Below are 57,671 nucleotides of genomic sequence, written 5' to 3' on the forward strand. Positions count from 1 at the left end.
GACGCGACCGGCACGTTTGCCCGGCGTTTGCTGGCTCATGGCTTGGCACTCCAGCCACCTTCAGGTGCAGCGAAGCGCCAGACGATCGGACGTACCTCGCCATCGGCGCGGGCACCGTTGTTGTTATCGACACCGATCCAGGCACCCTCGGCGTCCACGATCAACGCTTCGGTCAGTGCAAAGCCCTGGGGATAACGACGATTTTCCTGCAATGCCTCATCGGCAAAGGACCAGCAGCGTTCGACTTTGGCAGTCACCGCATCACGACGACAAATCTCGTACGCGTTGCGCTCGAGGGTAAACAACTTGCCGTCGAACCATGACAAATCGGCAAAATCCCGGGGCATCGCTCTGGCGCTGGGAAATTGTGCAGGTTGCATTTCCTTTCCCCCTTCACTCAACAGCACACAACCGCCGTCGCAGTCCCACACGGTTTGCTTGCGCTTGATCAGTAGCAACCCGCGACTCTCGCGCTCGGCAGCCAACCACAACTGGTCACCTTGCGGATTGATCGCCAGGCCTTCGAACAATGCATTGAAACGCAGCAACAGCCCACTGGCCCGGGCCTCGCGAACCATGATCGGCGAAATCTTCAGCCAGGAGGTCGGTCCGGTTGGCGGAATTTGCAGCACCGCCGCATGGGACTCACTAACCACGTAGCGATTTCCGGCGCTGTCGCAGGTGATCCCTTCGAAGTCCAAGTCACCGCCACGCACGAACGACGACACCCAGGCCCGCGAACGCAACCCCCAGGGCAAGCCGCTGTCGGGTACGGGCGGGACACCGATGCCCACCGCTTCCGCGTGCCAGGCACCCTCGCCAGTCTCCAGGCGGTAGATCTGATCGTCGTCGCGGTCGGAGACTGTCCACAGCTCGTTGCCGCACTGGGCCAGCCCGGACAGGTTGCCACCGCGCATGCCGTCCACGGCATGTTCGGACAACAGGCGCAACTGCGGTGTCGGCTTGGCAGACACCGTCATCGAGGTCAGCAGCAACGCACACGCCAGGGCAAAGCCCAGCCGCATCAGCCCAGCACCTCCGCCAGGTTGCCCTTGGACTCCAGCCAGTTCTTGCGGTCACCGGCGCGCTTTTTCGCCAGCAGCATGTCCATCATTTCCGAAGTCGCGGCGAAATCCTCACCGAGGGTCAGCTGCACCAGACGCCGGGTATTGGGGTCCATGGTGGTTTCGCGCAACTGCGGTGGGTTCATCTCACCCAGGCCTTTGAATCGAGTGACCTGCGGCTTGCCGCGTTTCTTCTCGGCCACCAGGCGATCGAGAATCCCGTCGCGCTCGGCTTCATCCAAGGCGTAGTAGATCTCTTTGCCCAGGTCGATACGGTACAGCGGCGGCATGGCGACGTAGACGTGACCAGCGTCCACCAATGGGCGGAAATGCTGGACGAACAATGCACAGAGCAGCGTTGCAATGTGCAGCCCGTCGGAGTCGGCGTCAGCGAGGATGCAGATCTTGCCGTAGCGCAGCTGGCTCATGTCCGCGGCGCCCGGATCGACGCCAATGGCCACGGCAATGTTGTGCACTTCCTGGCTGGCCAGCACTTCGCTGCCGTCGACTTCCCAGGTATTGAGGATCTTGCCGCGCAACGGCAGGATCGCCTGGAACTCTTTGTCCCGCGCCTGCTTGGCCGAACCGCCAGCGGAATCACCTTCCACCAGGAACAACTCGGAACGCATCGGGTCCTGCCCGGCGCAATCGGCGAGCTTGCCCGGCAATGCCGGCCCCTGGGTGATGCGCTTGCGCTCGACCTTTTTGCTGGCCTTCAGGCGACGACCGGCGTTGCTGATCGCCAGTTCTGCCAGCGCCAGACCGGTTTCCGGGTGGGCGTTGAGCCACAGGCTGAAGGCGTCCTTGACCACGCCAGAGACGAACGCCGCCGCTTCCCGGGACGACAGACGTTCCTTGGTCTGCCCGGAGAATTGCGGCTCCTGCATCTTCATCGACAGCACAAAAGCGATGCGCTCCCAGACGTCTTCCGGCGCCAGCTTCACACCGCGTGGCAACAGGCTGCGGAACTCGCAGAACTCGCGCATGGCGTCGAGCAAGCCTTGGCGCAGGCCGTTGACGTGAGTACCGCCCTGGGCGGTCGGGATCAGGTTGACGTAGCTTTCCTGCACCGCGTCGCCACCTTCCGGCAGCCACAGCAGCGCCCAGTCCACGGCTTCCTTGTTACCGGCCAGGCTGCCGCAGAACGGCTCGTCCGGCAGACGCTCGAATTCGCTGACGGCATCGACCAGGTAGGAACGCAGGCCATCTTCGTAATGCCATTCGACTTTCTCGCCGCTGGCCTTGTCTTCAAAACTGACCAGCAACCCCGGGCACAGGACGGCCTTGGCCTTGAGCACGTGCTTGAGGCGGCTGATGGAGAATTTCGGAGAATCGAAGTATTTCGGGTCCGGGGCGAAGAACACGCTGGTCCCGGTGTTGCGCTTGCCAACCGTACCGACGATTTCCAGCTCGGTTTTCTTGTAACCGTCGGCGAAGGTCATCTGGTATTCGTTGCCGTCACGTTTTACACGCACCCGGACTTCGGTCGACAAGGCGTTGACCACCGAAATACCCACCCCGTGCAGACCGCCGGAGAACTGGTAGTTCTTGTTGGAGAACTTGCCGCCCGCATGAAGCTTGGTGAGGATCAGTTCGACGCCCGAAACGCCTTCTTCGGGATGGATATCCACTGGCATGCCACGGCCGTCATCGCTGACTTCCAGCGAGTGATCGGCGTGGAGGATGACCTGCACCGATTTGGCATGCCCGGCCAAGGCTTCGTCGACACTGTTGTCGATGACTTCCTGGGCGAGGTGGTTCGGCCGACTGGTATCGGTGTACATGCCGGGGCGTTTACGCACCGGGTCGAGGCCCGAGAGGACTTCGATGGCGTCGGCGTTATAAGAGCTAGCGCTGGGAGTGGCCATGGGGTCTCGTCGTCAGTCTTTCATTGAAAATAGGGGCAAGGTTTCACAGCGCGGTGAAATCAATCGCCTGGTACAAATCTGCGCCAATGCCGGCAAAACTCAGCATTGCCGGAAGCCGCTCGGCGAAACCCTGGAAACCATGGTCGCCACCCGCCTGGATGCGTAAGGCACAAGCCCGGTAATACTGCTGGGCAAGGCGATAGTCCAGCGTTTCGTCACCGGTCTGCAACCATACCTGATAGCGCTGTGGGTCCTGGGGTGCCGGCACTTCCAGCTCGGCGAGGGCCGTCACGTGGTCGTGGGTCATTTCCCAAGTCTGTTCGGTATACAGGTTTTTCTGTGTACCCAGGAACCCGTCGAACATCCGATGCGGGCTGACGGCAGGGTTGATCAACAGGGCTTTCAAGCCATGGCGCTCGGCCAGGTGAGTCGCATAGTAGCCGCCGAGTGAGCTTCCGACCAGCAGCGGTCGTCCGAGCGCTTCAATCGCCTGCTCCAGCTGGCCAATGGCCTCGCGGGGATGGTGATGCAGGGCCGGCACACGCAGATGGTCGCTCAAGCCCAGGCGCTCCATCACGTCACTCAACTGAGTGGCCTTTTTCGACGCCGGCGCACTGTTGAAGCCATGGATATAAAGGATCGAGCCGGACATTTGAACTCCCTGAGCGTCGGGTGAAAAGAAGCGGAGTTTACAGGGAAAATCAGATGACCTGTGCAGGGACAGCCTTTGCCTCACGATATTTACGCGGGCGTACCGGGCCCAGCCCGGAAGTCCATCCACTTTGGAGCATAGACTTTAGGGCATCGATTTTATGTCGTCATGACACTCCCCACCTGACAAACATAGCCATTTTTTTCCGCTTGAGACGCTCGCTGCTCCTTTTCATTTTTCTCACGTATTACTTCGATAAGTTTTTCAGTAAGCATTGAAGGAGAAACTGGCAGCGATAGTTGATGATGAATGCCTAAACGCTCCGGGGTGCCCTGAAGGAAGACAGTATGGTGAAGAGGGTGATACTCATCATTCAGGCGTATCCTTTGCCCCTCGTCGCACATTTTTCTATCGTGTGGCATTGAACCTTGTGGAACATGAATATCGTCCCTGACAATAACTTTATTTATTTCCTGCCTGACAAAACCTGTAGAAACCACGTTCCCTACTGAAACCAGAGCAGACATTAAAACCCGGACACCATTATTTTCTGCATTCACTTCACACGCATTAGTAATGCACTGACGGTCAACACCTGCATCATTAGCCTTACACATACTTCGAGATGTTTGCTGCACACTCAAAGTATTCTCAGAAAGCACTGACGCCCTCTGAGAACCCGCACCCTCGACGGTATGCTCTGAAAGAACTTGATTACTTGATATGACTGAATCAAACCGAGATGACAGCATGCTATTAAACCTAAATCCGCATTCAAAAGTAACAGACCCTACTGTCAATATTAATTATGGTGCAACTCCATAATAATAAGTAAATTTCTCATAGGGGGCAGTCCTGCCCCAAGAGACTCAGAATGAAAGCGCGCCTGCGGATTCCCCAATAACAAACAACTCAGTAGCCGTTTGATCCGTAATCCACCTGAAAATTGAACCCGGTCACCCGCTCCACACCGGTTTCAAGCCGCCCATCCGGCAACAGCCGTAACCAGCGATACCCCGGAGCCTGCTCTCCGACCTTGAAATCCTCACTGCCCGGTTCGAACTGAATGCAGGTCGATGGCGAGGCAATCAGACGCACGTTGTTACGCAATTGATCGATTTCCTGATGCACATGCCCCCACAGCACGGCGCGCACCTGTGGAAAGCGATCCAGAACCTCAAAAAAAGCTTCAGGATTACGCAGCCCGATGGGCTCCATCCACGCACAGCCGATCGATACGGGGTGGTGGTGCAAGCACACCAGATGGTGCCGCTCCGGTGCTTCGCTCAATGAACGAGCCAGCAGTTGTAACTGTTCGTCCTGCAAATACCCCGGCACCGAGCCGGGTACTGCCGAGTCGAGCAGTGTGACCCGCCAGTTGCCGATATCCACCACCGAGTCCAGCAAAGCACTTTGCACCGCGGCCTCGGCCATGATTTGCGGCTCGTCGTGGTTGCCGGGAATCCAACGGGCCGGCGCGTCGAGCTGCCGGGTCAATTCACGAAACTGCTGGTATGACGCAAGAGTACCGTCCTGGGACAGATCGCCCGTGGCCAGGAGCAGATCGATCTGCGACTGCTGCACTCGCACCAATTCAATGACTTTTTGCAGACTGTCGCGGGTATTCATGCCCAACAGCGTGCCGTGCACCTCGCCAAACAGATGACTGTCGGAGAGTTGCACCAGGAATGCCGGATCGGCGCTGGTCAATGAGGATACGCTCGGCAAGGTGTTCTCCCAGGGCGTGAACACGGATTGGGTGAGAGACGTGATTATGCTGGGAGACGATCGAAAGGGGAAACCTGTGAACCTGACGCAGTTCACAACTAACGGACGACTTCGTACTCATGCCCCAGTGCCAGGCAATGGCTCAGCCACTCGCCCAGAAACATGTTCAGCTGGGCCTTTTCGTCGGGCTGGTGCATCGAGGCGTTCGGGTAAGGATAGATGCCGCGAAAGCGCCGTGCATGTTCGGCGCTGACCACTTCGGCCATGCACGCGTCGTGATAGACCTGCACTTCCAGTTGCGGCACCGGCAGCCACGGCAGGCTGTGTTCCTGCCGCACCTGCAGGGTCGTGGTGTAGGGACAAACCTGCAGCACTTCCAGCGCCAGCACGCCCAGCATCTGGTCGCCATGGGTCACGGCAATCCGCCGCGCCGCTGGCTCGCTGCGCATGTCCGGCAACAGTCGCATAAGGCGCGCGTAGTTCGCCTCACAGGACGCCTGCAGCCCCACGAGGTCCACCCGATAGCGATCGCGCAACTTGTTTACGACCATAACCCCCTCACTTCAACGCGGTTCAGTGCCAGCCATTGCAAGGCAATGATGCTGGGCGCGTTGGCAATACGTCCGTCGCGTACGGCTTGCAGGGCATCTTCAAACGCCCACACCGTGACGCGGATATCTTCAGCCTCTTCCTCCAGCCCATGCAGGCCGCCTACCCCACTACTATCGCAACGTCCGAGGTACAAATGCACGAATTCATTGCTGCCGCCCGGCGATGGAAAATATCGGGTCATCGGCCACAGTGCCCCAATCACAAGCCCAGCTTCCTCCTGCGCTTCGCGGTGAGCAACTTCTTCCGGTTGCTCATCCTTGTCGATCAGACCAGCGACCAGTTCGATCAGCCATGGATTGTCAGTCTTGCCCATGGCGCCGACGCGAAACTGCTCGATCAGTACCACTTCGTCGCGCTTCGGGTCATAGGGCAGCATGCACACCGCATCGTGGCGCACGAACAGTTCACGGCTGATCTCGCGACTCATGCCGCCGGCGAACAATTCGTGGCGCAAGTGCACGCGATCGAGCTTGTAGAAACCCTCGAAGCACTTTTCACGCCGAACGATATCCACGGCGGTCGGAATGGCTTTGGCAAAATCAGTCATGACTATCCTCTTACTTCAAACCGATACGAGGTTCATTCCCGGAACCTCGACTTCGCGCCATCCTAACGCGCCCGTGAGGTTTGATGCAGCCCCTTTACCTTCATCGAGATAGACGGTGAGTACGAAACCCACTCTAATTAGCTTAGTGGCGAACTGACTGCTCCGTTGATAGTCGAAGCGGGTAACTTTTTGCCTTTCCCTGTTTTATCAAGGACACCCATGTCACTTTTTAAAATTGCCTCCGTGGCCGCTCTCGCCCTGACCCTTGGCGCTTGCCAGAGCCTGTTCCAGCCCAATTATCGCGCGCCGCTGGAAACCACCCGCGACGCCACCGAGCAGCTCAAGCCAGGCTGTTCGGACCAGGACTGCCCGCTGGTGAACATCGACACCCTGCACTTTCCCGCCGAGCCTGCGCTTGACGGCATCATCGAAAAACGCCTGCTGCAAATGACCCGCCCCTCGCCCGACGCCCCGGTGGCGCCGACACTGGCGGCCTATCGCGAACAATTTTTGCGCACCGCCGGCCCGCGCAACAGCAGCTATTTGCAGGCCAAGGTACGTGAACAGCATGACGGACTGGTGATCATCGAATTGTCCAGTTACCTGGACACCGGCGGCGCCCATGGCACACCGGGACGAGGTTTCATCAACTACTCGCGCCAACAGCAGAAAGTGCTGACGCTTTCGGACATGCTGGTGCCAGGGCAGGAAGAGGCGTTCTGGAAAGCGGCGCAGGTGGCGCACAACAGCTGGTTGATCAGCACCAAGCTCGATCAGGAACCGGAGTTCGTCAAGAGCTGGCCGTTCCAGAAAACCCAGAACGTGGCGCTGACCTATGGCGGGGTGATCCTCAAGTACGAAACCAGCAGCATCGCGCCTTACGCGCTGGGCCATGTCGAATTGAAGATCCCCTACCCTCGCCTGAACGGCATCATCAAGCCCGAGCTGTTTCCTGGCCGTAACTGAAGGCCCGCCCCAGCACCAACTGCAGCAGCCCTGCGAGGATCAACGCCGGCAGGGTTGCGCCAATATCCGGATACAGATTAGCCAGCAGGTGATAGGTGCTGACCCCGCCCAACCAGGCGAGCAGCGCCGGCCAGCGCAATGCAGCTGAGGCAACCTGGCCACTGCGCTTGCGCAGGATGAAGTGATCCACCAGCACCACGCCGAACAGCGGCGCGAACACCGAGCCGATCAACAGCAGGAAGTTCTGGTACTGGGCCAGTGGTGCCAGCAAGGCGATCAGGGTGCAGATCACGCCAATGGCCAAGGCCAGGTGCTCGACTTTCAGGCGCAATAGAATCCCGCTGGAAACGGCTGCCGAGTGAATGTCGGCGAAGGCGTTTTCCGATTCGTCCAGCAAAATCAGCAACAGTGGAATACCCAGGCCCGCGCCCGCCAATGCCAACAGCAAGGCATTGACTTCACCGCTCGGCGCGAACGCCAGAGTGTAGGCCACGCCCAGGCTCATCAGCCAGAAGTTACCGATAAAGAAGCCGATTGCGGTACCACCGAAAACGTTTTTCGCCCGCTTGCCGAAACGCGAGTAGTCGGCGATCAGCGGCAGCCACGACAGCGGCATCGCGATGGCAATGTCAAAACCCACGGCAAACGGCATCGAACCGTCGCCTGCCTGGGCCCACAAGGCGGCCAGGTCGGCCTTGGCGAACAGGTTCCAGGTCAGCCAGGTGCACGCTGCCAGCAGCAGCCAGATGCCCCATTTGCGCAGGATCTGGCGCACGAAGGTCAAGGGGCCGCTGACGGCCAACAGGGTCGCAAGCGCGCCGAAAAACAGCGTCCACAGCACTGGATTGGACAGCGCACTGCCATCGCTGAAGGCCTTTGCGCCCAACAGGCTGGCGGCATCGCGCATGACGATGATCTCGAACGAGCCCCAACCGATCAGCTGCAGCAGGTTCAGTACGGCTGGCAGGCTCGCACCACGATTGCCCAGGCTGAGCTTGAGCGCGGCCATCGACGACAGGCCGGTATCGCTGCCGATCACGCCGACGGCGGCCAGCAACAGGACGCCGACCAGCGTGCCGAGGAAAATAGCCAGCAACGAGCCGGACAGACCCAGGCCTGGTGCGAGCAGCGCACCGGTCTGCAAGACCATCAGGCCGATGCCGAGAGAGAACCACAGGGAAAACAGATCGCGACCGCCGAACACACGCTTGTCGGCTGGCACCGCGATGCCAGGTGAATAAGTACTCGGTTGAATGCTCAAGGGTGTTATCTCAGAGGGACATTTGTTGTGATGTGTGATCGTTCCCACGCTCTGCGTGGGAATGCCTCAAGGGACGCTCTGCGTCCAGTGGCGCGGAGCGTCACGGGCTGCATTCCCACGCAGAGCGTGGGAACGATCAGCACGAGGTTGTCAGATCAAACTTTCTGGTAAAGCTGACTGCCTTCCTGCTTGAAGCGCTCGGCCTGTTCGGCCATGCCTTGGGCGACGTCCACGTCCACCGCTTCGATCCGTTGGTTGGCCGCATACTCGCGGACTTCCTGGGTGATCTTCATCGAGCAGAATTTCGGCCCGCACATGGAGCAGAAGTGCGCGACCTTGGCCGAATCCTTCGGCAACGTCTCATCGTGATACGAACGAGCGGTGTCCGGATCCAGGCCCAGGTTGAACTGGTCTTCCCAACGGAATTCGAAACGCGCCTTGCTCAAGGCATTGTCGCGGATCTGCGCTCCGGGATGTCCTTTGGCCAGATCGGCGGCGTGCGCGGCGATCTTGTAGGTGATGATCCCGGTCTTCACGTCATCCTTGTTCGGCAGGCCCAAGTGCTCTTTCGGCGTCACGTAGCACAGCATCGCGCAACCGAACCAGCCGATCATCGCCGCACCGATGCCGGAGGTGATGTGGTCGTAGCCCGGCGCAATGTCGGTGGTCAGCGGGCCGAGGGTGTAGAACGGCGCCTCGTCGCAGCACTCGAGCTGCTTGTCCATGTTCTCCTTGATCAACTGCATCGGCACGTGGCCCGGGCCTTCGATCATGCACTGCACGTCGTGCTTCCAGGCGATCTTGGTCAGCTCGCCGAGGGTTTCCAGTTCGCCGAACTGCGCTTCGTCGTTGGCATCGGCAATCGAGCCCGGACGCAGGCCATCGCCCAGCGAGAAGCTGACGTCGTAGGCCTTCATGATTTCGCAGATGTCTTCGAAATGGGTGTAGAGGAAGTTCTCCTTGTGGTGCGCCAGGCACCACTTGGCCATGATCGAACCGCCACGGGAAACGATGCCGGTCACGCGCTTGGCGGTCATCGGCACGTAGCGCAGCAACACTCCGGCGTGGATGGTGAAGTAGTCGACACCCTGCTCGGCTTGCTCGATCAGCGTGTCGCGGAACAGCTCCCAGGTCAGGTCTTCGGCCACACCACCGACTTTTTCCAGGGCCTGGTAGATCGGCACGGTGCCGATTGGTACCGGCGAGTTGCGGATGATCCATTCGCGAGTTTCGTGAATGTGCTTGCCGGTGGACAGGTCCATGACCGTGTCCGAACCCCAGCGAATGCCCCAGGTCAGTTTCGCCACTTCTTCTTCGATTGACGAACCCAGGGCACTGTTGCCTATGTTGCCGTTGATCTTCACCAGGAAGTTACGGCCGATGATCATCGGCTCCAGCTCGGTGTGGTTGATGTTGGCCGGAATGATCGCGCGACCGCGGGCAATCTCGTCACGGACAAACTCTGGCGTGATGATTTTCGGCACGCTGGCGCCGAAGCTGTGTCCGGCGTGTTGCTGGTCCAGCAGGCCGGCGGCGCGGGCCACTTCCAGCTTCATGTTTTCGCGGATGGCGACGTATTCCATCTCGGCGGTGATGATGCCTTTGCGCGCGTAATGCATCTGGCTGACGTTGGCGCCCGGCTTGGCGCGACGCGGGTTGTTGACGTGGGCGAAGCGCAGCTTGGTCAGTTCCGGATCGGCAAGGCGCTCCTGGCCGAAATTGGAACTCAGGCCACTCAGGCGCTCGGTGTCACCGCGGGATTCGATCCATGGCGAGCGCACATCGGCCAAGCCTTTGCGCACATCGATGATGACATTGGGATCGGTGTAAGGGCCCGAGGTGTCGTACACCACCACCGGCGCGTTGACCTCGCCTCCGAAGTCGGTCGGCGTCACGTCCAGGCTGATTTCGCGCATCGGCACGAGGATGTCCGGGCGAGTACCCTGGACATAGATTTTTTGCGAACGGGTAAACGGCTGAACCGATTGTTGATCGACCTTGGCCGAGTCACTCAGGTTGGTGGCGATTTTTGCTTTTGTAGTCATCACGGGCTCTCCAGACAGCATCCAGGCAGTGGAATTTTGTCGGAGCGAACCTGTAAACGAATGGACGCACGTGCGCTGGGAAAACCAGCTGTGCTGTGCTCAGTGCTCGAGGGGTGTTCGATTGTCGAACAACATCCCGGACGAAGCACAAGAGGACTCGCCGGGTGACGAGAAATCTTGTTCCCTACGCAGGCGCTAACCTGATCAGGTTCAACGGGATCCGAAATTATTCGATCTCAGCCTCATAGCAAGGCACCCCGACAAGAACCCGGCCAGTCTAGACATAACTGCCCAAGAACGCCAACACCGCTGCAAACACCGTGATGAATGGCGCAATTACAGGATTGTTGCGGGACGAGCGCGCAACTACACTCGCTACGGCCACGCTGCGCATTGACGCTGCAGGTGCCGCGCCGTAGCCTTGGCGCTCAAATTATCAGCATAATCTTTTAGGGATCGCCTCATGCTGCGCAAACTCTCACTGGCCCTTGCCGTGTCTTGTGCGTCCAATGGAATGGCCTGGGCAGCAGAAGCGCCCTTATCGACCAAGACCGATCTGGTCAGCGTCTATCAGGAAGCGGTCAACAACAACGCCGACCTCGCCGCCGCCATCGCCCAATATGGCGCCCAGAAGGAAGTCGTGCCCCAGGCCCGCGCAGGCTTGCTGCCCAACCTGTCGGGCGGCGCCAATGTCTCCAACGTACGCACGGCCATCGACCAGCCTTCGGCCACGACCAACCGCAATGCGCATTCGTACCAGGCAACCCTGGCGCAACCGCTTTTCCGCGCCGATCGCTGGTTCCAGTTCCAGGCCGCCAAGGACGTCAATGAACAGGCTGCGCTGCAACTCTCCGCGACCCAGCAGAACCTGATCCTGCAGACCGCCGACAGTTACTTCAACGTGTTGCGCAGCCAGGACAACCTTGCCTCGACCAAGGCCGAGGAAGCCGCGTTCAAGCGTCAACTCGATCAGTCCAACGAACGCTTCGATGTCGGGCTCTCGGACAAGACCGATGTGCTCAACTCACAAGCCAGCTACGACACCGCACGCGCCAATCGCATCGTTGCCCAGCGCCAGGTGGATGATGCCTTTGAAGCCCTGGTGACACTGACCAACCGCCAGTACAACTCGATCCAGGGCATCAGCCACAACTTGCCGATCCTCCCGCCAGCACCGAACGACGCCAAAGCCTGGGTCGAAACGGCGGCCAAGCAAAACCTCAACCTACTGGCCAGCAACTACGCCGTCAGCGCTGCCGAGCAAACACTCAAACAGCGCAAGGCTGGACATGCGCCGACCCTCGACGCCGTGGCGCAGTACGAAAAAGGCGACAACGATGCGTTGGGTTTCAGCAACCCGAACGGCTTTCCCCAGGCCTATGGCGGTAACGTCGAGCAAACCACCGTGGGCCTGCAATTGAACATCCCGATCTACAGCGGCGGCCTGATCAACTCCCAGGTGCGCCAGTCCTATGCGCAACTGGACCAGACCGAACAGCAACGCGAATCCCTGCGCCGGCAAATCGTCGAAAACACCCGCGACCTTCACCGTGCGGTGAATACTGACGTCGAGCAGGTGCAGGCGCGCAAGCAGTCGATCATCTCCAACCAGAGTGCTGTGGAAGCGACGGAAATAGGCTATCAGGTAGGTACGCGCAACATCGTCGACGTGCTGGATGCGCAGCGTTCGCTCTACACCTCGGTACGCGACTACAACAACACCCGCTACGACTACATCCTCGACAACCTGCGCTTGAAGCAGCAGGCCGGTACATTGAACCCGGGGGATCTGCAGGATCTGGCACGTTGGCTCAACCCCAACTACAACCCGGACAAGGACTTCCTGCCGCCGGACCTGGCGAAGGCTGCGGCGGAACAACTCAAGGCCCGCCCCTGAGAAACTGTAGGAGCAGGCTTGCTGGCGAGGGCGATTTCAAGAACGCCATCGCCAGCAAGCCGGCTCCTACAGGTTAGCGGTCAATTAAACGGCCTAATCCATCCAGCAACCGCTGCAACGCCCCCTGATTGGTGCGCATCACCTTCAACCCCGCCTCGGCCATCCGCTGCGCATCCCGCGGAAATTCGAACAGCCGCTGCACCGCCACCGCCAGCCCTTGTGCATCCTCAACCTCCTGCAATGCGCCGGCACTGCGTAACTGCGCGGCAATTTCAAGGAAGTTGAACAGGTGCGGGCCACTGAGCACCGGTTTGGCCAAAGCCGCCGGCTCAAGCAGGTTATGCCCGCCATTAGGCACCAGGCTGCCGCCAACGAATGCGCTGTCGGCCAGGGCGTAGAGAAACAACAGTTCGCCCATGGTGTCACCCAATAGCACCGACGTGGCGGCGGTGACCGCTTCTGCGCTGGAACGCCGCACCGTGGCAAAACCCTGCTGGCGGCACAGTTCGAATACCGCATTGAAACGCTCGGGATGGCGCGGCACCAGAATCAGCAAGGCGTCGGGATGGCTCGCCAGCAACTGGCGATGGGCCGCCAGTACCACCTCGTCTTCGCCATCATGGGTACTGGCGGCGATCCATACCGGGCGTTCCAGTGCCTGCCATTGCCCGCGCAACTCGGCGGCACGTTGCAACAGTTGCGGATCGATGGTCAGGTCGAACTTGATCGAGCCGGTGACCTCAACGGTTTCCGCCCGCGCACCCAACTCACGAAAACGCTGGGCCTCGGCCTCGGTCTGCACCGCGAACAGGCTCATCTCGCCCAACATCGGCCCGGTCAGCTTACCGAAGCGGCCATAGCCCCTGGCCGAACGTTCAGACAGGCGAGCATTGGCCAGGGCCACGGGAATTCCCCGCCTGGCGCATTGATGGATATGGTTGGGCCAGAGCTCGGTTTCCATGATCACTGCCAGCTTCGGCCGGACCCGATCAAGAAAACGCTTGGCGGCGCATGGCAAGTCGTACGGCAAATAGCAGTGCTGGATGCGCGGTTCGTTGGCGAACAACGCCTGGATGCGCTCCGAGCCGGTCGGCGTCATGCAGGTCACGGTGATCGGCAGTTGTGGGTAACGCTGCAGCAAGGCCCGAATCATCGGCGCGGCGGCAATGCTTTCGCCCACAGACACCGCATGTACCCAGATCCCACCGGGCTTCATCGTCGGCATCCCGTAGGAGAAACGCTCGCCGATGCGCTTGGCATAGGCTGGTGCCTTGCGCGAGCGCAGCCACAGACGAATCGCCACCAATGGCAGCCCCAGGTAAAACAGCGCGGTGTAGAGAGTTCTATTCATGGCGGCGGAGTTTATCGGTTTTTTCACCGATAGCCTGCAAATGCACGGCAAAACGCTCCGCCAACCATCGAGCGGCCGGCCCGAGTGGCTCATCGCGGCGCCACACCAACTCAACCACCAAGGCCGGCGGGGTCCATTCGCTGGCCAATTCGACGATCAAGCCCTGGTATGCCGAGTACTGCACCACGTGCCGCGGCAGCCAGGCCCAGCCGAGGCCGCGTACCAGCCATTCGGCCATCACGTAAAAACTGTCGGCCCGCCAGACCTGCGGGCTGGCCGGTTCGCTGCCGGGGTAAATGCTGGACTGCGTGGACATCAGCAGCTGGCGATGCTGCGCCAGTTCCTGGCAATTCACTTCGGCCTTCGCCGCCAACGGATGCCCGACGCCACACACCGTGACCATCTCAACGCTGCCCAGCACCCGCCGTTCCAGGGCTTCAGGAATTTGATCGTGATAAAACAACAACCCCAGGTCGGCCCGCCGCTCCACCAGTTTGCGCGCCACATCGCCTTGGGCGGCGCTGGTCAGTTGCACTTCAAGGCTGGGAAATTTTTCCGCCAGGGCTTCAAAGCTTTCGATAACCGGCTGGTACGGCATGGCCTCGTCCTGTGCCAGGCGCAAGCGAGCTTCCTGGCCGCGCATCATCGCCAGCGCCCGGCCATTGAGGCGCTCGCATTGGCGCAGCACTTCACGCGCTTCTTCCAGCAAAGCGTTGCCGGCCTCGGTGAGTTTCGGCTGGCGACCGCTGCTGCGATCGAACAGGTTCACGCCCAGGTCTTCCTCCAGCAGTGCAATCGCGCTGCTAACCGCCGACTGGGCTTTGCGCTGGTCCCGTGCCACGGCAGAAAACGAACGCTGCTCCGCCACACCGACGAAAAGCCGCAGTTGTTCAAGATTCCATTGCATAGGGCAAACCCATCTTCTGAACAGATAGGTAATGACTTTACCGCATCTGGAGAATCTCTAGAATGCCGAACTCAGCAAGCAACACTTCATACGAGGATTGAACCATGACCGCTTACTACTACCTGGCCATTGCCATCTGCGCCGAAGTGATTGCCACTGTTTCGATGAAAGCGGTCAAGGGCTTCAGTACGCCGTTGCCGCTGCTGCTGGTCATCGTCGGCTACGGTATCGCCTTCTGGATGCTGACCCTGGTGGTGCGCAGCGTGCCGGTGGGCGTCGCTTACGCGGTATGGGCCGGCATGGGCATCGTGATGGTCAGCGTCGCGGCGTTGTTCATCTACGGGCAGAAGCTGGATGTGCCGGCAATGCTGGGGATGGCGATGATTGTGCTGGGGGTTGTGGTGATTCAGCTGTTCTCCAAGACTGCAGGGCATTAACACCTTGTAGGAGCCGGCTTGCTGCGGGCGGCGTTCCGACGATAGCGGTGAATCAGGACACCGTGTTGCAAGGATCGCCAGCAAGCCGGCTCCTACAGGGTCTGCTGTATCCCGTATACTGCGCCCTCGTCTTGAACACTGAGGTCGCTGCATGCCATCCGTTATTTCCACCGACGTTCTCATTGTCGGCGCTGGTGTTGCCGGCCTCTGGCTGAATGCGCGCCTGCGTCGCCAGGGCTTCTCGACCGTACTGGTGGAAAGCGCCAGCCTCGGCGGCGGGCAAAGTGTGAAGTCCCAGGGCATCATCCATGGTGGCGCCAAGTACGCTCTGCATGGCGCCCTGACCGGTGCCTCGGAAGCCATCGCCGACATGCCGCGTCGCTGGCGTGAAGCCCTGGCCGGGAATGGCGAACTGGATCTTTCGGGTGTGCGCCTGCTGTCCGAGGCGCACTACCTCTGGTCCCCGGGTACGATCGCCGGCAACCTCACCAGCTTCTTCGCCAGCAAAGCCGTGCGCGGTCGCGTCGATCAGGTCAAGGGCGATCAACTGCCGCCGGCCCTCCAGGACAAACGCTTCAAGGGCAAGGTCTATCGCCTGGCGGAACTGGTGATCGACGTACCAAGCCTGATCCAGCGCCTGGCCGACCTCGCGGGCGATGGCCTGCTCGCCGGCCAGAAGATCGAGCCGCTGCTGGAGGGTGGCGTGCTGGTTGGCCTGAAGGTGGACGAGCGCGAAATCCGCGCCCAACGCATCGTCTTGAGCGCCGGAGGCGGAACGGCGGCGTTGCTCGAAGCGTTGGGGCTGACCCAGCCCGCCATGCAACGTCGCCCGCTGCACATGATCATCGCCAAAGGCCCAAGCCTCAAACCGCTTTACGCCCATTGCCTGGGCGGTGGAACCAAACCACGCATTACCGTGACCACGCACCCGGCGGCCGATGGCCAGTGGGTCTGGTACCTGGGCGGCGATATCGCCGAAACCGAAGGCGTGAATCGTGAGCCGGCCGAACAAATCGCCACCGCACAGAAAGAACTTGGCCAGTTATTGCCATGGATCGACCTCAGCACGGCGCGATGGGCAACGTTGCGTGTAGACCGTGCGGAACCACTGCAATCGGGGCTGACACGTCCCGACAACGCCTTCGTGGCCGAGGAAGGTCGCCTTCTGGTGGGCTGGCCAACCAAGCTGGCCCTGGCGCCGGACTTCGCCGACCGCGTCATCGCCAGCCTTGACCGCGATGGCATTCAACCGGGTCCTATCACCGCTTTGCCGCCACTGCCAAGACCGCCGATGGCCATCCCGGCCTGGGAGCAATTGCTGCCATGAGCCAACCGACTCTGCACGACTTGCATCGTCCCCTGGGCAGCACCGGCCTGCTGGTATCGCCCCTGGGCCTGGGCACGGTAAAACTCGGCCGCGACCAAGGCGTGAAGTACCCCAATGGCTTCCAGATCCCCGACGACAATGAAGCGCGGATGTTGCTCAAGCTCACGCGCGACCTGGGAATCAACCTGATCGACACCGCGCCGGCCTATGGCCGCAGCGAAGAGCGCCTTGGCCCGTTGTTGCGTGGTCAGCGTCAGGATTGGGTGATCGTCAGCAAGGTCGGCGAAGAGTTTACCGACGGCCTGTCCCGTCACGACTTCAGCGCCGCGCACACCCGTTTTTCTGTCGAACGCAGCCTGCAACGCCTTGAGACTGACTTCATCGACCTGGTGCTGGTGCACTCCGACGGCAACGACCTGGCGATCCTCGCTGAAAGCGAAGTTTATGCCACGCTCGCCGCGCTCAAGGCCGAAGGCAAGATCCGTGGCTTTGGCTTTTCCGGCAAGACAGTCGAAGGCGGCTTGAAGGCGCTGGAGCAAGGTGATTGCGCAATGGTCACCTACAATCTGAACGAGCAAAGCGAAAAAGCGGTCATTGACTATGCTGCTGCTCATGGCAAAGCCATTCTGGTCAAAAAAGCCCTCGCCAGCGGTCATGTGTGCCTGAGTCCAGGGGTGGACCCGGTGCGCGCCAGTTTCCAATTGTTGTTCGAACATCCCGGTGTGGCCAGCGCTATCGTTGGAACGATCAATCCGCTGCACCTCGCCCATAACGTGGCGACCGTTGCCCAGGTCCTACGTAGCAACTGATGCCGCCTCACGCGGCCTAAAGCAGGAGCCGACATGCCGCGTACGCTCATTAGAAAGAACCCGAGCAACTTCAAGACCCTGCCGTTATTCGTCGAAGCGACTCCCGAAGGCCTGAGTTATCAGAGCGTCGGGAGACCGTTGAATTTCGCCCAGATCCTGCAGCGTCGACGCCCGGTGAGCGTCGCCGATAAGGAACGGTTTTCCCTTGAATTGGCCAACCTTGGGGTCTCTGTACGCCTGACACTGCATTGGCAGAATCGCGATTACTGGGTGCTGGTGCGTCAACGGCGGCAGGATCGCGGCGACGTGGTGCTCAAGCTGATTTCCGGCTACGTGCCCGCCCATGAGCTGAATTTGCCGCTGCACACCGCCATTCAGGAAATCGCCGAAGAATGCCTGCTGGAAACCCCGGAAGGCTGGCTCGGCGGGCGCTTCAACGACACCTGGTTACCCGCCCCCTACTCGAGCGCACTGCACTACCGCGAAGCCCTGCCGTTTCGCCTGTCGCCGCTGTCCGGCTCGGCGCGTCCGGTGCGCTGCGCCAACCTGCCACTGATCGAACGGCCTCGGGCCTATGTGCACTTGCCGACCGCATCGCTGCAATTGATTTACGATTTACGCCTGGAGGTCCCCAAGGAAGCCAAATCCCTGAGCCTGTTTCACGTCGACGAACGACTGGAAGGCGATCAACTGGTGGCCCGCCTGGATCGCAAGCGCCCGGATCTGTACCTGATGCCGTTGAAGGATGGCCATCCCTTGGCCGAGCTCTACACCTTGAAAAAGGATCAACTGCACCCAGCAAGCACCCGTGGACTGTACCTGGCCGAAAGCTTTGCCAGGCAGGAAGGTTGGCTGGTGAAAGATGAGCGGATTCGCTGGAAAGACTGGGTACGGCAGCAGGGCTTGACGCCGCCAACGAAGGATTCGGGATTGGCGCGGTTGCGTGGCAAGGCCAAGCAACTGCTGAAGAAGATAGTACCGCGTAAGGCTGCGCGCCCCTGATCGTTCCCACGTGCAAGCCCGGGACGCAGAGCGCCCCAACAGCCGACGCAGAGCGTCCATAGTGGCATTCCCACGCAGAGCGTGGGAATGATCAGGAGAAGGGCTGTGTCATTCGGACTTGCGGATCTTCTCGACAATTGCAGTCGTGGAACTGTTTTCCACCAACCCCAGCACTTTCACCGTCCCGCCGTAAGCGGTCACGATGTCCGCACCGACCACTTGGTCAATCCCGTAGTCCCCACCCTTGACCAGCACATCCGGCTTCACCTCGCGCAGCAAGTTCTCCGGCGTGCCCTCAGCGAAGCTGATCACCCAATCGACGGCACCCAGGCCTGCCAGCACCGCCATGCGTCGGTCGACACTGTTGATCGGACGGCCAGGCCCTTTCAGGCGGCTGACCGACGCATCGTCGTTGACCGCAACGATCAGGCGATCGCCCTGCGCCCGTGCTTGCTCCAGGTACGTCACGTGCCCGGCATGCAGGATGTCGAAGCAACCGTTGGTGAAAACGATCTTCTCGTTATGCGCACGCGCATCATCGACTGCCAGTAATAGCTGCTCCAGGCCCAGCACACCGCGCTCGGAACCCTGATCGCGCTGGATGGCACGCCGCAATTCCGGCGCGCTGATGGCCGCCGTACCGAGCTTGCCGACCACGATGCCTGCCGCCAGGTTGGCCAGGCCCACTGCGTGTGGCAGTTCCTCGCCAGCAGCAATCGCCGCTGCCAAAGTGGAAATTACCGTATCGCCAGCACCGGTCACGTCGAACACTTCACGGGCACGTGCCGGCAGGTGCAATGCTGGATGATCCGGGCGCAGCAAGGTCATGCCGTGTTCGCCACGGGTCACCAGCAAGGCGCCCAGGTCCAGGTCGTGCATCAGCTTCGCGCCTTTGTTCACCAAATCATGCTCATCGACGCAACCTCCGACGATGGTTTCGAACTCGCTGAGGTTCGGCGTGATCAGGCTCGCACCGCGATAAATGGAAAAGTCCTTGCCCTTGGGATCCGCCAGCACCGGAATGCCTCGGGCACGGGCGGCCTGGATCAACGCCTGATGGTTTTTCAGCGCGCCCTTGCCGTAGTCGGACAGTACCAGCACCTTGATGCCTTCGAGCAGTTCATCGACCTGCACGGACAACGCCAAAGCGTCGGTGGCGAAGGGTTCTTCGAAGTCGATGCGCAGCAGTTGCTGGTGACGACTCATGACCCGCAGCTTGACGATGGTCGGCTGGTGGGCAATGCGCTGGAACAACGCGCGCACACCGGCACCCTTGAGACTATTGACCAGGCTGTCGGCGGCTTCATCGTCGCCGGTCACTCCGACCAGCGAAGCCGGCGCGCCGAGGGCGGCAATGTTCAACGCAACGTTGGCGGCACCGCCCGGGCGGTCCTCGATGTGATCGACCTTGACCACCGGTACTGGCGCCTCAGGGGAAATCCGTGAGGTACCACCATGCCAGTAACGGTCGAGCATGACATCGCCGACCACCAAGACAGGGGCTTGATCGAATCGCGGCATGGACAACTTCATGGAGCAACCCACATACAAAATGAACAGGGGCGCGATATTAACACAGGGTGAGTCAGGCTCACCCTGATGTCGGTATCAGGCGATGTCTTCGGCCGGCGTATCGAGCCCCATCGCATGCAGCCGCGAATAGTAGCCATTTTGCGCCAGCAATTGAGAGTGGGTCCCACGCTCGACGATTTCGCCGTGGTCCATCACCAGGATCAGGTCGGCCTTTTCGATAGTCGACAACCGGTGAGCGATGACCAGCGTGGTACGACCCTTCATGACTTGATCCAGCGCTGCCTGAATGTGGCGCTCGGACTCGGTATCAAGTGCCGAGGTTGCTTCATCGAGAATCAGCAACGGAGCATTTTTCAACAAGGCCCGGGCAATCGCCAGGCGCTGGCGCTGACCGCCGGACAGCAGTACGCCGTTTTCCCCGACCTGGGTATCCAGGCCTTGCGGCATCTGCGCGATGAAGTCCATTGCATAGGCGTCCGCGGCAGCCTTTTCAATGTCTTCGCGAGGTGCACCAGCCAAATCGCCGTAGGCGATATTGTTAGCGATGGTGTCATTGAACAGGGTCACATGCTGTGTGACCTGCGCTACGTGCCGACGCAGATTGCGCAAGCGATAGTCTTCGATTTCAACATCGTCGAGCAGGATCTCACCAACTTCATGATGGTAGAAGCGCGGTATCAGGCTGGCGAGAGTCGATTTGCCGCTGCCAGAGCGACCCACCAGGGCGATCATCTGTCCCGGCGCGGCGGTAAAGCTGATGTTCTTCAGCACCTCACGCTCTGTGCCTGGATAGGTGAAGCTCAGGTTGCGTACCTCCAGATAGCCGTTGACGCGATCACGTTCAACGGTTCCGTTGTCGACTTCCGGCTCAACGTCCAGTTGCTCGAAAATGCTTTCGGCACCAGCGACACCTTTCTGAATGGTCGAGCTGACTTCCGACAGCTGCCGGATCGGCTTGGGCAGCAGACCCGCCGCAGTGATGTAGGCCACCAGGTCACCGGCGGTTGCATCACCACGCAGGAGCAGCACCAGGAACATCAGAGCGGCCATGGCGGTGTAGATCACCAGCTGCAACATCGGCGTATAGACCGCACCGGTCTTGGTCATACGCAGTTGCTTGTCGGTGTTGCCCTGGCTGGCTTCGGCAAAACGCCGCTCTTCGTAGCTCTCGCCACCGAAACTGCGCACTACGCGATAACCCTGGATGGTCTCGGAAGCCACATGGGTCACGTCGCCCATCGCCACCTGGATCTTCTTGCTCTGCTTGCGGAATTTCTTGCTGGTATTACCCACCATGAATGCAATCAGCGGCAGGATCGCCAGCATCACGAGGGTCAGTTTCCAGTTCATCCACAGCAGGTAGGCAAACAGGAAGACCACGGTAAGGCCTTCGCGGATAACTACCTTGATGGCATCGGTGGCGGCACCGGTCACCATGGTCACGTTGAACGTGATTCGCGAGATCAGATGCCCGGAATTGTGGGTATCGAAGTAGCGATTCGGCAGGACCAGCAATTTATTGAACAACTCGACGCGCAGGTCATGCACCAGCCCCAATGACACCTTCGCCAGGTAATAGTTACCGAGGAAGGAGCCCAGGCCTTGCCACGCCGCGATCAGGATGATCAGCAATGGCACGGCCATCAGCAGCTGCAAGTCCTTCAGGTAGGGGACGTCGGGAAAGAGCACCGCTTCAGGATTGCTCAGGCCATCGACGAAATACTTGAGAATCCCCGCCAGCATCGGCTGTGTGGAGGCAAAGATCACGAAGCCCACGATACTCAGCAAGAAAAGACCGAGATAAGGTTTTACATAACCCAACAGCCGAAAATAGATTTTCAGGCTGGAGTCCTGTCCCGCTTTGGGCGGTGCGTCACTCATCGTAGAGCTCACTGGTTAGGAAGAACGCGAAATTTTATCACAAGCGTCAGGATTGACCCGCGCCCATACCAAAACACTGGCCAGGCCAATGGGCAACCAGCTGATAAACCATTCAGCCCTTGGCGTACCATTCAGGCTGGCGGCGTCAAACTGCATCGCCAGGGTAGAGAACAGCCATATGCCGATGATTCCCTTGGCATAGAGTGTTTCCCGAACCTTCCACGCTTCGCGCAGTACAGCGATCCAGGTCGCAGCCCACAACAATAATCCCGGCAGGCCCAATTCGATGGCCACATGGGTGAACAGGTTGTGCGCGTGGTCAAAATACTGCCCATCGGCAAACACCGTGTAGTGACTGCCAAGGCCCAGGCCCCGCCATGGGTGCTCGGCGATCATTTGCAGACTGGCCAACAGGATCTGCGGGCGATAGGAAGCGCCGCGCGCCAGTACCAGGGATTCGAAAAGCCAGAACGCAAGCATGGCGACGATCAGTGCGACCGCCGCAATGATGCGACTGCGCCGGTCACCGCACCAGATCGGCATGGCAAGTATCGTGAGAAACATTGCCAAGGCAGCGCCGCGGCTCTGGCTGAGCAGAACGAATAACCCCAGGAAACCCAACGCAACGGCACAAACCACCTGCATCGCGCCAGTACGTGGCGCCCAGAGCACCAGCCACACCGCAGCCAACCCGATGACGTAGCCGCCCAGAATCGGATGGGCCAATTCGCCCAACCCTTCCACACGTGAACTCCAGGCGTTGCCTTGCATCCCATAAAATTTGACGATCGCCACCAATGCAGTGACAGCCAATCCTATGCCTCCCCACTGCATGATGCGGATCACGCGCTCGGGGCGGGCACTGGCGAATACCGGGAAAAACAACAGGAATACCACGACGTACAGCACACGCTTGGCTGCGCGTTCCAGGTCAGGGGTATTCGACCAGGAAAGGCTGAGCAGTGACCAGATCACCAGCCCGAGCAACGGCAGGTAGATCCAGCGCTGGTCATGGAATAATTCCCGAAGCCGGGCCCGCGCGGGCCAGCAGAAGATGATTGCAGGCAACCAGAGAAACGCCACCAAGCCTTGTTGATAGAGCTTGTTGGTAGGCGCAATGGCGATGGCCAACAAAAACCACAAAAGACCTACTGCCATCCATGCTTGCGCCCAACGAGTTTCTTGCATCAAATTGCTCCTGTAAGCGTTCGCCTACCCAACCCGACATGGTTAAAGCTGAATTTTTTCGGCATCATTGCCCGCCACTGTGCCCCGTTCTTCCAACAAGGCTTTCTACGATGCAATGTTCCCGGCTCCCTCAAGCAGCCCTAGATCAATTGATTGACGGTGCCAAAGTACTCGAGGCCGACAGTTACGGGCCAAAAGTCTACCTGTTGCAAGATGGGAATATCCTCAAACTGTTTCGCCGCAAGCGTATTTTTTCATCTGCCTTGTTTCGTCCATACTCGAAACGCTTTATCGACAACGCGCTCGAACTGCAAAAGCTCGGTGTGCCGACCTTGCAGGTCCTGCAGTATTACCGACTGCAGGCGCCGGGCATGACAGCCGTGCTGTACCAGCCATTGCCAGGCCAGACCCTGCGCCAGGTCGCCAGCAAGGACGGATTCAACTGGCCGCAAGCCTTGCCAGAATTGGCCGCACTGATACGCAGCCTCCATCAATCGGGGATTTACTTCCGCTCACTGCATCTGGGCAACATCGTGATCACGCCCGACAATCGTATGGGCCTGATTGACGTGGCTGACATGCGGTTCCTGCGAGCCCCATTGCCTCGCCACTTGATCAAGCGCAACCTGCAGCATTTCGCACGCTATATTGCGCGCGAGAACCTGAACGACACCTTTCCGATGCAGGCATTGGAGCAGGCAGTGTTGCCATCATGAGAGTAGCGCACGGGCGGTCTGGCTGAAGCTCAGCCAGGCTTGATCCGGCGCTAACGCTTGGAATTGTTCAGCAGCGACCGCTTCGGCAGAGACACTGAACGCTCGCAAGATCGCTTCGCGCCACGCACTCACGTCATCAACCGGGGCATACCAGCCGCTATCGGCCAACTGTTCGCGAAACACCGGTAACTCACTGCACAGTACCGGAACGCCCGCCATGACCGCCTCCTGCATGATCAACCCCAGGCCTTCTTCCCGCGAAGGGATCGCCACCCAGTCGAAGGCACGATAAAGACGCGCCGCGTCATCCAGATGGCCCGGCAGCAAGACTTGCTCACGCAGTCCCAGCTCATCGATTCGCGCTTGCAGCGTGGCCCGAGCGCTGCCCTCCCCGACAATGACCAATCTCAGGTCGGCGCGCTTGTGCAATGCCCCCGCAAAGGCATCGAGCAGGCAAATGAAGCCCTTCTCCGAAACCAGGCGCCCCACCGCTCCCAATATTGGCCCTCCGGTCGCAGACAGGCCCAAGCGGCTCAACGCCTCTTCCCGAGGAAGTAAAGCGCTATGGAAAGCGGCAGGCTCAAAGGCACTGCGCAATGTCACGACCGGTACCTGCAAGTCACGATTCAGGGAAGTTGCGAGGGTGTTCGACACGGCAGCCAATGCCAGCTGGGAGGATGGGAGCTGTTGGAAGAGCGCTCGATCACCTGCATGCAGCCGCGTCGCCCCATGAAAAATGACCACTACACGGATATGCGGCAACCCCTTGAGTATCGGCAACAGCGTGCGCGCCACTCCCAACCCGTCAAGCAATAGCAAACGCGCGTCGCTGTCCTTGAGGGCGCGGTGAAACCGGGCGCGCATCCAGGGTTTGGTCAATCGCCAGAAATGCCGCCCTTTCAATTGGGCAGAAGTCAGCCCCCATTCACGGATCTCACCAACGTTCACTCCACATTCGCGCGCACCTCCCTGAAGCAACCAGGTTTTCACCGGGGCCGAGGGTAAGGCATGAGACAGTATCTGCTGATGCACCTTGTGGATCGAGGCAAATGGAGCACCACCGGCCCACATCACATTGAGAATACTCATAGGGCAAGCAGCCAATACAAAAGGTAAAGGGGATAAGCTGCGGTGTCGCTACTTGATGGTCCAGCCAATGCAGACTCCCAACAACAAAAACAAAACGAATTTGACCTGTTCGCGCCGACTACGACGCGCCTTGCGCTGTCGCTCGATAGGCGTTTGCACGTGCAGGCCAAACCCGGTGTGCATGACTGCGTCCGCTTCAAGCGTCAGGGCAGTCAGATTCAGCTGTGCGTATCGTTGTGACAGCGCTTTCTCTCCACCGTGCCCGGAGAATGGCGCGCACAATCGATATTCCTTTACCCTCCGCAGGCCCGGGTTCAGCGAGAACCCCTGCCACTGCGGCTTGTCGGAAATCAATGGATGGCAAGCCACTCCACCTACGACCTCACGCGGCCCCAGATGAATGTAGGGACTGTGAACCCGCAGATCATGAGTATAGCTACGCAGCCACACTTGCAGGATTTCCGGGCGCAATTGGAGAATGGTCATGGAGTCTTCCACAAACCCTGGGCGATAGAATTCCCAGTCATCCTCGCAATGGAAGATGTAGTTCGTGCTGACGTGTTCGTACGCCAGGTCGATTGACGCCAGTTGACCCAGCTTGGGTCGATTGACGAACACCGTGCAGTGTTCCTTCCAGTTAGCTGGAATGACCGCGTGAACGCCTTCGTCACCCGCATCCTCAGTGATGAACACTTCACGGATAGGGGCCGTATTGAATCGATCGAAGCTCTCGAGTGTAGTCTTCAGCAGATCCAGGCGACCACAGCTTGTGACCACTAGCGTGATGTCACTCTCGTGGGAAAAATGCACGGTTTTCTCAATAGGATAAAAGTGGTCAGCAATATCAATGGCCGGCCTACACTTGTCAAACACCCAAATTGAGTCGAATTCTTTCCAACAGACTCAGCGGCGCACGGGCACGCAGTGCAGGCTCAAGCTCCTCAACGATACGCTGGCCGATGCGTGCAAAGCTGAACTGACTGACCGCCAGCTCCTGACCGTTGCGCGCGATACGCTGCGCCAGTTGCGGGTCGCTGCGCAGAATGGCCAGCTTTTCCTGAAGCTGTGCAATGTCCCGATACAACACCACGTTGTGCATATCCTGCAAGCCCAGCGCTTGGCATTCCGCGGCACCCTGATCATAGGCTAGCAAGACACAGCCACAGGCCATGGCTTCGAAGTTCTTGATCATGAATTCGCCCATGCCGACGTCCGCACTGACGAAAAATCGAATGCGGTTAAGCGTATCGCGGTACTCCTCGCCGGACTTGGTACGAGTGACAACCAGGGGTTCGACACTCGCCAGCTCATCGAGCAGCGCCTTGCGGCCGCTATAGGCAACGCTGTTGGTACTGCCAACGAACGCCAGCTCGATATCCCGCTCGCGCCCTTGATCTTCAAGCTGCGTCTGGTCGTAGCCCTTGGGAACGAACACTGCATCGAAGCCCTCCGAACGCAGGCGCTCGGTGACAACGAAACCGGAACTGATGACTCGCGCCCACGGCAATCGACGGTAGTGCGCACTGAACTTACCGGTGTACTTGCAAGGAATGTAGTTCTGGTAGGCATCGTGCTCGAGGATGACCAGGTTGGGAATCGTACGGATAAATCCGACCTGGCGGATCTCCTGCTTGAACCGCAGGAAAAACACGATCCGGTCGTACCGGGACACGTCGACTTCACGCCGGAAATAACTGCGCAGGTTGCGCTGTTCCTTGCTGCTCAACCACCGCAAGTCGCACTCGCAATGAGCCGCCACCCCGTCGTACAGACGGTCCAGGATGGCCCGCTGATCTTTCTGCACCAGAAATAGAACTTTCATCGTCTTCCTTGCCACAACAGGCAAATGGAGCAACACCTGAAACCGGACCTGCCCTCAGACGGCCGACCTTCAGGCCCATGACACCTTATAAACGCCAAAACAGTTCCTGGCGTCGCACAGCCTTGCGAAAAAATTCATTTTCGCCGTAACGCGAACCGGCCCGGCCCGCCAGAAACCGCTGCAACCCACGCCGCAAGCGACGCTTGAATGGCGGCGGCGGTTGCAGGTCGTGCATCATCGCCAATGCCATTGCCTTGTCACGCTGCTGAGCCAGGGAAAGCTGCAGGCAGTAGGGATGCATCTGCTGACCAAGATCGAACACGGGAGGAAGGGCAATAGCGGTGCCGGTGTCACCCATCGGCCAGCGATCGTTGTCATGAAGGTGATTGGCATAGCCCAACAGCGTCGGTTGCCAATCAAGCCCCTTTAGCGCTTCGAGCACTGCTGCCTGCGCACAAAAATGATCGGGATGGGGATCAAGGGTCGGGTGCGGCAATACGATTACCTCAGGCCGGGCACGCAGCAGCAGGGCTTGCAGATCTGCCAGCAGGTTGTTCCAGGTTGGCGCGCCATCGACATCGCCCGGCAGGCCAAACGGGTTCAATTGGCGAAATACCCGGGTGTCGTGCAAATCCGCTTCCCGCGAGCCTATCGGCTTGGCGGGCGATGCCTGCATGGCTTCCAGTTGCAAGCAGAAATAGCCCAACTGCACGCAATGGTCTGACGGCACTCCCGCCCAGCGCGGCACGGCAATACTGTCCCAGGCACGCAAACGGCCTTTCAGGCGCGCCGCCTCGACCTTGTTCATGCCCATGCGTTGATAATGTTCGGCTTCGATTTCACCGGCGGTGAGCGTCACGATCCAGGCTTCATCTGCCTGACTGTACAAACCGTAAGCCGCGAGCTCGGCATCATCGGCATGCGGGGCGATGACCATCACCCGTTGACGGCGAAAGTCCGGATGTTCAAAAGCCCACAACACAGGCTCACCCTGTAGCCGGCAGAATCTCCCACGCAGGCGCAACTCACCGCGCGACAGCACCTGGGCCTGGCCGCTGAGGTTGAGGTAACGCAGGCCGTCCACTCCCCGTTCGAAGGTCTGCCGGTCAGGGCTGTCGCCCCCCGTCAACTCGACCACTGGATCGAAGAAACGTCCCAGCCACGTGCTTTTTACCTTGAGGGCCAGCACCAGCGTCGCGTCGTCGACCAGCATGACGCCCTCATCCAGGCGCAGGTGCTCCCCGTTCAGGTGAACCTTGGGCTGCGGGGTGTAGGGCGTAAAGGTGTACTGATAGTCGTCTTTGGCGCTATAGAACAGGTGATCGGCAAACCAGGCTTCGTGGGCCACCCAGCCCACCAGCGCAAGCACCAGTGGCAACCACCACACCACCAGGATGCCGGACAGGATCAACAGCACCAGCGCCACCAGCAGACCGATGCGTTTATTGCGCCGATGGCGCTTGAGCAATTGCTGTTTGCGGGTCATGGCTTGACTCATACGGTGTAGACCGGCACAGGGTTGCACCAGCGATCCTTGTATTCCCGGTCGGCACGGCCAAAGGAAAAGCGCAGGGGCTTGTCCAGTGCCCTGGCGTGCTCCCAGGCGCTTTGGGTGTTGAGAAAACTCAGTACGCTACCGGGACTGAACTCGCGGGTTTCGGGATCGACACCGCCATTGATGTATTCAACGCTGATCCATTGCGGCGTCTCAACGCGATAAACCAGTTGAATGGCGATGGCGGCATCATTGAGGAAGATCACCGAACCGATCAGAAACTCGCGCAACAACTCGATGACCTCGGCCATGCGTTCGGCACCGGTTGCCGGGAAACCCCAGCGACGCAGGAACAAATCACAATAGATCGCGCCCAGCTCCTGACTGGAAAACTCGGAAACCGCTCGCACGACGCCACCCGCTTCCTCCAGCAACCTGAGTTCGCGACGCTGGTTGTAGCGAAATTTCTTCGACAACTCTTCGGGCGTGCGGGCCATGGCCAGTTGTTCGGCCTGCAGCCTGATACCGGTGAAACGGTTTTCGTTGAGCGCCGACAAGTAGCGGCCACGATGGCGCAAAGGTGCCTGGGCATCGGTGGCAGCCGGCAGGATGATTTCGGCATTGCCGAGGTCGAACAAGCCCTTCTTGCCGTGACGCTTGAGCACGTCCTTGGACAAGGCAAGGTCGCGCCCCCAGGTCGGAATCGCCGCCTTGATTTCGCCGCCTTGCTCCCACGCCAGGTATCGCACTGGGATGTCGGCGAGCCGCGCCAGGCGCTCGACCACCAGCGGGTGAGTGGCGACGCTGCCGCCATAACGCTGCCAGGCCTCGGCATAAGTCGAGGCATCGGATAGCGACCAGCCGCGTTCGCGCCAGCCTTGAAATCGGTTGAGCATCAGCCCCTCTGTGCCAGTTCGGTAACGTGCGGCAAGTGCCAGAAAGCATCGCGCACCGCGCGGTCGGAGAAGCGTTCACGCAGGCGCTCAAGCATCAACTCGGCGCACTGGCGACGTTGCTGCTCGTCCATTGCGGCCAGATGTTGCAGGCCTTGAGCCAAGTGCTCGGCATCGCCCAAGGGAAACAGGATACCAACGCCTTCGACCACTTCCTTGGCTCCGCCACAGGCCGTTGCGAGCAATGGCACGCCCGCCGCCATGGCTTCGAGCAGCACCATGCCGAATGGTTCATGATCGGAACTGAGGGCAAACACATCGAAAGCGCTGAAATACCGCCGGGCCTCAGGGACCTGACCAAGGAACAGCACCCGGTTGCCAATCCCCAACTCGAGAGCCTGGGCCTTCAAATCCTGTTCCAGACGACCGCTACCCAAAATGACCAGTTGGCTGTTGGCCGGCAACCCGGGGAGCGCCTTGGCAAAACCTTCCAGCAACGTGGCTTGATCCTTGTCCGGGTGCAGACGACCGACGTTGCCGACGATCCAGGCATCCGCAGACAGGCCGAGGGTCTCGCGCGCCTCGCGAGCCGACACCTGGCTAGCCTGCAAAGCCGGTACATCGATCCGGTTATAGAGCGTCTGGATCCTTGCCGCCGGCCACTTCGGCAGGCATTGGCGCATGTCGTCACGCACGGCATCGGACACCCCGAGCAGGCTCAGGCGCTTGCGGAAAATATGCGCGAAGAGCTTGCGTGTGCCGCGCTTGTAATCGTCAAACGCATGGTGCACGCCAATCACCGGCAACGAGGTGCCGAGCAAGGCGATGTAGATCGGCTTGAAGCGATGGGCAATGCAGAAACTGAAATTGCGCGAAGCGGCGATCTTGCGCAGATCGCCAATGGCGCCCAGCTTCAGGCCACGAATGGCCTTGGAGCTGTACTCCATGAACAACACTTCATCCGAGGCGCAACCCGCGGCCACCTCGGCATCGGCGACCCCGGTCAGAAACACCGTGGTCACGCGATAGCCGGTGCCCGCGAACAGGCTGGCGTACTGCCGGGCGCAGTCCAGGAACGGCCCGTCATAGCCGTGACAAAACTGCAGCACATGGCGTTCAGCCGAGCGTGTCATAGGTGTCCGCGCCCTCTTTGACCACCAGGATGTCTTCCATGATCAGATACTGTAGATCCGAACCGAAGAACATGTTCAAGGCGTCCGTCGGCGAGCAGATCATCGGTTCGCCACGACGGTTGAGCGAGGTGTTCAGCGACACGCCGTTACCCGTCAGGTTTTCCAGTGCCTTCATCATGTCGTAGTAGCGTGGGTTGTATTCACGCTTGAGCACCTGGGCCCGGGACGTGCCGTCTTCGTGAACGACTTCCGGCACGCGGGTTTTCCATTCTTCAGCCACTTCGAAAGTGAAGGTCATGAACGGCGCCGGGTGATCGATCTTGATCATCTGCGGTGCGACGGTGTCGAGCATCGACGGGCAGAAAGGCCTCCAGCGCTCGCGGAACTTGATCTGGTGGTTGATGCGGTCGGCCACGCCGGCCACGCTCGGGCAACCGATGATCGAACGACCGCCCAGTGCACGCGGACCGAACTCCATGCGGCCCTGGAACCAGGCCACCGGGTTGCCGTCGACCATGATCTTGGCGATCTGCTCGGGCATGTTGTCGAGCTTGCGCCACGTTGGTTTGTTCTCGTGACGAGCACAGGCCGCGATCACGTCTTCGTTGCTGTACGACGGACCGAGGTAAACGTGTTCCATCTTCTCGACAGGTACGCCACGGGCATGGGACACATACGCTGCCGCGCCCACCGCAGTACCGGCGTCGCCGGACGCCGGCTGCACGAACAGCTCCTTGACGTCGTCGCGAGCGATGATTTTCTGGTTGAGCTTGACGTTCAGCGCACAACCACCGGCGTAGGCCAGCTTGCCGGTTTCCTTGAGCACGTCGCCCAGGTAATGGTCGATCATCTGCAAGGCAATTTTTTCAAACAGCGCTTGAATGCTGGCGGCGTAGTGAATGTAAGGCTCGTCGGCGATGTCGCCTTCGCGCTTTGGACCCAGCCACTCGATCAGCTTCGGCGAGAAGTAGTAACCCTTGCCCTTTTCTTTGTAACGACGCAGCCCGATAACGTTGGCGTAGTCGGTGTTGATGACCAGCTCACCGTTTTCGAACGAAGCCAGGCGCGAGAAATCATATTTGCTGGCGTCGCCGTACGGCGCCATGCCCATGACCTTGAACTCACCGTCAAGCATGTCGAAACCGAGGAACTCGGTGATCGCGCCATACAGGCCGCCGAGAGAGTCCGGATCGAAAAATTCCTTGATCTTGTGGATCTTGCCGTTTTCGCCATATCCGAAGAAGGTCGTGGCGTACTCGCCCTTGCCGTCGATGCCCAGGATCGCGGTTTTCTCTTTGAAACCGGAACAGTGATAGGCGCTGGAGGCGTGGGCCAGGTGGTGTTCAACCGGCTCGATCTTGATCTTCTTCGGATCAAAACCCAGTTGCTCCAGGCACCAGACGATCTTGTTGCGATAGCGCTTGTAGCGACGGTTACCCATCAGGATCGCGTCGAGTGCGCGGTCCGGGGCGTACCAGTATCGCTTGGCGTACTGCCACCGCGCCTTGCCGAACAGGCTGATCGGTGCGAACGGAATCGCTACCACGTCAACGTCGGAAGGCTTGATGCCGGCCTGTTCCAGGCAGAACTTCGCCGACTCGTAGGGCATGCGGTTCTTTGCATGTTTATCGCGTACGAAGCGCTCTTCTTCCGCCGCCGCGACCAGCTTGCCGTCGATGTACAGGGCTGCGGAAGGATCATGGCTAAGGGCGCCGGACAGGCCAAGAATCGTCAATGCCACAGGGGTCTAGCCTCTTTAGTCTGCGTGCAGGCGCAATGCGCCTCAAAAATTAATGTGCCCTCGCAACGGGCGAGAGACAGCTAAAGGGCGGGATTATAGCTTAAAAGCAGCTTCAAGCCTCTAGCGGCAAGCTGCAAGCGAGAGCGGGGTTGACCGTGCCGTTGGTTATTCGGGTGCTGGCCGCCAGTAAATGCTGATATTGCCATCCGTGCCCTGCCGGTAAATCGTATACGGCAAGACAACGGTATCCAGCACGCCAGTCAATACCAGGTCCACCAAAACGAGCGGGACGTAGATACCCGTTGGATCGGGCGGCGCATTCAGCACACAAAAATCGTAGGCCAGGCCGCTGTACACCCGAGGAATGGACTGACAATAGGTTTTTTGCCGTCGAAGCCCGTGGGCCGCGTCGGCATCGTCCTGAAACACCGTTGCGACCGTCCCGCACCCTGTCAAAGCCAGTGAAATGAAACCTGATACAACTAGCGTCTTGATCGTCAAAGCTTGCCCTCCGTAAGCGTCAGGCAAACTAGCATCGCGGTCATTCAGGCCACAGTTCATGGCTTCTCAAAATCATGTAGGACCGTTCGCAGGAACTTGTCCGCTAATCTCTCGAAGGGGTTCAGGCAGCGCCAGAGACGTCCTTGGGTAGACGCTGATCGATGACCTGATAGAGCGCGCTATTCTCGGGCCAATTACGCATGAACCGCGCCCGATCCCGAGCATACGCCGGCGCGAAGCTGGCGAGCGAGCCATGCTGGCACATCGAATCCAGATCGATCAGCGCCCAACGATCCTGCTGCCAGAACAGATTGTGGCCCTTGAAGTCGCCGTGGCTGATGCGCTCGCGAATCAGTTCGGCGAACAGGTGATCCAGCGCCAGCAACTCGGTCTCAGGAGCATGGCCGCTATCGATGTACGGCGCGAATCGCTCGATGATGTCTGGCCCCGGCAGATGCTCGGTGATCAGATAGGCACGACCGCGCAACCCGAGAAAACGCTTTTCCTGCACCGCCAGCGGCTTGGGCGTGGCGATGCCGAGGAATGCCAGGCGATTGCCCTCGCGCCAGGAGTGCCAGGCACGGCTCGGGCGCCAGAAGCGCTTGAGCCAGTGGGCGAAACCCTTGATGTTGTAGCGCTTGATCACCAGCGTACGTCCGTCCACCTCAACCTTGCCGACGCTCGCCGCGCCGCCGGTCTTGTACAGATGCCCCTGATCCAGCAAGGCATCAGCCTGGGCCAATACCGGTAGCATTGCCGCCTCTTCCTCGCGACGGATCGCCCGCAAGCCGAACGCACCGCGCTGGACGCTGAACAGCGTGCATTCGCGACCGGTCTTGATCAGGAAGTCCTTCAGGCGCCAGCTGCGAACCTTGTCGACCTGTTTTTGCAGCGCCTCCATGGGCAGGGCATGCTCGCCGTTGCTCAGCAGGTAGTACACCAGCAATTCTTCGGTGAACGGCTCCAGCGACTTGGGCAACTGGGCGAAAAACACCCCGAGGTTTTCCAGGACCTTCTGGCGCGAGAGTGGCTGGCCCGCCGTTTCGCTGCAGATCCCGGCGCCATCGATCAAATACAGTCGATTGCCCTGGCGCAACAGGTTGTCCAGGTGCAGGTCTTCTTGCCACAAACCTTTGCGATGCATCTGGCCGATCGCACCCAAGGCTTGCGCCAGCACGGCTGACTGCTCGTCGGCCAGCACCGGCAGGCCTTCCACCTGCTGCCAGGCATCGCCCAGGCTCTGGGCACCCTCAAGGAACTCAAACAGCAGCCAGCCACCCTCGCCGTCCTTCAGGCCATCAGCCAACAGGAGTGGCGTGGTCAGGCCTTGGGCGGAGAGCAATCGCACGCCGTCCAACTCGCGCTGGAAATTCCGTGCTGCCTTGTTGCCAACCAGCAACTTGGCCAGCACTGGCCGACCGCGCCAGACACCGGCACCGACATAACGCTGTCCAGGCAATACCCGCAACAGGGTCAGCAACTGCAACTGCGCCGGCCCGGCAGCATCGGCCAGTGAAAGACTGATGGGCAGGCTCGGCTGACGGCCAGCGTTTTTCAGCTCGGACAAATGCATCAGCGCTTCTCCTTATGGCTACGTCGCGCGGTCAGGCGCGCCAGCCAGCTATCGATCAGCGTGCTGTCCTGAGATTGATCCAGATAGGCGGCCAGCAGAATGCGCAGCTGCGCCTCGCTCCATTCCGGCGCCCGACGTAACAGCGGCTCCAGGTCCTTGACCCGATCCCGCTGGCCGAACAGCAGTGGCCGAGTCTTTTCCAGATCGATCAGTTGCGCCTGATAGCCGTCACCGGTGGCGCACAGGAAAATATGCTTGGGGTAAAAACAGCCATGCACCTGACGCTTGCCGTGCAGGTGCCGCGCCAGTTTTCCGCAGGCTTGAAGTATCGCCACATGTTGCGCCTCGCCGAGGTCCGACCAGCGCTGCAGCAGCGAATCCAGGTCATCCCAGCCGTCCAGGGCGCGAGTGAGGAGAATCGCCCGGACTTCGCCGTCGACCTTGCGCTCACCGAAAAACGCCGCTTTCAGCGCTGGAATGCCGAGCTTTTCGTAGCGGCTGATGTTACGAAACTCCCTGGCAAAACTCGGCTCGCCAAAGGGCGCGTGCAAGGTATGCATCTGGTAGTTGCTCTGACGCTTGAGGTAGAAACCCTGACCCTCCAGATCCAGTCGAAACACGCTGCTCCAGCCTCCACGCAAGGTGTTGGGTTCGTCCACGGCATCGAGCTGCCGGGCCCAGAGCGCATCGAAAGTACCGAGGCCGTGGCGCTCAAGCAGCGCACGGTCTTCAGCGGCCAGGAAATCAGTCATTCGCGTCCCTCGAAAAATCTCACCACATGCCGGATGCGCTTTTTATCGGCGGCATTGAGCCGGCTGCACTGGCGGTATTGCAGGTAAAAACGCAGGCGCTGGGTAGCCGACAGTTGATACTTGGCGACCTTGTCCAGGCAGGCCAAGTCCTTGGTGATTCGGTATTTGAGCCAGAAACCGCTCCAGAAATCACCGTTGGGGCAGTCGATCAGGAACAGGCGGGCCTGATCGTCGACCAGCAGGTTGCGCCACTTCAAATCGTTATGGGTAAAGTGATGTTCGTGCATTGTGCGGGTGTAGCTGGCCAGTTGTCGGCTGATGCTGTCGACCCAGGCGCGGTCCGCCAGTTTCGCATCGTGCCGCTCGGCCAGTGCCGACAGGTCTTCTGTATGTGGCAGTTCGCGAGTGATCATCGCCCCACGATCGTACGCCGCACCGCGTCGCTCCAGGCCCCAGGCCACTACCTCGGCGGTGGGGATGCCCCACTTGGCGAAACGCTTGAGGTTCTGCCACTCCATTTTCACCCGTGGCTTACCCAGGTAGCGCCGCAAGCCCTTGCCCGCCCCCACGTAGCGTTTGACGTAATAGTTGACGCCATTGCGCTGGACGCGAATGACCTCCGACAACGGATCGCGGGTCAGGCGCTCACCTTGCAGCGCAAACACGGCATCAAGGCTGCCGAAGTCTTCTGCCAGATCGTTGTAAGCAGGCTCAAGCCTCCAGCCCGCCATCAGAGCGCGTCCCCGTATCGCTGTTTACGCTCGTAAAGCTTGTTGGCCTTGCCTTCGAGCCAGCTCAGCAGCCCGGCTTCTTCGCTCAAGACCTGGCGCAGCGGCTGCTGGAAATAGCCCTTGAGAAAACGCAGCTTGTCGCGTCGGGTCAGGCCGATATCCAGAGCGGAAAAATACAGCGCCGCCAGATCCTTGTTACGCCAGCGCGCGGTGATCGTCGGACGGGTCTGGGCGCGGTGCAGGTCGATCACCGAGAGTTTGAAATCGTCCGCGGTCACCGGCTTGTCGGTGTGCAACAGGAAGTGGCAGATGTAACAGTCACGGTGGTTTACCCCGGCACGGTGCATCATGCCGGTCATGCGCGCCACTTCGGCAATCAGCGCACGCTTGAGTTTTGGCTCGGGCGGCTGCTTGATCCAGTTGATGCTGTAATCTTCGAGACTGACAGTCGGCGCCAGCTCTTCGGTGACGATGAACGAATGCTGGTCCGCCGGGTTGCTGCCCTTCTCGCCATAAGCGACGGCGGTCATGGTCGGCACGCCGACTTCCTGCAGGCGTTGGATGGCCTTCCATTCCTGGCCAGCCCCCAGCACCGGCAACTTGGCAGTGAGCAGGTTCTTGAAGATTTCGCCCCAGCCGATGCCACGGTGGATTTTCACGAAAAACCCGTTGCCGTTCACTTCGGTACGCAGCGTGCGGCGAGCCTCAAGCTCCCGGTATACCTCGCCCTGCAAGCCCTCGACTTCGGCGAACGGATCGCGTCCGGCCCAGAGGCTCTTGAACGGTTCAGCCAGCATCAACTTCATTTAAGCGTGCTCCGCCAGAATCACATCGGCCGCGTGCTGCGGCATGCTGTAGAGGTCGGCCGTCTCGGCGAAGGCCAAACCGTTGCGGCTCCAGGCCGCCCTTGCTTGAGCGTCGTTCAGCATACCGGTCAGGTACTGGGTCAGCTGGGCTTGATCGAACGGCTCGTCCAGCACCAGGCCAGCGTCGGCCTCGGCGATGTAATGGGCGTACCCGCATACCGCACTGACCAGCACCGGCAACCCAGCCACCAGCGCTTCGAGCAGCACGGTGCCGGTGTTTTCGTTGTAGGCCGGGTGGATCAACAGATCGGCGCCCAACAGGAAACGCGGTATATCGCTGCGACCCTTGAGGAACGTCACGTTGTCGCCGAGCCCCAGCGTGGCGCTCTGCATCTGGAATATCTTGGGGTCGTCCTGGCCAATTACAAACAGCCGGGTGCGCTTCTTCAGATCAGCGGGCAACCCGGCCAGGGCCTTGAGACTGCGATCCACGCCCTTGGTCTTGAACCCGGAGCCGATCTGGACCAGCAGCAAGTCATCGTCCTTTAGATTGAATTCAGCGCGGAACCCGGCGCGAATTTCGTCCGCATCCGCCGGCCGGCGACGATCCTGGGCAATACCCGGCGGCAGCAGGTGGAAGCGCTCCAGTGGCGTGCCGTAATGCTTGATGAATAGCGGTTGCTGGACCTCGGAAATCATCAACACTTCAGTCTTGGCGTCCTTGGCGAACACCGCGCGCTCGTACTCGGCGAAATGGCGGTAGCGGCCCCAGCGCCGATACAGCGAATTGCGCAGGTTTTGCGCCTTGTCTTCGAAACAGCCGTCAGCGGCGTAGTAGACGTCCAAACCCGGCATCTTGTTGAAGCCGATCAAACGGTCCACCGGACGCTTGGCCAGGTCCGCTTCCATCCATTCGCTGAGCTTTTCGTTGCGCCGATGGTTGAAGAATGCCTTGACCGGCGCCACGAGTACCTCGAAACCCGGTGGCACCTCGCCTTCCCAGATCAGCGTGTAGACGCGAATCTGGTGCCCGCGCTTCTGGCACTCCAGGGCGATGCGCATGAAATCTCGCTGCAGGCCACCAAAGGGAAAGTACTTGTACAGGACAAATGCCAATTGCATCAGCGCAGCTCCTCAGCCAGTAACAACGTGCTCAGTCGGCTCGCGACACGCTCGGGATTCAGACGCGTGAAGCACAATGGCCACTCGCGTTTCAGGTCAAACCGATTGGCATCTTCGGCCGTCGGTTGATAAGTGCATTTTTTTTGCAAACACGGTGCGCAGGGGAAGTCGCTGGCCATGTGAATCTGCGACTTGCCGTAGGCCCCGGTCAGGCCCGGATTGGTCGGGCCGAACAGCGACAGCGTTGGCACCTCAAGGGCTGCGGCCAGATGACCGAGGCCAGTGTCCACCGCCACGCAGGCTTGCGCGCCGGCCAGCACCTTGCCGACCCCGGCCAGATTCAGCTTGGGCAAAACCTCGGCGTGCTTGAAGCCGGCAGCGATACGCTCGGCACGGGCCTTTTCCGCGCCGTTGCCCCAGGGAAGTTTCACGCCCACGCCAAGGTAACCGACCCGTTCGGTCAGCTCGCGCCAGTAGGCTTCGGGCCAGTGCTTGGTGTCCCAGGTGGTGCCATGCAGGAACACCACATAGGGGTTCTTGCGCGGCAATTCCACCAGGCGCTCGACACTCAGGCCGTAGTCACCCAGCCCCTTGGGCAAGTCATAACCCAGGGCGATGGCGAACAACTGACGCACCCGCTCTACCGCATGCTGACCGCGGGCAACCGCCAGCCGCCGGTTATAGAAACGCGCGGCGACGGGTTCACGCGCCGAACCTTTATCGAGGCCGGCCACCGGGGCTTTCACATACCGGGTCAGCAGAGCGCTTTTGAGCAGGCCCTGGGCATCGATGACCAGATCGTATTTCGTGGCGCGAAGGCTCTGCTTGAAGCGCTTCCATTCGCCACTCTTGATGGTCTGCCAGAGGTTCTTGCGCCAGCGACGGATCGCCACCGGAATCACCTTGCCCACCGCCGGGTGCCAGGTCGGAATTTCGGCGAAGCCTTCTTCCACCACCCAGTCAAAGGTGATGCCGGGGATGGCCCGCGAGGCGTCGGTCAGCGCCGGCAGCGCATGAATCACGTCGCCCAGCGATGAAGTCTTGATCAGCAATACCCGCAAACTATTTGACCTCGACCACAGTGCCCTGCAAACGCTGCAAGGCTTCGTTCACCGCCTGCGGCATCAGTTGGCGCAGGCAGTTGTAATGGCCGAAACGGCAGGTGCGGTCGAAGCATGGGCTGCATTCGATGCCCAGGCGCACGATCTCGACATGTTCGGCCAAGGGAGGCGTGAAGCCCGGTGACGTCGAGCCATAGACTGCCACCAGCGGGCGGTTCAGCGCGGCGGCAACGTGCATCAGGCCAGAGTCGTTGGACACCACCGAATCGGCGCAGGACAGCAAATCGATGGCCTCGGCCAACGAGGTGCCGCCACTGAGGTTCACCGACTCTTCACGCAAGCCGGGAATCAACCGCGAACGGATGTCTTCACCCACGGCGTGATCGTTTTTCGAACCGAACAGCCAGACTTGCCAGCCCTCGCGAATCTTCGCTTCGGCCACCTTGGCGTAATGCTCGGACGGCCAACGCTTGGACTCGCCGAACTCGGCACCGGGGCACAGCGCCAACACCGGGCGGTCGAGGGTCAGGCCAAACTTGGCCAATGCCGCCTCGCGAGTCACCGGGTCGATCCGCAGGCTCGGGCGCGGGTAAGGCTTGGGCAGCTCAAGGCCTGGCTCGTAGGCCAGGGCCATGAAGCGCTCGATCATCAACGGGTAACGCTCTTTATCCAGCGTGCGTACGTCGTTGAGCAGGCCGTAGCGGAACTCACCACGCCAGCCGGTACGCTTGGGGATGCCGGCGAAGAACGGCACCAGTGCCGACTTCAGGGAATTGGGCAACAGGATCGCCTGGTCGTACTGGCCGGCCAGGGATTTGCCGATGCGCCGACGCGTCGCCAACTCCAGTGCGCCGTGGCCGAGCGGGAAGCTCAAGGCCTGGCGAACTTCGGGCATGCGCTCAAGAATCGGCCGGCTCCACTCGGGGGCCAGCACGTCGATTTCGCATTGCGGGTGGCGTTGCTTGAGACACTGAAACAGTGTCTGCGCCATCACCATGTCACCGACCCAACTGGGCCCAACGATCAGAATTTTCATGTGGTTTCCATAAACGAACCGGGGAGGCCTACGCCTCCCCGCCTCGAGAATCACTGCTGGGGCATGCATGCTTGCGATGGGTCATTACCTTCAACATTACTGTCGACTGTCACTCCGCTATCGCGAGCAGGCTCGCTCCTACATTGGGTCTTGGTGTACTTCAATCTGCCAAACTACGCAGATCTACTGTGGGAGCGGGCTTGCTCGCGAAGGGGCCATCACATACAACATTGATGGTGCCTGACACTCCGCTTTCGCGAGCAAGCCCGCTCCCACATTTGGGTATTCGGTGTTGCAAATACCGCGTTTCAGCTTAGCCCCAGTTCACGCCAGATCCGCATGACCTGTCGCCGTTCGTCCGCGAACTGGTCACCCGGAATCACCCCGGCATTCTTCTGCAAGGCCTGCCGGTGGGCGGCGGAGCGGTAAGCTTTATAAGCTTCACGCAACAGACTGGCGTCCTCGACAGGCATCAGCCCGGCCTTCTCCAATTCTTCCAGAATACGGATATTGTCTGTCCAGCGCAGCAATGGCGGGTACGTTTCGGACCACGCCAGGGCCGCGTATTGCACCATAAATTCAATATCGACGATACCTCCGGCGTCCTGCTTGAGGTCGAAGGGCACTGTGGCTTCGAAGGCATTTGCCCCGGTGCCGGCCGCGGTACTCTTGCTGCCCAGGTTATCGCGCATCTTGGCGCGCATCTCGCTGACCTCCTGGCGCAGGGTCGGCAAGTCGCGTGCCTTGCCCAGGATCGCTGCGCGAACCTGCTCGAATGCCCGGCCGACGTCGTCGCTACCCACCAATACCCGCGCCCTGACCAACGCCTGATGCTCCCAGGTCCAGGCTTCATTTTCCTGGTAGCGCGCAAAGGCCCCCAGCGAACTCACCAGCAGCCCTGATGCACCGGACGGGCGCAGGCGCATGTCGACTTCATAGAGCTGACCGGAGTTGGTCTGCGCTGTCAGCAAGTGAATGATCCGCTGCCCGAGCCGGGTGAAAAACTGCGCGCCATCGATCGACTTCGGCCCGTCGGTTTCTGCCTGTGGATCGCCATCATGGATGAACACCAGGTCCAGGTCCGAACCATGCCCCAATTCCAGGCCACCGACTTTCCCATAACCGACAATGATGAAGCCGGGATCGCACAAGGTGCCATCGGTGCGTAGCGGCGTGCCGTACTTGGCGACCGTTTGCCGCCAGGCCAGGGCCAGTACTTGTTCCAGTATCGCTTCGGCGAGCCAGGTCAGGTAATCGCTGACTTTCATCAACGGCAGGCTGCCGGCGATTTCCGAAGCGGCGACCCGCAAGCGGTGCGCCAGCTTGAAATGGCGCAAGGCCTCCATCTGCTGCTCGAGGTCGTCCTCGGGAATCCGGGTCAGGCGTTCGCGCAACTCAGCGGCCAGCTCCGGTGCCAACGGCGGCTTGAACAACCGGCCTTCGTTGAGCAACTCATCGAGCAACAGCGGAAAGCGGGTGATCTGTTCGGCGATCCATGGGCTCGCTGCACACAAGGTCAGCAAGCGGCGCAGGGCACCGGGATTTTCGGTCAGCAAAACGAGATAAGCAGAACGGCGGGCTACAGCTTCCACCAGTGGCAACACCCGTTCCAGCACCAGATCCGGATTGGCATGCTCGACAGCCTGGGCCAGCAAGCGCGGAATAAAGGCGTCGAGGCGCTCACGCCCCAGTCGCTGCATGGCGCGCAATTGCGGGCTGCCGCGTAAACTGGCCAAGGCTTTCAGAGCCTGGGTGGCATCGGCGAAACCGCCTTCCTGCAACTGTCGGCAGGCAGCTTCTTCATCCTGAGCCTCTTCCCACAGCGGCAACCACTCTCCACCGACCACCACTTCGTTTTCGGCGCCCTGCTCCTCGTCAGGGTCGGCGATCACCTGAGCGAAGTGCCAGGCCACGCGGCCGCGCCAGTACATCAGGCGCTCATGAAACGCCGGCCAATCGGCAAAGCCCAACATGAAGGCAATGCGCGCCTGATCCTGAGCACTGTCCGGCAGCATCTGGGTCTGGCGATCGGCAATCGCCTGAATCGCATGTTCGGTGTAACGCAGGAACTCGTAACCTTCACGCAGCTCACTGATCACCGCTGGCGGGAGATAACCCTGACCTTCCAGCGTACTCAGTACTTTTAATAGTGGACGTTGTTGCAGACTCAGGTCGCGACCGCCGTGAATCAACTGAAAGGCCTGGGCAATGAACTCCACCTCACGGATGCCGCCGGAGCCGAGCTTGATGTTGTCGGCCATGCCCTTGCGCCGCACTTCCTGCTGGATCAACTGCTTCATGGTGCGCAATGCTTCGATCGCCGAGAAGTCCAGGTAGCGTCGATACACGAACGGTCGCAGCATCTCTTGCAGTTGCGCACCGGCCACTTGATCCCCGGCCACTACCCGCGACTTGATCATCGCGTAGCGTTCCCAGTCGCGGCCCTGGTCCTGGTAGTACTGCTCCAGCGCGTTGAAGCTCAACACCAGGGCACCCGACGAACCGTAGGGCCGCAAGCGCATGTCGACACGGAACACAAAACCGTCGACGGTCATCGGGTCCAGCGCCTTGATCAAGCGCTGGCCAAGACGGATGAAGAATTCCTGGTTGTCCAGCGGGCGCTTGACCCCGACCGTTTCGCCGCCTTCGGGATAGGCAAAGATCAGGTCGATGTCCGACGACAGATTGAGTTCGACCGCGCCCAGCTTGCCCATGCCGAGGACGACCATCTGCTGCGGCTCGCCGCTGCGCCGGCCGGTGGGCACGCCGAACTGCTGGCAATGCCGTGCGTACAACCATTGATAGGCCTGGTCGATGCTGGCATCGGCCATGTCCGAAAGGTCGCGGCACGTCTGGACCAGATCGGCCTGGCGGGTCAGGTCACGCCAGACGATCCGCACCTGGTGGCGCGCCCGTTGGCGGCGCAATGCCCGGCCGAGTTGTTCATCGGTCTCGGCGGCATTTACGGCTGCAGCGATCTGCGCGCATAACTCGCCGGGGGCATAGCCACGGTCCAGTTCACCGGAGCGCACCAGTTCCAGCAGCATCAGCGGATCGCGCACCGATTGCTCGGTGACAAAGTCGCTGGCGGCGGTTACCCGGGAAAATTGCGCCCAGCGCTCGGGCGTCCATGTGGACAGGCCATGGTCGTCATCCAATGCCTCGACAGCATCGCGCAACGACTGCTCGGCGCGGGTGACAAACGGCAAGAGAATAGCGGGCAGGTCGACAAGCGGGGGCAGGCTCATGGTCTATCCTTGATCGGCGTGTAACAGGCTGCATGTAGTGAATCTCGCATACCCACTACCTGAAGGAGTGTCGAACAAAAGTTAGAAATAGCTGAAAATTCTTTTTTATTGGCAGCCAACATCAAGGTTTCACCTTTTTCGGTTGGCAAAAGACCAACCTTAACGATTATTCTCACAACGCAGCCGGGGGCCACAAGCCGCTCATCTGTAGTTTTACTACTCGTATATACATTAGCAAGGCTGAAATGCCGGATGATTTGTAGTAAAACTACACACCGCCGGAACAACCTATCGGCAATCCAAGAATTCATAACGTCTGCCCACAAGGCCAGTCGCTAACTCAGGCAACCGATTCTGGTAGCCTTTCCGCCCTGGAGCAAGCCATGCAAGACCTCGATCCCGTCGAAACCCAGGAATGGCTGGACGCCCTGGAATCGGTTCTCGACAAAGAAGGCGAAGACCGTGCTCACTATCTGATGACCCGTATGGGTGAACTCGCGACCCGCAGCGGTTCGCAGTTGCCTTACGCCATCACCACGCCTTACCGCAACACCATCCCGGTAACCCACGAAGCACGCATGCCTGGCGACCTGTTCATGGAACGCCGCATTCGCTCGCTGGTACGCTGGAACGCGATGGCCATGGTAATGCGTACGAACCTGAAAGATTCTGACCTCGGCGGTCACATCTCCAGCTTCGCTTCCAGCGCGACCCTGTATGACATCGGCTTCAACTATTTCTTCCAGGCCCCGACCGACGAACACGGCGGCGACCTGATCTACTTCCAGGGCCACACTTCGCCAGGCGTCTACGCCCGCGCGTTCATGGAAGGCCGCATCACCGAAGACCAGATGAACAACTTCCGCCAGGAAGTCGACGGCCAGGGCTTGTCGTCCTATCCGCACCCTTGGCTGATGCCTGACTTCTGGCAGTTCCCGACCGTATCCATGGGCCTGGGCCCGATCCAGGCGATCTACCAGGCGCGTTTCATGAAGTACCTGGAAGCCCGTGGCTTCATTCCTGCCGGCAAGCAAAAAGTCTGGTGCTTCCTGGGCGACGGCGAGTGCGACGAGCCGGAATCCCTGGGCGCGATCTCCCTGGCTGGCCGCGAGAAGCTGGACAACCTGATCTTCGTCATCAACTGCAACCTGCAGCGCCTCGACGGCCCGGTTCGCGGCAACGGCAAGATCATCCAGGAACTCGAAGGCGTGTTCCGCGGTGCCCAGTGGAACGTGACCAAAGTCATCTGGGGCCGTTTCTGGGACCCACTGCTGGCCAAGGACGTCGACGGCATCCTGCAACGTCGCATGGACGAAGTCATCGACGGCGAGTACCAGAACTACAAGGCCAAAGACGGCGCGTTCGTACGTGAACACTTCTTCAACTCGCCAGAACTCAAGGCGATGGTTGCAGACTTGTCCGACGACGAGATCTGGAAACTCAACCGTGGCGGCCACGACCCGTACAAGGTCTACGCGGCGTACCACGAAGCGGTCAACCACAAAGAACAACCTACCGTCATCCTGGCCAAGACCATCAAGGGTTATGGCACCGGTGCCGGCGAAGCGAAGAACACCGCGCACAACACCAAGAAAGTCGATGTCGACAGCCTGAAGTTGTTCCGCGATCGCTTCGACATCCCGGTCAAGGACGAAGAACTGGAGAACCTGCCGTTCTTCAAGCCTGAGCCAAACAGCGCCGAAGCCCGCTACCTGAGCGAGCGTCGTACCGCACTGGGTGGCTTCGTGCCGCAGCGTCGCGCGCAAAGCTTCAGCGTGCCGACTCCACCACTCGATACCCTCAAGGCTATCCTGGACGGCTCGGGCGACCGTGAAATCTCCACCACCATGGCCTTCGTGCGCATCCTCGCGCAGCTGGTCAAGGACAAGGAAATCGGCCCACGCATCGTGCCGATCATTCCGGACGAAGCCCGTACCTTCGGTATGGAAGGCATGTTCCGTCAGTTGGGCATCTACTCGTCCGTCGGCCAGCTCTACGAGCCAGTCGATAAAGACCAGGTGATGTTCTACAAGGAAGACAAGAAGGGCCAGATCCTCGAGGAAGGCATCAACGAAGCGGGCGCCATGAGCTCCTTCATCGCTGCCGGTACTTCGTACTCCAGCCACAACCAGCCAATGCTGCCGTTCTACATCTTCTACTCGATGTTCGGCTTCCAGCGTATCGGCGACCTCGCGTGGGCCGCTGGCGACAGCCGTACCCGTGGCTTCCTGATCGGCGGTACCGCCGGCCGTACCACCTTGAACGGTGAAGGCCTGCAACACGAAGACGGTCACAGCCACCTGCTGGCTGCCACCATCCCGAACTGCCGTACCTACGATCCAACCTACGGCTATGAGCTGGCGGTGATCATCCAGGACGGCATGAAGAAGATGACCGAAGAGCAACAGGATGTCTTCTACTACATCACCGTGATGAACGAGTCGTACCAGCAACCAGCCATGCCGGCCGGTGCCGAAGAAGGCATCAAGCGGGGCATGTACCTGCTCGAGGAAGACAACCGCGAAGCGGCACACCACGTTCAGCTGATGGGCTCCGGCACCATCCTGCGTGAAGTGCGTGAAGCGGCGAAGATCCTGCGTGAAGAGTTCAACGTCGGCGCCGACGTGTGGAGCGTTACCAGCTTCAACGAACTGCGTCGCGACGGCCTGGCCGTTGAGCGCACCAACCGTCTGCACCCTGGCCAGAAGCCTAAGCTGAGCTACGTGGAAGAGTGCTTGAATGGCCGCAAAGGTCCGGTCATCGCCTCTACCGACTACATGAAACTGTTCGCCGAGCAGATCCGTCAGTGGGTACCGTCCAAGGAATTCAAAGTCCTGGGTACCGATGGTTTTGGCCGCAGCGACAGCCGCAAGAAACTGCGTCATTTCTTCGAAGTCGACCGTCATTTCGTGGTGTTGGCAGCCCTGGAAGCACTGGCTGACCGTGGTGACATCGAACCTAAGGTTGTGGCTGAAGCCATTGCCAAGTTCGGTATCAACCCGGAAAAACTCAACCCACTGGACTGCTGAGGAGAGATTCTGTGAGCGAACTCATTCGCGTACCTGACATCGGCAGCGGTGAAGGTGAAGTAATTGAACTGTTTGTGAAGGTCGGCGACCGCATCGAAGCTGACCAGAGCATCCTGACACTTGAGTCGGACAAGGCGAGCATGGAAGTGCCTGCGCCGAAGGCCGGCATCATCAAGAACCTGAAAGTGAAGCTGGGCGATCGCCTGAAAGAGGGCGACGAACTGCTGGAGCTGGAAGTCGAAGGCGCCGCTGCTGCGGCTCCAGCGGCTGCCGCTGCGCCTGCTGCAAAAGCTGCGGCTGCACCTGCTCCTGCGGCAGCTCCAGTGCCGGCCGCTCCAGCTGCTGCACCGGCTGCCGCTTCGGTACAGCAAGTGCACGTGCCGGACATCGGCTCGTCGGGCAAGGCCCAGATCATCGAGATCCAGGTCAAGGTCGGCGACACCGTCGAGGCTGATCAGTCGCTGATCACCCTGGAATCCGACAAGGCGAGCATGGAAATCCCGTCGCCTGCCGCTGGCGTGGTCAAGGCCATCAGCGTCAAGCTCAATGACGAAGTTGGCACTGGCGACCTGATCCTGGACCTGGAAGTGGCCGGTGCTGCTGCACCTGCCGCCGCGCCTGCCCAGGCTGCCGCTCCTGCACCTGCCGCTGCGCCTGCTCCGGCAGCTGCTCCTGCTGCTCCCGTTGCAGACAGCGTTCAGGACATCCACGTTCCGGACATCGGTTCGGCGGGCAAGGCCAAGATCATCGAAGTGCTGGTCAAGGCCGGTGACTCGGTTGAAGCCGATCAGTCGCTGATCACCCTGGAATCCGACAAGGCGAGCATGGAAATCCCATCGCCTGCCGCTGGTGTGGTGGAAAGCGTTTCCATCAAGCTGGACGACGAAGTCGGTACCGGCGACCTGATCCTCAAGCTGAAAGTCAAAGGCGCAGCGCCTGCTGCTGCCCCGGCACCTGCTGCCGCTGCTGCGAGTGCGCCTGCGCCAGCCGCTGCTCCTGCTCCTGCTGCCGCCGCACCTGCTGCGGCCGCTCCGGTTGCTGCTCCAGCCAAGCCTGGCACCAAGGTTCACGCAGGCCCGGCCGTACGCCAACTGGCCCGTGAATTCGGTGTCGAGCTGAGCGCTGTCGGCGCCAGCGGTCCGCACGGTCGCATCCTGAAAGAAGACGTGCAGGTATACGTCAAGGCCATGATGCAGAAGGCCAAGGAAGCACCGGCCGCCGCTGCTGCTGGCGCAACCGGCGGCGCGGGTATCCCGCCGATTCCGGTCGTGGACTTCAGCCGCTTCGGTGAAATCGAAGAAGTGCCGATGACCCGCCTGATGCAGATCGGTGCGTCGAGCCTGCACCGCAGCTGGCTGAACATCCCGCACGTGACTCAGTTCGATTCGGCTGATATCACCGAGCTGGAAGCGTTCCGTATCGCTCAGAAAGCCGTTGCAGAGAAGGCCGGCGTCAAGCTGACCATCCTGCCGCTGCTGCTCAAGTCCTGCGCGCATCTGCTCAAGGAGCTGCCGGACTTCAACAGTTCGCTGGCACCAAGCGGCAAAGCAATCATCCGCAAGAAATATGTGAACATCGGCTTCGCCGTCGACACCCCTGAAGGCCTGCTCGTACCGGTCATCAAGAACGTTGACCAGAAGAGCCTGTTGCAACTGGCAGCCGAAGCCGCTGCGCTGGCCGCCAAGGCCCGCGACAAGAAGCTCACCGCTGACGACATGCAAGGCGCCTGCTTCACCATTTCCAGCCTCGGCCACATTGGCGGCACCGGCTTCACGCCGATCGTCAACGCGCCGGAAGTGGCGATCCTCGGTGTTTCCAAGGCAACCATCCAGCCAGTCTGGGACGGCAAAGCCTTCCAGCCGAAACTGATGCTGCCGCTGTCGTTGTCCTACGATCACCGTGTGATCAACGGCGCCGCTGCTGCACGCTTCACCAAGCGTCTGAGCGACCTGCTGGCGGACATCCGCACCATCCTGCTGTAACACCGGCGGGCCCTCCTTCACGGGAGGGCCTGTCGCGTTTCACGTTTTCCGAGCGCCACGCTCGTACCTCAACCCCGCCAATTTGGCGGGGCTTTTTTTTGTCCGGCGTTCTAACCTCAACAGATACTTTCCTACATTTGTGGCTGATATCCCCCACAAGTCGAATCCATTTCCGCCCGGTATTTTTCAAGGCCAAATAACTAGCCTTGCCTGCAAGGCCATTTAAAGCCAATTGATTAAAAACCGAATGGATTCGAATATGTTCAAACCAACTGTCGGGCCAATCATTGGCCACACCACCACGAACCATGCACGTATATTCTTGCGTGGAGAATCAAGTAAAGACGCCCATGCATTCGCCGGCATTCGCTATCGGCAACTCGATGACGAGCATTGGTCAAACGGAATTTTCGCTGAACTCGAGAAAGCCCGGGACATGTCCGCCGTCCTGGCTCTCAGCGACCTGGCTGCCGACACCGTGTATGAATATCAGGCTGGATGGTTCAGCGCGATGCAGCCTGTGTGCTCTGCCGAGGCAATGCAGGAACTGAGCTTGCAATGGCCAGGGCGGATTCATCGCCTGCGTACCCGCTCGAACCAGGCAGGAAAATCCAGGGCCTATGTCGTGGGTTCTTGTCGCTATCTACGCCTCACCGCAGGCATTGCCGCCGAACCGCATCTGGGTGACAGGATGTTCGCGACAATCTCAAGACTGGCCGAGCAGGCCGATCCGCCTATCAGCGCTATGCTGATGACCGGCGACCAGATCTATGTCGATGACTTGAACCTCATTGCTCCGGACCGCGAGCTCAAGGATATTCTTCTCAAGTATCGCGTGGCTTTTTCCCAGCCAAACATCGCAAAGTTAATGTCCAATCTGCCGACTTACATGATCCTGGACGATCATGAGATCGAAGACAATTGGCCGGCCAACAGAAACAAGTCCGATGGCTTCCTATATGCCAATGCGATAAACGCCTATGAGATCTACCAGGCCAGCCATGGTCCGTCACACCCACTCTGCGCCGATGGCCAAATCAACAGGAAGCTGGACAAATACTGGTACTTGTTCGCCGATGGCGATATCGAGTGGTTTGTCACCGACAGCCGAACACGGCGCAATCTTGCAGCCAGCGACCGACGCATCCTCGATATCGAGCAGGAGCAGGCCTTGTGCACATGGCTGATCAACAGTTCGGCCCGGGTCAAATTCGTGGTCACCAGCGTCATGTTCTACCCCGACAGCAAACGCCCGGACAATGACGCCTGGAAAGGTTTCCCCGATCAACGACTACGGCTGCTGGAAACCATTCGGGCCCACGCGATCAAGAATGTCTTTATCGTTTCAGGCGACGTCCATGGTTCACTGATCAGCCGCCTGACCCACAGCGAGGACCCGGCGTTTGAAGTTCATACCATCGTCTCCTCGCCCCTGTGCAACAGCAAACTGCTGCCCTATGCGCAAGCGTCTACCTTCCTGCTGGATCAGCCGCTCGCGCGAACCGCTCAAGGCAATTATCGGCACGAATTGACGGGCAAGGTCATCAGCCAGGATAACTTCGCGCATGTGATCGTCGATACGGAACAGCTTCACGTGCGATATCACGACCGGGATGGCGGCCTTTTGCAATCGACCGCCATCACGCTGCATTAAAAGCAAAAAATCGCAGCCTTCGGCAGCGCCTACAGGTGTATGCCATTCCCCTGTAGGAGCTGCCGAAGGCTGCGATCTTTTGGGCTAGATACATTCTTTTAGTCTGGTGCTGGAGAAATCTTCACTTCTGCCGACATATTCTTATAGCACTTGGCCTTCATCTCTCTTGTCAGTCAGTGTCGCAATGATGCAACCTTGCCGCAGGCAACAGTAAAGAGGGCGAGAGCCCGGCGCGATCAGCAAATTCGAAGCGAGTCCCCTCCATGAAAAGCCAACCCGATGCCGCCAGCCGTATGGTGGCCGAGGTAGTGACGCAGTTGCCTGTGCCCTCGCGGCTCGGCATGCTGCGTTTCGAACGGCTGAACGAACCAAGCTGGGCACTGCTGTTTCTCGATCCCAATTGCGAACGCCAGTTCGGCCTGCCGGCCGTGGAATTGTGCGCCCTGGTCGGTTCGCCCTACGCCAGCCTGATGGAGCCGCAAGCACGCTATCAGCTGCATGACGCGATTCAGGCGCAGTTGAGCGAGAGCACCCACTATCTGATCCGCTACACCCTGCACACCGCCTCGGGCGCGTTGAACCTGCTGGAGCTGGGTGAAGCCTACAAACAACACAATCGACATCTGCTGCGCGGCTACCTGCTGGTCATCGACGGCCTGTTCGAGGATGACCCACTGCTGCCAGCGCTGGATCTCGAAACCCAGAACTCGCGCCTGCAAATCGCCCTCGAACTCAATCAGCGCGCCCAGCGGGAACAATTGCAGCATCTGGATCGGGTCCGTGCCCAGCAGGACCTTATCCTGCTGCTGACCCGCCAGCGCTACAGCAGCAACAATTCCCTGCAGGAAGCCGCCGAACTGATCACCCGTAGCGCCTGTGAGATTTACCAGATCGACTGTGCCAGTCTTTGGCACCTGGAAGGATCGATGCTGGCCCCCATCTCGGCCTACCACCGCTCAACCCAGGAATACCTGCTGCCGGCGCCGATCGACGCCAGCGGTTTCCCCGATTACCTCGACGCCCTGCATACCGGTCGCGCCATCGACGCCCACAACGCCATGCGCGACCCGCGCACCCGGGAAATCGCCGAAAGCCTGCGCTCGCGTGATGTCAACGCGATGCTCGATGCCAGCATTCGAGTCGACGGCCAGGTGGTCGGCGTGTTGTGCCTGGAGCAAACCGGCGCGACCCGCGCCTGGCAGCAGGACGAAATCGCCTTCGCTGGCGAGCTGGCGGATCAGTTCGCCCAGGTCATCAGTAATCACAATCGACGCACCGCCACCAGCGCCCTGCATCTGTTCCAGCGTGCGGTCGAGCAAAGCGCCAACGCCTTTTTGCTGGTCAATTGCGATGGCATCGTCGAGTACGTCAACCCAAGCTTCACGGCGATCACCCAGTACACCACCGAAGAAGTCCACGGCCAGCGCCTGGCGCAACTGCCGGCACTGGAGAACCTCAGTGAACTGCTGTTCGACGCGCCCTCGGCGCTGGCCATGAGCAACAGTTGGCAGGGGGAATTCAAGAGTCGGCGCAAAAACCTCGAACCCTATTGGGGTCAGTTGTCGATATCCAAGGTCTATGGCGACAACCGCGAGTTGACCCATTACATCGGTATCTACGAAGACATCACACAGACCAAGCTCGCCCAGCAACGCATCGAGCGCCTGGCCTACACCGATAACCTGACCAACCTCGGCAACCGCCCGGCTTTCATCCGCAACCTCGATGAACGCTTCGCCCGCGACAGCGACGCGCCTATCAGCCTGCTACTGGTGGACATCGACAACTTCAAGCGGATCAACGACAGCCTCGGCCACCAGACCGGCGACAAGCTGCTGATCAGCCTGGCCCGGCGCCTGCGCAACAGCCTCAACCCGGGCGGCAGCCTGGCGCGGTTTGCCAGCAACGAGTTCGCGGTCTTGCTCGACAACACTGGCCTTGAACTCGGGCAGCAGGTCGCCAACCAATTGCTCACGACCCTCGACAAACCGATGTTCGTCGACAACCAGCTGATCAGCGTGACCGGCTCGGTTGGCCTGGCTTGCGCGCCCCTGCATGGGCGAGACCCGCAGACCCTGATGCGTAACGCCGGCCTGGCCCTGCACAAGGCCAAGGCCAACGGCAAACATCAGGTGCAGGTTTTCACCGAGGCCCTGAACGCCGAAGCCAGCTACAAGTTGTTCGTCGAGAACAACCTGCGCCGCGCCCTGACCCAGAACGAACTGGACGTGTTCTACCAACCCAAGCTCTGCCTGCGCAGCGGTCGCCTGCTGGGGATGGAGGCGCTGTTGCGCTGGAACCACCCGGAAAAGGGCATGATCCGCCCGGACCAGTTCATCAGTGTTGCCGAAGAAACCGGCCTGATCATTCCGATCGGCAAATGGATCGCCCGCCAGGCCTGCCGCATGAGCAAAGCGCTGAGCGCCGCCGGCCTGGGCAACCTGCAGGTAGCGATCAACCTGTCACCCAAGCAGTTCTCCGACCCGGACCTGGTAGCATCCATCGCCAACATCCTCAAGGAGGAAGCGCTGCCGGCGAGCTTGCTGGAGCTGGAACTGACCGAAGGTTTGCTTCTGGAAGCCACCGAAGACACTCGCCTGCAACTCGACCAGCTCAAGCGCCTGGGCCTGACCCTTGCCATGGACGACTTCGGCACCGGTTACTCGTCGCTCAGTTACTTGAAAAAATTCCCCATCGATATCATCAAGATCGATCGAAGCTTCATTCACGAAATCCCGGATAACCAGGACGACATGGAAATCACCTCCGCGGTGATCGCCATGGCCCACAACCTTAAACTCAAGGTCGTGGCCGAAGGCATCGAGACCGCCGAGCAGTTGGCTTTCCTGCGTCGCCACCGTTGCGACGTCGGCCAGGGCTACCTGTTCGACCAACCGATCCCGGGCCTCGACCTGATCGACAAGCTCAAACGCTATCCGCGCGGCCCGATTGCCTGACATCGCGTCAACACTCGGGCAAACTGCATTTCTGATTATTCCAACGACTGAGAGGACTGACGATGGTTCTGCGCTCGGAAATTCTGGTGAACAAAAACGTGCTCCCAACAAAAGAACAAGCTCTGCCTGGCCGCGAAACCCCCATGACCGTGCCGGAAAAACACTTCGTCCACGACGCCCCGCTACTGGGTCCATTCGCGATGGATGTGGATTTCGCGATCTTCGGCCTTGGCTGCTTCTGGGGCGCGGAACGCAAGTTCTGGCAGCGTGAAGGCGTGGTCAGTACGGCCGTGGGTTACGCTGGCGGCTTCACCCCGAACCCGACTTACGAAGAAGTCTGCTCCGGCTTGACCGGCCATAGCGAAGTCGTGCTGGTGGTCTACGAGCCGGCGAAAGTCAGCTACGAAGCGCTGCTGAAGATGTTCTGGGAACTGCACAACCCGACCCAGGGCATGCGCCAGGGCAACGACCTCGGCACCCAGTATCGCTCGGTGATCTACGCCACCAACCCGACCCAACTGGAAGCCGCGAAAAAAAGCGCACAGGTGTTCCAGGTCGAACTGACCAAGGCCGGCAAGGGCATCATCACCACCGAAATCGACGAAGCGCCGACGTTCTATTTCGCCGAGGCGTACCACCAACAGTACCTGGCGAAAAACCCTGAAGGCTATTGCGGCATTGGCGGCACCGGCGTGACCTGCCCGATCTGACCACTGACCGATCGTTCCCACGCTCTGCGTGGGAATGCCTCAACGGAAGCTCCGCGTTCGGCTCTGGAGGGGACGCGGAGCGTCCCGGGCTGCATTCCCACGCTGAGCGTGGGAACGATCATCGCCTCATTCGGCGATCAACCAATCCATCCGCCACCCGCCCTGGGTCTGCCCAAGCTTCTCGGACAACCACGGCAGCAACTCACGCAACTCTTCCTCCAGCCCCCACGGCGGATTGGCAATGGCCAAGCCGGAGCCGTTCAGGCTGTCAGGCGTATCCAGCGGATGCACCAGCAACTCCACCCGCAACAACTTCGGCGCACCGGTACCGGCCAGGTCCTGATAGAACCGGCGCAGCGCGCGCTGATCCTTCACCGGGTACCAGATCGCCGCTACAGTCTGGCGCATCCGCCCGACCGCCTCTTTCAAGGCCGCGGCGCAGCGCTGCATCTCATCCAGTTTTTCGAAGGGCGGATCGATCAACATCACCGCACGCTTCTCCGGCACCGGCAGCAACGCCCGCGGCACATGCCAGCCTTCACCAAGATGCACCTTGACCCTACGATCGCCGGCCATGTTGTCCTTGAGCAGCAGGCCGTCTTCAGGGTGTTTCTCGTTGAGCAACACGCGATCCTGAGGGCGAGTCAAACGACGCGCCAACTCCGGCGACCCCGGGTAATAGCGCAACTGGCCATCCGGGTTCATCTCGTGCAGCACCTGCATGTAATCAGCGGTCAGGATCGGCAGATCCGGCTGATCCCACAAACGCGCGATGCCTTCCAGATACTCACCGGTCCGGCTGGCCTGATCGCCCTGGAGGTCGTACAGGCCAATGCCGGCGTGCGTATCGAGATAGGCAAACGGCTGCTCCTTGCGCGACATCAGGGCGATGAGGCGGGTCAAGGTCAGGTGTTTGAACACATCGGCGTGATTGCCGGCATGGAAGGCGTGGCGATAATTCATGGTTGCTCCTGCGAAGGCCGGCAAGTTTACCTTTTACTGGGCGGCAAGTCAGGAGCTCGCGGCTGAGTGGCGAACCCAGCCCTGTAGGAGCCGCCGAAGGCTGCGATCTTTTGATCTTGACCTTGTGGCATTACCTACCCCTGCTGAAGGCCGACCCCGTAACCAGTGCCCAACCACATCCAGCACATCGCATCCATCGCGCAACGCAATGGCGCAGAGCAAGGCAAGGAAGAAATGGACCTGCCATTAGCCTTCTGCCCACCCCCAAAAAAAACGGCCCGCCTCCTGTAGGAGACGGGCCGTTTTTGCGAAAGGTTAGAGCCTCAGCTCATCCCCATCACTTGTTCAGACGGAAATCCGCCTCAGCCGCAGCAAAGCGCTGCAGCATGCCAGCAGTCGGCGTGCCCAGCTTGCTGACGATGTAGATCGCCAGGCTGGCGAAGATGAAACCAGGGATGATTTCGTACAGACCCAGCAGTTCGAAGTGCTTCCAGACGATCACGGTGATCGCGCCGACCAGGATGCCAGCCAGTGCGCCGTTGCGGGTCATGTCTTTCCAGATCACGGAGATCAGCACGACCGGACCGAATGCGGCACCGAAACCTGCCCAGGCGTAGCTCACCAGGCCCAGTACACGGTTTTCCGGGTTGGCCGCCATGGCGATGGCGATCAGGGCAACCAGCAGCACCATGGCGCGGCCGACCCAGACCAGTTCAACCTGGGAAGCGGATTTGCGCAGGAAGGTCTTGTAGAAGTCTTCGGTCAGGGCGCTCGAGCACACCAGCAACTGGCAGCTCAGGGTGCTCATGACGGCAGCCAGGATGGCCGACAGCAGAACGCCGGCAACCCATGGGTTGAAGAGGATTTTGGCCAGCTCGATGAACACACGCTCATGGTTTTCACTGACCGGCATGGCCACGGCCGGGTTGGCCGAGAAGTAGGCGATACCGAAGAAACCGACAGCCACGGTGCCGCCCAGGCACAGGATCATCCAGGCCATGGAGATGCGACGGGCCTTGGCGATCGACTTCACCGAATCGGCCGCCATGAAACGCGCCAGGATGTGCGGCTGGCCGAAGTAGCCCAGGCCCCAGCCCATCAGCGAGATGATGCCGATGAAGGTGGTATTTTTCAGCATGTCGAAGTTGCTTGGATCTTGCGCTTCGATGGCCAGGAACGTGGTGTCGACGCCGCCGGTGGCCAGCAGCACGATGATCGGCGTCAGCAACAGGGCGAAGATCATCAGCGTGGCTTGCACGGTGTCAGTCCAGCTGACCGCCAGGAAACCACCGACGAAGGTGTAGGCAATCGTCGCCGCAGCACCGGCCCACAGCGCAGTCTCGTAGGACATGCCGAAGGTGCTTTCGAACAGACGAGCGCCAGCCACGATGCCGGAAGCGCAATAGATCGTGAAGAACACCAAGATTACGACGGCGGAAATGATCCGCAGCAGGCCGCTTTTATCTTCGAAACGGCTGGAGAAGTAGTCCGGCAGGGTCAGCGCATCGCCATTGTGCTCGGTCTGCACGCGCAGACGGCCGGCGACGAACAGCCAGTTCAGGTAAGCCCCGATGATCAGGCCGATGGCGATCCAGCTCTCGGACAGACCGGACATGTAGATGGCGCCCGGCAGGCCCATCAACAACCAGCCGCTCATGTCGGATGCACCGGCGGACAACGCGGTCACGACACTGCCCAGGCTACGGCCGCCCAGGATGTAGTCGGAAAGGTTGTTGGTGGAGCGATAGGCCATGAAGCCGATCAGCACCATTGCTGCGATGTAGATCACGAACGTGATCAGGGTTGGATTGCTTACGCTCATTGAGTGATGCCCTGGCTTTGTTTTTATGTAGCGGCGGCTGGTGAAGCGCTGGCAAACGGTGACGATTGACAGACGATCCGGGATCCCGCGCATTTATGACCGATGTTTCCCCAGGAAAGCCATCGGCCGGCACACCGGTCTTGCGACTGGTTGCACCTTGGGCGCGAATGCTATGCAACAAAGCAAATAAGGTGCAACCCATTTCTGGGGAATAAGTTGCACCTAGTCGGAAATTTATATCAAACCAGGGTTTTTGCTCCTTTTCGGAGCAAGAATGATCGTCTATCCATCCAAAAAGCACCAAGGCAACGCGGTAATGGCGCAGTGGAATTTTTTTCCTGACGAACTGCCGTTTATTCCCGTAAAAAAAGGGTTGCACCCGGTTGCACCTCATTCATCACACGGCTAATCTTTGCGCCAGCTGATGCCACGCAGTCGTGGCAAACATGAGGATAAAAACATGGCTACCACCACCCTTGGGGTCAAACTCGATGACCCGACCCGCGAACGCCTCAAGGCTGCCGCGACCTCGATTGATCGCACGCCGCACTGGCTGATCAAGCAGGCAATTTTCAATTACCTGGAAAAACTCGAGGGTGGTGCAACCCTGTCCGAGCTCAACGGTATCGCCCGAGACACTGACGAAGCGGGCGACGTCCATGTCGACCACGCGCACCAGTGCTTCCTCGAGTTCGCCGAGAGCATCCTGCCGCAATCGGTCTTGCGTGCGTCGATCACCGCCGCGTACCGGCGCCCGGAACCGGAAGTGGTGCCGATGCTGATCGAGCAGGCTCGCCTGCCGGCGCCGATGGCCGAAGCCACCAACAAGCTCGCTGCCTCTATTGCGGAAAAACTGCGCAACCAGAAGAGCGCCGGCGGCCGTGCCGGTATCGTTCAGGGCCTGCTGCAAGAGTTCTCCTTGTCGTCCCAGGAAGGCGTGGCGCTGATGTGCCTGGCCGAGGCGCTGTTGCGCATTCCGGACAAAGGCACCCGTGACGCCCTGATCCGCGACAAGATCAGTACCGGCAACTGGCAGCCACACCTGGGCAACAGCCCGTCGCTGTTCGTCAACGCCGCGACCTGGGGCCTGCTGCTGACCGGCAAGCTGGTGTCCACGCATAACGAAGCGGGCCTGACTTCGTCCCTCAGCCGCATCATCGGCAAGAGCGGCGAGCCGATGATCCGCAAGGGCGTCGACATGGCCATGCGCCTGATGGGCGAGCAGTTCGTCACCGGCGAGACCATTGCCGAAGCCCTGGCCAACGCCAGCAAGTTCGAAGCCAAGGGCTTCCGCTATTCCTACGACATGCTCGGTGAAGCCGCACTGACTGAGCACGACGCGCAGAAGTACCTGGCCTCGTACGAACAAGCCATCCACTCGATCGGCAAAGCGTCCCACGGTCGCGGGATTTATGAAGGTCCGGGCATTTCGATCAAGCTGTCGGCCTTGCACCCGCGCTACAGCCGTGCCCAGTACGAGCGCGTGATGGATGAGCTGTACCCGCGCCTGCTGTCGCTGACCCTGCTGGCCAAGCAATACGACATCGGCCTGAACATCGACGCCGAAGAAGCCGACCGCCTCGAGCTGTCGCTGGATCTGCTCGAGCGCCTGTGCTTCGAGCCGCAACTGACGGGCTGGAACGGCATCGGTTTCGTGATCCAGGCTTATCAGAAGCGTTGCCCGTACGTGATCGACTACGTGATCGACCTGGCTCGCCGCAGCCGTCATCGCCTGATGATCCGCCTGGTGAAAGGCGCGT

The 57,671-nt window shown here is 60.1% G+C and carries 47 protein-coding genes and 1 riboswitch (2 of these 48 running past the window's edge); of the genes, 14 read left to right on the plus strand and 33 right to left on the minus strand.

Annotated features, from left to right (window positions below; genetic code table 11):
- From PSUM_RS20585 to PSUM_RS20615, 8 genes are all read right to left on the minus strand, one after another.
- Positions 1 to 39, minus strand: partial view of a retropepsin-like aspartic protease family protein gene (locus PSUM_RS20585; RefSeq protein WP_020798564.1) — the 5' portion only. The gene continues 486 nt to the left of window position 1, outside the view; only the first 39 of its 525 coding nucleotides appear in the window; the start codon lies at positions 37 to 39; its stop codon lies beyond the left edge, outside the window.
- Entirely contained in the window at positions 36 to 1,025 is a 990-nt protein-coding gene (locus PSUM_RS20590) for an esterase-like activity of phytase family protein (RefSeq protein ID WP_020798565.1), read from the minus strand. The genes PSUM_RS20585 and PSUM_RS20590 overlap by 4 nt, the downstream gene beginning before the upstream one ends.
- Positions 1,025 to 2,932, minus strand: a complete 1,908-nt coding sequence (parE, locus tag PSUM_RS20595) for a DNA topoisomerase IV subunit B (RefSeq protein WP_020798566.1) — start codon at positions 2,930 to 2,932, stop codon at positions 1,025 to 1,027. The genes PSUM_RS20590 and parE overlap by 1 nt, the downstream gene beginning before the upstream one ends.
- Positions 2,933 to 2,975: 43 nt before the next feature.
- Positions 2,976 to 3,584, minus strand: coding sequence for a YqiA/YcfP family alpha/beta fold hydrolase (locus PSUM_RS20600; protein WP_020798567.1), 609 nt, complete (start codon positions 3,582 to 3,584; stop codon positions 2,976 to 2,978).
- A gap of 158 nt (positions 3,585 to 3,742) precedes the next feature.
- The gene (locus PSUM_RS31430; RefSeq protein ID WP_141195512.1) at positions 3,743 to 4,336 is read right to left on the minus strand and encodes a hypothetical protein; all 594 of its coding nucleotides are present in this window, start codon (positions 4,334 to 4,336) and stop codon (positions 3,743 to 3,745) included.
- Between the two features lie 160 nt (positions 4,337 to 4,496).
- Positions 4,497 to 5,312: a 3',5'-cyclic-AMP phosphodiesterase gene (gene cpdA, locus PSUM_RS20605; protein WP_033045661.1), complete on the minus strand. Its 816-nt coding sequence runs from the start codon at positions 5,310 to 5,312 to the stop codon at positions 4,497 to 4,499.
- Positions 5,313 to 5,410: 98 nt separating this feature from the next.
- The gene (locus tag PSUM_RS20610; RefSeq protein ID WP_008063540.1) at positions 5,411 to 5,863 is read right to left on the minus strand and encodes a DUF1249 domain-containing protein; all 453 of its coding nucleotides are present in this window, start codon (positions 5,861 to 5,863) and stop codon (positions 5,411 to 5,413) included.
- Positions 5,854 to 6,471, minus strand: a complete 618-nt coding sequence (locus PSUM_RS20615) for an NUDIX domain-containing protein (RefSeq protein ID WP_020798570.1) — start codon at positions 6,469 to 6,471, stop codon at positions 5,854 to 5,856. Before PSUM_RS20615 ends, PSUM_RS20610 begins: the two co-directional genes overlap by 10 nt.
- Positions 6,472 to 6,690: 219 nt before the next feature.
- Here PSUM_RS20615 and PSUM_RS20620 point away from each other — a divergent pair, with 219 nt between their 5' ends.
- Positions 6,691 to 7,437, plus strand: coding sequence for an RsiV family protein (locus tag PSUM_RS20620; protein WP_083350047.1), 747 nt, complete (start codon positions 6,691 to 6,693; stop codon positions 7,435 to 7,437).
- Here PSUM_RS20620 and cytX read toward each other — a convergent pair.
- Positions 7,406 to 8,698 carry a putative hydroxymethylpyrimidine transporter CytX gene (gene cytX, locus PSUM_RS20625; protein ID WP_033045662.1) on the minus strand — a complete coding sequence of 431 codons (1,293 nt, stop codon included), beginning with the start codon at positions 8,696 to 8,698 and terminating at the stop codon, positions 7,406 to 7,408. The two genes, PSUM_RS20620 and cytX, sit on opposite strands and share 32 nt — an antisense overlap.
- A gap of 155 nt (positions 8,699 to 8,853) precedes the next feature.
- The gene (thiC, locus tag PSUM_RS20630; RefSeq protein ID WP_008063536.1) at positions 8,854 to 10,743 is read right to left on the minus strand and encodes a phosphomethylpyrimidine synthase ThiC; all 1,890 of its coding nucleotides are present in this window, start codon (positions 10,741 to 10,743) and stop codon (positions 8,854 to 8,856) included.
- Positions 10,744 to 10,907: 164 nt separating this feature from the next.
- Positions 10,908 to 11,013, minus strand: a riboswitch (TPP riboswitch).
- 193 nt (positions 11,014 to 11,206) lie between these two features.
- On the opposite strand from thiC, the gene PSUM_RS20635 reads away from it, so the two are divergent.
- Complete coding sequence (locus tag PSUM_RS20635; protein WP_020798574.1) at positions 11,207 to 12,640, plus strand: TolC family outer membrane protein; 1,434 nt, start codon at positions 11,207 to 11,209, stop codon at positions 12,638 to 12,640.
- Positions 12,641 to 12,713: 73 nt separating this feature from the next.
- Here the strand turns inward: PSUM_RS20635 and waaA are convergent, their stop codons facing one another.
- Complete coding sequence (gene waaA, locus PSUM_RS20640) at positions 12,714 to 13,991, minus strand: lipid IV(A) 3-deoxy-D-manno-octulosonic acid transferase (RefSeq protein WP_020801204.1); 1,278 nt, start codon at positions 13,989 to 13,991, stop codon at positions 12,714 to 12,716.
- Positions 13,984 to 14,898 carry a LysR family transcriptional regulator gene (locus PSUM_RS20645; protein ID WP_083350046.1) on the minus strand — a complete coding sequence of 305 codons (915 nt, stop codon included), beginning with the start codon at positions 14,896 to 14,898 and terminating at the stop codon, positions 13,984 to 13,986. Before PSUM_RS20645 ends, waaA begins: the two co-directional genes overlap by 8 nt.
- Before the next feature lie 104 nt (positions 14,899 to 15,002).
- Here PSUM_RS20645 and PSUM_RS20650 point away from each other — a divergent pair, with 104 nt between their 5' ends.
- The 4 genes from PSUM_RS20650 (at position 15,003) to PSUM_RS20665 (ending at position 18,473) form a co-directional block, all read left to right on the plus strand.
- Positions 15,003 to 15,335 carry a DMT family transporter gene (locus tag PSUM_RS20650; protein WP_008055699.1) on the plus strand — a complete coding sequence of 111 codons (333 nt, stop codon included), beginning with the start codon at positions 15,003 to 15,005 and terminating at the stop codon, positions 15,333 to 15,335.
- A 151-nt stretch (positions 15,336 to 15,486) separates the two neighbouring features.
- Positions 15,487 to 16,662, plus strand: a complete 1,176-nt coding sequence (locus PSUM_RS20655; RefSeq protein WP_083350045.1) for an NAD(P)/FAD-dependent oxidoreductase — start codon at positions 15,487 to 15,489, stop codon at positions 16,660 to 16,662.
- Positions 16,659 to 17,471 (plus strand): aldo/keto reductase, encoded by an 813-nt coding sequence (locus tag PSUM_RS20660; protein WP_020801208.1) that lies wholly within the window; start codon positions 16,659 to 16,661, stop codon positions 17,469 to 17,471. The genes PSUM_RS20655 and PSUM_RS20660 overlap by 4 nt, the downstream gene beginning before the upstream one ends.
- 33 nt (positions 17,472 to 17,504) lie before the next feature.
- A complete protein-coding gene (locus tag PSUM_RS20665) occupies positions 17,505 to 18,473 on the plus strand; it encodes a hypothetical protein (protein ID WP_020801209.1) in 969 nt (322 codons plus the stop codon).
- Positions 18,474 to 18,581: 108 nt separating this feature from the next.
- Here the strand turns inward: PSUM_RS20665 and hldE are convergent, their stop codons facing one another.
- The 3 genes from hldE to PSUM_RS20680 all read right to left on the minus strand — a co-directional run bounded on the left by hldE (position 18,582) and on the right by PSUM_RS20680 (position 23,075).
- Positions 18,582 to 20,006: a bifunctional D-glycero-beta-D-manno-heptose-7-phosphate kinase/D-glycero-beta-D-manno-heptose 1-phosphate adenylyltransferase HldE gene (gene hldE / locus PSUM_RS20670; protein ID WP_033039386.1), complete on the minus strand. Its 1,425-nt coding sequence runs from the start codon at positions 20,004 to 20,006 to the stop codon at positions 18,582 to 18,584.
- A gap of 75 nt (positions 20,007 to 20,081) precedes the next feature.
- Positions 20,082 to 21,887: a lipid A export permease/ATP-binding protein MsbA gene (msbA, locus tag PSUM_RS20675; protein ID WP_020796232.1), complete on the minus strand. Its 1,806-nt coding sequence runs from the start codon at positions 21,885 to 21,887 to the stop codon at positions 20,082 to 20,084.
- A 15-nt stretch (positions 21,888 to 21,902) separates the two neighbouring features.
- Positions 21,903 to 23,075, minus strand: coding sequence for an O-antigen ligase family protein (locus PSUM_RS20680; protein ID WP_020796231.1), 1,173 nt, complete (start codon positions 23,073 to 23,075; stop codon positions 21,903 to 21,905).
- A 110-nt stretch (positions 23,076 to 23,185) separates the two neighbouring features.
- Between PSUM_RS20680 and PSUM_RS20685 the strand changes: the two genes are divergently transcribed.
- Positions 23,186 to 23,791 (plus strand): BUD32 family EKC/KEOPS complex subunit, encoded by a 606-nt coding sequence (locus PSUM_RS20685; protein WP_033039387.1) that lies wholly within the window; start codon positions 23,186 to 23,188, stop codon positions 23,789 to 23,791.
- On the opposite strand, the gene PSUM_RS20690 is transcribed toward PSUM_RS20685, so the two are convergent.
- The 16 genes from PSUM_RS20690 to glnE form a co-directional block, all read right to left on the minus strand.
- Positions 23,786 to 24,880, minus strand: a complete 1,095-nt coding sequence (locus PSUM_RS20690) for a glycosyltransferase (protein WP_020796229.1) — start codon at positions 24,878 to 24,880, stop codon at positions 23,786 to 23,788. The genes PSUM_RS20685 and PSUM_RS20690 overlap by 6 nt on opposite strands.
- Positions 24,881 to 24,928: 48 nt before the next feature.
- Complete coding sequence (locus tag PSUM_RS20695; RefSeq protein WP_020796228.1) at positions 24,929 to 25,690, minus strand: hypothetical protein; 762 nt, start codon at positions 25,688 to 25,690, stop codon at positions 24,929 to 24,931.
- 55 nt (positions 25,691 to 25,745) lie between these two features.
- Entirely contained in the window at positions 25,746 to 26,702 is a 957-nt protein-coding gene (locus tag PSUM_RS20700; RefSeq protein WP_020796227.1) for a glycosyltransferase family protein, read from the minus strand.
- An 85-nt stretch (positions 26,703 to 26,787) separates the two neighbouring features.
- Positions 26,788 to 28,188 (minus strand): PIG-L deacetylase family protein, encoded by a 1,401-nt coding sequence (locus PSUM_RS20705; RefSeq protein WP_033039393.1) that lies wholly within the window; start codon positions 28,186 to 28,188, stop codon positions 26,788 to 26,790.
- Positions 28,189 to 28,196: 8 nt separating this feature from the next.
- Positions 28,197 to 29,093, minus strand: a complete 897-nt coding sequence (locus PSUM_RS20710; RefSeq protein WP_020796225.1) for an antimicrobial resistance protein Mig-14 — start codon at positions 29,091 to 29,093, stop codon at positions 28,197 to 28,199.
- A complete protein-coding gene (locus tag PSUM_RS20715; protein ID WP_020796224.1) occupies positions 29,093 to 30,223 on the minus strand; it encodes a glycosyltransferase in 1,131 nt (376 codons plus the stop codon). The genes PSUM_RS20710 and PSUM_RS20715 overlap by 1 nt, the downstream gene beginning before the upstream one ends.
- Positions 30,207 to 31,964: a carbamoyltransferase family protein gene (locus tag PSUM_RS20720; protein ID WP_020796222.1), complete on the minus strand. Its 1,758-nt coding sequence runs from the start codon at positions 31,962 to 31,964 to the stop codon at positions 30,207 to 30,209. Before PSUM_RS20720 ends, PSUM_RS20715 begins: the two co-directional genes overlap by 17 nt.
- 165 nt (positions 31,965 to 32,129) lie before the next feature.
- Entirely contained in the window at positions 32,130 to 32,465 is a 336-nt protein-coding gene (locus PSUM_RS20725) for a YceK/YidQ family lipoprotein (RefSeq protein ID WP_080725275.1), read from the minus strand.
- 121 nt (positions 32,466 to 32,586) lie between these two features.
- Positions 32,587 to 34,038: a lipopolysaccharide kinase InaA family protein gene (locus tag PSUM_RS20730; RefSeq protein ID WP_083350044.1), complete on the minus strand. Its 1,452-nt coding sequence runs from the start codon at positions 34,036 to 34,038 to the stop codon at positions 32,587 to 32,589.
- Positions 34,038 to 34,790, minus strand: a complete 753-nt coding sequence (locus PSUM_RS20735) for a lipopolysaccharide kinase InaA family protein (protein WP_020796219.1) — start codon at positions 34,788 to 34,790, stop codon at positions 34,038 to 34,040. Before PSUM_RS20735 ends, PSUM_RS20730 begins: the two co-directional genes overlap by 1 nt.
- The gene (locus PSUM_RS20740) at positions 34,787 to 35,521 is read right to left on the minus strand and encodes a lipopolysaccharide kinase InaA family protein (RefSeq protein WP_020796218.1); all 735 of its coding nucleotides are present in this window, start codon (positions 35,519 to 35,521) and stop codon (positions 34,787 to 34,789) included. The genes PSUM_RS20735 and PSUM_RS20740 overlap by 4 nt, the downstream gene beginning before the upstream one ends.
- The gene (gene rfaP / locus PSUM_RS20745) at positions 35,521 to 36,327 is read right to left on the minus strand and encodes a lipopolysaccharide core heptose(I) kinase RfaP (protein ID WP_020796217.1); all 807 of its coding nucleotides are present in this window, start codon (positions 36,325 to 36,327) and stop codon (positions 35,521 to 35,523) included. The genes PSUM_RS20740 and rfaP overlap by 1 nt, the downstream gene beginning before the upstream one ends.
- Positions 36,328 to 37,449, minus strand: a complete 1,122-nt coding sequence (locus PSUM_RS20750) for a glycosyltransferase family 4 protein (protein ID WP_020796216.1) — start codon at positions 37,447 to 37,449, stop codon at positions 36,328 to 36,330.
- Positions 37,449 to 38,510, minus strand: coding sequence for a lipopolysaccharide heptosyltransferase I (gene waaC, locus PSUM_RS20755; RefSeq protein WP_083350043.1), 1,062 nt, complete (start codon positions 38,508 to 38,510; stop codon positions 37,449 to 37,451). Before waaC ends, PSUM_RS20750 begins: the two co-directional genes overlap by 1 nt.
- Position 38,511: 1 nt before the next feature.
- Positions 38,512 to 39,546: a lipopolysaccharide heptosyltransferase II gene (waaF, locus tag PSUM_RS20760; protein ID WP_020796214.1), complete on the minus strand. Its 1,035-nt coding sequence runs from the start codon at positions 39,544 to 39,546 to the stop codon at positions 38,512 to 38,514.
- A gap of 308 nt (positions 39,547 to 39,854) precedes the next feature.
- Complete coding sequence (gene glnE, locus PSUM_RS20765; protein ID WP_020796213.1) at positions 39,855 to 42,794, minus strand: bifunctional [glutamate--ammonia ligase]-adenylyl-L-tyrosine phosphorylase/[glutamate--ammonia-ligase] adenylyltransferase; 2,940 nt, start codon at positions 42,792 to 42,794, stop codon at positions 39,855 to 39,857.
- Between the two features lie 383 nt (positions 42,795 to 43,177).
- On the opposite strand from glnE, the gene aceE reads away from it, so the two are divergent.
- The 5 genes from aceE to msrA all read left to right on the plus strand — a co-directional run bounded on the left by aceE (position 43,178) and on the right by msrA (position 53,126).
- Positions 43,178 to 45,823, plus strand: coding sequence for a pyruvate dehydrogenase (acetyl-transferring), homodimeric type (aceE, locus tag PSUM_RS20770; RefSeq protein ID WP_020796211.1), 2,646 nt, complete (start codon positions 43,178 to 43,180; stop codon positions 45,821 to 45,823).
- Between the two features lie 11 nt (positions 45,824 to 45,834).
- A complete protein-coding gene (gene aceF / locus PSUM_RS20775; protein ID WP_083350042.1) occupies positions 45,835 to 47,805 on the plus strand; it encodes a dihydrolipoyllysine-residue acetyltransferase in 1,971 nt (656 codons plus the stop codon).
- Between the two features lie 259 nt (positions 47,806 to 48,064).
- Positions 48,065 to 49,459, plus strand: coding sequence for an alkaline phosphatase D family protein (locus tag PSUM_RS20780; protein ID WP_083350041.1), 1,395 nt, complete (start codon positions 48,065 to 48,067; stop codon positions 49,457 to 49,459).
- Between the two features lie 263 nt (positions 49,460 to 49,722).
- Positions 49,723 to 52,416 carry a putative bifunctional diguanylate cyclase/phosphodiesterase gene (locus PSUM_RS20785; protein ID WP_020796208.1) on the plus strand — a complete coding sequence of 898 codons (2,694 nt, stop codon included), beginning with the start codon at positions 49,723 to 49,725 and terminating at the stop codon, positions 52,414 to 52,416.
- Between the two features lie 62 nt (positions 52,417 to 52,478).
- Positions 52,479 to 53,126 carry a peptide-methionine (S)-S-oxide reductase MsrA gene (gene msrA / locus PSUM_RS20790; RefSeq protein ID WP_020796207.1) on the plus strand — a complete coding sequence of 216 codons (648 nt, stop codon included), beginning with the start codon at positions 52,479 to 52,481 and terminating at the stop codon, positions 53,124 to 53,126.
- Positions 53,127 to 53,252: 126 nt separating this feature from the next.
- Here msrA and PSUM_RS20795 read toward each other — a convergent pair whose 3' ends face one another.
- Together PSUM_RS20795 and putP are read right to left on the minus strand one after the other, a co-directional pair.
- Positions 53,253 to 54,089 carry a 23S rRNA (adenine(2030)-N(6))-methyltransferase RlmJ gene (locus PSUM_RS20795; protein WP_083350040.1) on the minus strand — a complete coding sequence of 279 codons (837 nt, stop codon included), beginning with the start codon at positions 54,087 to 54,089 and terminating at the stop codon, positions 53,253 to 53,255.
- A gap of 337 nt (positions 54,090 to 54,426) precedes the next feature.
- Positions 54,427 to 55,911 (minus strand): sodium/proline symporter PutP, encoded by a 1,485-nt coding sequence (gene putP / locus PSUM_RS20800; RefSeq protein WP_033044748.1) that lies wholly within the window; start codon positions 55,909 to 55,911, stop codon positions 54,427 to 54,429.
- Positions 55,912 to 56,185: 274 nt separating this feature from the next.
- Between putP and PSUM_RS32385 the strand changes: the two genes are divergently transcribed.
- Positions 56,186 to 56,320 carry a hypothetical protein gene (locus tag PSUM_RS32385; RefSeq protein WP_020796203.1) on the plus strand — a complete coding sequence of 45 codons (135 nt, stop codon included), beginning with the start codon at positions 56,186 to 56,188 and terminating at the stop codon, positions 56,318 to 56,320.
- Positions 56,321 to 56,371: 51 nt separating this feature from the next.
- Positions 56,372 to 57,671, plus strand: partial view of a trifunctional transcriptional regulator/proline dehydrogenase/L-glutamate gamma-semialdehyde dehydrogenase gene (gene putA / locus PSUM_RS20805; protein WP_083350039.1) — the 5' end (the start) only. It continues 2,651 nt past the right edge of the window; only the first 1,300 of its 3,951 coding nucleotides appear in the window; the start codon lies at positions 56,372 to 56,374; the stop codon falls past the right edge of the window.

This window comes from Pseudomonas umsongensis (genome assembly GCF_002236105.1).
Classification (GTDB): Bacteria; Pseudomonadota; Gammaproteobacteria; order Pseudomonadales; family Pseudomonadaceae; genus Aquipseudomonas; species Aquipseudomonas umsongensis.

What these genes read in the sequence shown, in the direction of transcription:
- PSUM_RS20590 (WP_020798565.1), bottom strand. Translation starts at nt 1,025, where the DNA reads ATGCGGCTGGGCTTTGCCCTGGCGTGTGCGTTGCTGCTGACCTCGATG.
- parE (WP_020798566.1), bottom strand. Translation starts at nt 2,932, where the DNA reads ATGGCCACTCCCAGCGCTAGCTCTTATAACGCCGACGCCATCGAAGTC.
- PSUM_RS20600 (WP_020798567.1), bottom strand. Translation starts at nt 3,584, where the DNA reads ATGTCCGGCTCGATCCTTTATATCCATGGCTTCAACAGTGCGCCGGCG.
- PSUM_RS31430 (WP_141195512.1), bottom strand. Translation starts at nt 4,336, where the DNA reads ATGCTGTCATCTCGGTTTGATTCAGTCATATCAAGTAATCAAGTTCTT.
- PSUM_RS20610 (WP_008063540.1), bottom strand. Translation starts at nt 5,863, where the DNA reads ATGGTCGTAAACAAGTTGCGCGATCGCTATCGGGTGGACCTCGTGGGG.
- PSUM_RS20615 (WP_020798570.1), bottom strand. Translation starts at nt 6,471, where the DNA reads ATGACTGATTTTGCCAAAGCCATTCCGACCGCCGTGGATATCGTTCGG.
- PSUM_RS20620 (WP_083350047.1), top strand. Translation starts at nt 6,691, where the DNA reads ATGTCACTTTTTAAAATTGCCTCCGTGGCCGCTCTCGCCCTGACCCTT.
- thiC (WP_008063536.1), bottom strand. Translation starts at nt 10,743, where the DNA reads ATGACTACAAAAGCAAAAATCGCCACCAACCTGAGTGACTCGGCCAAG.
- PSUM_RS20635 (WP_020798574.1), top strand. Translation starts at nt 11,207, where the DNA reads ATGCTGCGCAAACTCTCACTGGCCCTTGCCGTGTCTTGTGCGTCCAAT.
- waaA (WP_020801204.1), bottom strand. Translation starts at nt 13,991, where the DNA reads ATGAATAGAACTCTCTACACCGCGCTGTTTTACCTGGGGCTGCCATTG.
- PSUM_RS20645 (WP_083350046.1), bottom strand. Translation starts at nt 14,898, where the DNA reads ATGCAATGGAATCTTGAACAACTGCGGCTTTTCGTCGGTGTGGCGGAG.
- PSUM_RS20650 (WP_008055699.1), top strand. Translation starts at nt 15,003, where the DNA reads ATGACCGCTTACTACTACCTGGCCATTGCCATCTGCGCCGAAGTGATT.
- PSUM_RS20655 (WP_083350045.1), top strand. Translation starts at nt 15,487, where the DNA reads ATGCCATCCGTTATTTCCACCGACGTTCTCATTGTCGGCGCTGGTGTT.
- PSUM_RS20660 (WP_020801208.1), top strand. Translation starts at nt 16,659, where the DNA reads ATGAGCCAACCGACTCTGCACGACTTGCATCGTCCCCTGGGCAGCACC.
- PSUM_RS20665 (WP_020801209.1), top strand. Translation starts at nt 17,505, where the DNA reads ATGCCGCGTACGCTCATTAGAAAGAACCCGAGCAACTTCAAGACCCTG.
- hldE (WP_033039386.1), bottom strand. Translation starts at nt 20,006, where the DNA reads ATGAAGTTGTCCATGCCGCGATTCGATCAAGCCCCTGTCTTGGTGGTC.
- msbA (WP_020796232.1), bottom strand. Translation starts at nt 21,887, where the DNA reads ATGAGTGACGCACCGCCCAAAGCGGGACAGGACTCCAGCCTGAAAATC.
- PSUM_RS20680 (WP_020796231.1), bottom strand. Translation starts at nt 23,075, where the DNA reads ATGCAAGAAACTCGTTGGGCGCAAGCATGGATGGCAGTAGGTCTTTTG.
- PSUM_RS20685 (WP_033039387.1), top strand. Translation starts at nt 23,186, where the DNA reads ATGCAATGTTCCCGGCTCCCTCAAGCAGCCCTAGATCAATTGATTGAC.
- PSUM_RS20690 (WP_020796229.1), bottom strand. Translation starts at nt 24,880, where the DNA reads ATGAGTATTCTCAATGTGATGTGGGCCGGTGGTGCTCCATTTGCCTCG.
- PSUM_RS20700 (WP_020796227.1), bottom strand. Translation starts at nt 26,702, where the DNA reads ATGAAAGTTCTATTTCTGGTGCAGAAAGATCAGCGGGCCATCCTGGAC.
- PSUM_RS20705 (WP_033039393.1), bottom strand. Translation starts at nt 28,188, where the DNA reads ATGACCCGCAAACAGCAATTGCTCAAGCGCCATCGGCGCAATAAACGC.
- PSUM_RS20710 (WP_020796225.1), bottom strand. Translation starts at nt 29,093, where the DNA reads ATGCTCAACCGATTTCAAGGCTGGCGCGAACGCGGCTGGTCGCTATCC.
- PSUM_RS20715 (WP_020796224.1), bottom strand. Translation starts at nt 30,223, where the DNA reads ATGACACGCTCGGCTGAACGCCATGTGCTGCAGTTTTGTCACGGCTAT.
- PSUM_RS20730 (WP_083350044.1), bottom strand. Translation starts at nt 34,038, where the DNA reads ATGCATTTGTCCGAGCTGAAAAACGCTGGCCGTCAGCCGAGCCTGCCC.
- PSUM_RS20735 (WP_020796219.1), bottom strand. Translation starts at nt 34,790, where the DNA reads ATGACTGATTTCCTGGCCGCTGAAGACCGTGCGCTGCTTGAGCGCCAC.
- PSUM_RS20740 (WP_020796218.1), bottom strand. Translation starts at nt 35,521, where the DNA reads ATGGCGGGCTGGAGGCTTGAGCCTGCTTACAACGATCTGGCAGAAGAC.
- rfaP (WP_020796217.1), bottom strand. Translation starts at nt 36,327, where the DNA reads ATGAAGTTGATGCTGGCTGAACCGTTCAAGAGCCTCTGGGCCGGACGC.
- PSUM_RS20750 (WP_020796216.1), bottom strand. Translation starts at nt 37,449, where the DNA reads ATGCAATTGGCATTTGTCCTGTACAAGTACTTTCCCTTTGGTGGCCTG.
- waaF (WP_020796214.1), bottom strand. Translation starts at nt 39,546, where the DNA reads ATGAAAATTCTGATCGTTGGGCCCAGTTGGGTCGGTGACATGGTGATG.
- glnE (WP_020796213.1), bottom strand. Translation starts at nt 42,794, where the DNA reads ATGAGCCTGCCCCCGCTTGTCGACCTGCCCGCTATTCTCTTGCCGTTT.
- aceE (WP_020796211.1), top strand. Translation starts at nt 43,178, where the DNA reads ATGCAAGACCTCGATCCCGTCGAAACCCAGGAATGGCTGGACGCCCTG.
- PSUM_RS20780 (WP_083350041.1), top strand. Translation starts at nt 48,065, where the DNA reads ATGTTCAAACCAACTGTCGGGCCAATCATTGGCCACACCACCACGAAC.
- PSUM_RS20785 (WP_020796208.1), top strand. Translation starts at nt 49,723, where the DNA reads ATGAAAAGCCAACCCGATGCCGCCAGCCGTATGGTGGCCGAGGTAGTG.
- msrA (WP_020796207.1), top strand. Translation starts at nt 52,479, where the DNA reads ATGGTTCTGCGCTCGGAAATTCTGGTGAACAAAAACGTGCTCCCAACA.
- PSUM_RS20795 (WP_083350040.1), bottom strand. Translation starts at nt 54,089, where the DNA reads ATGAATTATCGCCACGCCTTCCATGCCGGCAATCACGCCGATGTGTTC.
- putP (WP_033044748.1), bottom strand. Translation starts at nt 55,911, where the DNA reads ATGAGCGTAAGCAATCCAACCCTGATCACGTTCGTGATCTACATCGCA.
- PSUM_RS32385 (WP_020796203.1), top strand. Translation starts at nt 56,186, where the DNA reads ATGATCGTCTATCCATCCAAAAAGCACCAAGGCAACGCGGTAATGGCG.